The organism is Burkholderia sp. BCC1047 (assembly GCF_902833155.1).
In the GTDB taxonomy this organism is placed as follows: Bacteria; Pseudomonadota; Gammaproteobacteria; order Burkholderiales; family Burkholderiaceae; genus Burkholderia; species Burkholderia sola.
Window position 1 is genome coordinate 1 of sequence record NZ_CADFEH010000045.1, and the last position, 57,671, is coordinate 57,671.

At 67.2% G+C, this 57,671-nt stretch carries 46 protein-coding genes, 3 tRNA genes and 1 pseudogene (1 of these 50 running past the window's edge); 24 read left to right on the plus strand and 26 right to left on the minus strand.

The genetic code is table 11. From position 1 onward, the window contains the following. Positions 1-186: 186 nt before the first annotated feature. The 3 genes and pseudogenes from HWX55_RS31870 to HWX55_RS36225 all read right to left on the minus strand — a co-directional run. On the minus strand, positions 187-711 hold the full coding sequence (locus HWX55_RS31870) for a response regulator (protein ID WP_175978604.1): 525 nt from the start codon (positions 709-711) through the stop codon (positions 187-189). 614 nt (positions 712-1,325) lie between these two features. Beyond that, positions 1,326-2,804: a sensor domain-containing diguanylate cyclase gene (locus HWX55_RS31875; RefSeq protein WP_175978605.1), complete on the minus strand. Its 1,479-nt coding sequence runs from the start codon at positions 2,802-2,804 to the stop codon at positions 1,326-1,328. A gap of 196 nt (positions 2,805-3,000) precedes the next feature. Further along, positions 3,001-3,259 (minus strand): annotated as a pseudogene (locus tag HWX55_RS36225) (IS3 family transposase); the annotation flags it as partial. A gap of 607 nt (positions 3,260-3,866) precedes the next feature. Here HWX55_RS36225 and HWX55_RS31880 point away from each other — a divergent pair. Then, a complete protein-coding gene (locus HWX55_RS31880; protein WP_175978606.1) occupies positions 3,867-6,008 on the plus strand; it encodes a hypothetical protein in 2,142 nt (713 codons plus the stop codon). A 97-nt stretch (positions 6,009-6,105) separates the two neighbouring features. Here the strand turns inward: HWX55_RS31880 and HWX55_RS31885 are convergent, their stop codons facing one another. From HWX55_RS31885 to HWX55_RS31905, 5 genes are all read right to left on the minus strand, one after another. Then, positions 6,106-7,506, minus strand: coding sequence for a sensor domain-containing diguanylate cyclase (locus HWX55_RS31885; protein ID WP_175978607.1), 1,401 nt, complete (start codon positions 7,504-7,506; stop codon positions 6,106-6,108). Between the two features lie 262 nt (positions 7,507-7,768). Then, positions 7,769-8,947, minus strand: coding sequence for an acetyl-CoA C-acyltransferase (locus HWX55_RS31890; RefSeq protein ID WP_089467655.1), 1,179 nt, complete (start codon positions 8,945-8,947; stop codon positions 7,769-7,771). Positions 8,948-8,986: 39 nt separating this feature from the next. Then, positions 8,987-9,619, minus strand: a complete 633-nt coding sequence (gene pncA, locus HWX55_RS31895; RefSeq protein ID WP_175978608.1) for a bifunctional nicotinamidase/pyrazinamidase — start codon at positions 9,617-9,619, stop codon at positions 8,987-8,989. 44 nt (positions 9,620-9,663) lie between these two features. Further along, positions 9,664-11,748, minus strand: a complete 2,085-nt coding sequence (locus HWX55_RS31900) for a 3-hydroxyacyl-CoA dehydrogenase NAD-binding domain-containing protein (RefSeq protein WP_175978609.1) — start codon at positions 11,746-11,748, stop codon at positions 9,664-9,666. 201 nt (positions 11,749-11,949) lie between these two features. Beyond that, positions 11,950-13,593, minus strand: coding sequence for a 3-(methylthio)propionyl-CoA ligase (locus HWX55_RS31905; RefSeq protein ID WP_175978610.1), 1,644 nt, complete (start codon positions 13,591-13,593; stop codon positions 11,950-11,952). A gap of 177 nt (positions 13,594-13,770) precedes the next feature. Here HWX55_RS31905 and HWX55_RS31910 point away from each other — a divergent pair, with 177 nt between their 5' ends. From HWX55_RS31910 to HWX55_RS31930, 5 genes are all read left to right on the plus strand, one after another. Next, on the plus strand, positions 13,771-15,339 hold the full coding sequence (locus HWX55_RS31910; RefSeq protein WP_175978611.1) for a protein adenylyltransferase SelO: 1,569 nt from the start codon (positions 13,771-13,773) through the stop codon (positions 15,337-15,339). A gap of 44 nt (positions 15,340-15,383) precedes the next feature. After that, complete coding sequence (gene msrB, locus HWX55_RS31915) at positions 15,384-15,815, plus strand: peptide-methionine (R)-S-oxide reductase MsrB (protein ID WP_069232789.1); 432 nt, start codon at positions 15,384-15,386, stop codon at positions 15,813-15,815. Between the two features lie 129 nt (positions 15,816-15,944). Then, positions 15,945-16,475 (plus strand): septation protein A, encoded by a 531-nt coding sequence (locus tag HWX55_RS31920; RefSeq protein WP_050013272.1) that lies wholly within the window; start codon positions 15,945-15,947, stop codon positions 16,473-16,475. A gap of 1 nt (position 16,476) precedes the next feature. Then, entirely contained in the window at positions 16,477-16,785 is a 309-nt protein-coding gene (locus HWX55_RS31925; RefSeq protein ID WP_175978612.1) for a BolA family protein, read from the plus strand. A gap of 18 nt (positions 16,786-16,803) precedes the next feature. Then, positions 16,804-17,586, plus strand: a complete 783-nt coding sequence (locus tag HWX55_RS31930) for a peptidylprolyl isomerase (protein WP_050013274.1) — start codon at positions 16,804-16,806, stop codon at positions 17,584-17,586. Between the two features lie 170 nt (positions 17,587-17,756). Here the strand turns inward: HWX55_RS31930 and HWX55_RS31935 are convergent, their stop codons facing one another. Continuing rightward, a complete protein-coding gene (locus HWX55_RS31935) occupies positions 17,757-18,305 on the minus strand; it encodes an N-acetyltransferase (RefSeq protein WP_175978633.1) in 549 nt (182 codons plus the stop codon). Positions 18,306-18,310: 5 nt separating this feature from the next. Then, positions 18,311-22,375 carry a phosphoribosylformylglycinamidine synthase gene (gene purL, locus HWX55_RS31940; protein ID WP_175978613.1) on the minus strand — a complete coding sequence of 1,355 codons (4,065 nt, stop codon included), beginning with the start codon at positions 22,373-22,375 and terminating at the stop codon, positions 18,311-18,313. Between the two features lie 329 nt (positions 22,376-22,704). On the opposite strand from purL, the gene HWX55_RS31945 reads away from it, so the two are divergent. From HWX55_RS31945 to pgi, 3 genes are all read left to right on the plus strand, one after another. Continuing rightward, positions 22,705-24,006, plus strand: coding sequence for an FAD-dependent oxidoreductase (locus HWX55_RS31945; protein WP_175978614.1), 1,302 nt, complete (start codon positions 22,705-22,707; stop codon positions 24,004-24,006). A 52-nt stretch (positions 24,007-24,058) separates the two neighbouring features. Further along, positions 24,059-25,621, plus strand: coding sequence for an NAD(P)H-hydrate dehydratase (locus tag HWX55_RS31950; protein ID WP_175978615.1), 1,563 nt, complete (start codon positions 24,059-24,061; stop codon positions 25,619-25,621). Positions 25,622-25,732: 111 nt separating this feature from the next. Continuing rightward, complete coding sequence (gene pgi, locus HWX55_RS31955) at positions 25,733-27,355, plus strand: glucose-6-phosphate isomerase (RefSeq protein WP_175978616.1); 1,623 nt, start codon at positions 25,733-25,735, stop codon at positions 27,353-27,355. A gap of 71 nt (positions 27,356-27,426) precedes the next feature. Here the strand turns inward: pgi and HWX55_RS31960 are convergent, their stop codons facing one another. Continuing rightward, on the minus strand, positions 27,427-28,140 hold the full coding sequence (locus tag HWX55_RS31960) for an ABC transporter ATP-binding protein (protein ID WP_050013279.1): 714 nt from the start codon (positions 28,138-28,140) through the stop codon (positions 27,427-27,429). Between HWX55_RS31960 and HWX55_RS31965 the strand changes: the two genes are divergently transcribed. Then, complete coding sequence (locus HWX55_RS31965) at positions 28,139-28,807, plus strand: arylesterase (protein ID WP_175978617.1); 669 nt, start codon at positions 28,139-28,141, stop codon at positions 28,805-28,807. The genes HWX55_RS31960 and HWX55_RS31965 overlap by 2 nt on opposite strands. A gap of 72 nt (positions 28,808-28,879) precedes the next feature. Here the strand turns inward: HWX55_RS31965 and HWX55_RS31970 are convergent, their stop codons facing one another. From HWX55_RS31970 to tig, 7 genes are all read right to left on the minus strand, one after another. Beyond that, on the minus strand, positions 28,880-30,817 hold the full coding sequence (locus tag HWX55_RS31970; RefSeq protein WP_175978618.1) for a SurA N-terminal domain-containing protein: 1,938 nt from the start codon (positions 30,815-30,817) through the stop codon (positions 28,880-28,882). A gap of 124 nt (positions 30,818-30,941) precedes the next feature. Then, a tRNA-Asp gene (locus HWX55_RS31975) sits at positions 30,942-31,018 on the minus strand. Between the two features lie 23 nt (positions 31,019-31,041). After that, positions 31,042-31,117, minus strand: a tRNA-Val gene (locus HWX55_RS31980). Between the two features lie 207 nt (positions 31,118-31,324). Then, positions 31,325-33,748: an endopeptidase La gene (lon, locus tag HWX55_RS31985; RefSeq protein ID WP_050013282.1), complete on the minus strand. Its 2,424-nt coding sequence runs from the start codon at positions 33,746-33,748 to the stop codon at positions 31,325-31,327. Positions 33,749-33,945: 197 nt separating this feature from the next. Next, positions 33,946-35,217: an ATP-dependent Clp protease ATP-binding subunit ClpX gene (clpX, locus tag HWX55_RS31990; RefSeq protein ID WP_006489345.1), complete on the minus strand. Its 1,272-nt coding sequence runs from the start codon at positions 35,215-35,217 to the stop codon at positions 33,946-33,948. Positions 35,218-35,381: 164 nt separating this feature from the next. Continuing rightward, positions 35,382-36,035, minus strand: a complete 654-nt coding sequence (clpP, locus tag HWX55_RS31995) for an ATP-dependent Clp endopeptidase proteolytic subunit ClpP (protein ID WP_006496351.1) — start codon at positions 36,033-36,035, stop codon at positions 35,382-35,384. A 140-nt stretch (positions 36,036-36,175) separates the two neighbouring features. After that, positions 36,176-37,522: a trigger factor gene (tig, locus tag HWX55_RS32000; RefSeq protein ID WP_050013283.1), complete on the minus strand. Its 1,347-nt coding sequence runs from the start codon at positions 37,520-37,522 to the stop codon at positions 36,176-36,178. A gap of 392 nt (positions 37,523-37,914) precedes the next feature. Between tig and HWX55_RS32005 the strand changes: the two genes are divergently transcribed. Both HWX55_RS32005 and HWX55_RS32010 read left to right on the plus strand, forming a co-directional pair. After that, a complete protein-coding gene (locus HWX55_RS32005) occupies positions 37,915-39,060 on the plus strand; it encodes a glycerate kinase (RefSeq protein WP_175978619.1) in 1,146 nt (381 codons plus the stop codon). Positions 39,061-39,122: 62 nt separating this feature from the next. After that, positions 39,123-39,572 (plus strand): MarR family transcriptional regulator, encoded by a 450-nt coding sequence (locus HWX55_RS32010; protein ID WP_124554605.1) that lies wholly within the window; start codon positions 39,123-39,125, stop codon positions 39,570-39,572. A 198-nt stretch (positions 39,573-39,770) separates the two neighbouring features. On the opposite strand, the gene HWX55_RS32015 is transcribed toward HWX55_RS32010, so the two are convergent. Both HWX55_RS32015 and HWX55_RS32020 read right to left on the minus strand, forming a co-directional pair. Next, positions 39,771-40,769, minus strand: coding sequence for a 2-dehydropantoate 2-reductase (locus HWX55_RS32015; RefSeq protein WP_175978620.1), 999 nt, complete (start codon positions 40,767-40,769; stop codon positions 39,771-39,773). A gap of 104 nt (positions 40,770-40,873) precedes the next feature. Beyond that, entirely contained in the window at positions 40,874-42,025 is a 1,152-nt protein-coding gene (locus HWX55_RS32020; protein WP_175978621.1) for a helix-turn-helix transcriptional regulator, read from the minus strand. A 132-nt stretch (positions 42,026-42,157) separates the two neighbouring features. Between HWX55_RS32020 and HWX55_RS32025 the strand changes: the two genes are divergently transcribed. The 6 genes from HWX55_RS32025 (at position 42,158) to HWX55_RS32050 (ending at position 46,433) form a co-directional block, all read left to right on the plus strand. Continuing rightward, positions 42,158-42,331 (plus strand): hypothetical protein, encoded by a 174-nt coding sequence (locus HWX55_RS32025; protein ID WP_244140687.1) that lies wholly within the window; start codon positions 42,158-42,160, stop codon positions 42,329-42,331. After that, positions 42,328-43,374 (plus strand): porin, encoded by a 1,047-nt coding sequence (locus tag HWX55_RS32030; protein ID WP_175978623.1) that lies wholly within the window; start codon positions 42,328-42,330, stop codon positions 43,372-43,374. The genes HWX55_RS32025 and HWX55_RS32030 overlap by 4 nt, the downstream gene beginning before the upstream one ends. A 21-nt stretch (positions 43,375-43,395) precedes the next feature. Next, positions 43,396-44,598: an MFS transporter gene (locus tag HWX55_RS32035; RefSeq protein WP_175978624.1), complete on the plus strand. Its 1,203-nt coding sequence runs from the start codon at positions 43,396-43,398 to the stop codon at positions 44,596-44,598. 14 nt (positions 44,599-44,612) lie between these two features. Further along, positions 44,613-45,722: a class II histone deacetylase gene (locus HWX55_RS32040; RefSeq protein ID WP_175978625.1), complete on the plus strand. Its 1,110-nt coding sequence runs from the start codon at positions 44,613-44,615 to the stop codon at positions 45,720-45,722. A 110-nt stretch (positions 45,723-45,832) separates the two neighbouring features. Then, positions 45,833-46,063: a hypothetical protein gene (locus HWX55_RS32045; RefSeq protein WP_050013292.1), complete on the plus strand. Its 231-nt coding sequence runs from the start codon at positions 45,833-45,835 to the stop codon at positions 46,061-46,063. A 70-nt stretch (positions 46,064-46,133) separates the two neighbouring features. Then, on the plus strand, positions 46,134-46,433 hold the full coding sequence (locus HWX55_RS32050; RefSeq protein WP_175978626.1) for a hypothetical protein: 300 nt from the start codon (positions 46,134-46,136) through the stop codon (positions 46,431-46,433). A 148-nt stretch (positions 46,434-46,581) separates the two neighbouring features. On the opposite strand, the gene HWX55_RS32055 is transcribed toward HWX55_RS32050, so the two are convergent. After that, positions 46,582-46,668, minus strand: a tRNA-Leu gene (locus HWX55_RS32055). Positions 46,669-46,917: 249 nt separating this feature from the next. Between HWX55_RS32055 and hpnD the strand changes: the two genes are divergently transcribed. Beyond that, on the plus strand, positions 46,918-47,751 hold the full coding sequence (gene hpnD / locus HWX55_RS32060; protein ID WP_175978627.1) for a presqualene diphosphate synthase HpnD: 834 nt from the start codon (positions 46,918-46,920) through the stop codon (positions 47,749-47,751). Positions 47,752-47,761: 10 nt separating this feature from the next. On the opposite strand, the gene HWX55_RS32065 is transcribed toward hpnD, so the two are convergent. The 3 genes from HWX55_RS32065 to HWX55_RS32075 form a co-directional block, all read right to left on the minus strand. Then, positions 47,762-48,982, minus strand: a complete 1,221-nt coding sequence (locus HWX55_RS32065; RefSeq protein WP_175978628.1) for a DUF1501 domain-containing protein — start codon at positions 48,980-48,982, stop codon at positions 47,762-47,764. A gap of 67 nt (positions 48,983-49,049) precedes the next feature. After that, a complete protein-coding gene (locus HWX55_RS32070; protein WP_175978629.1) occupies positions 49,050-50,555 on the minus strand; it encodes a DUF1800 domain-containing protein in 1,506 nt (501 codons plus the stop codon). 134 nt (positions 50,556-50,689) lie between these two features. Then, positions 50,690-50,968 (minus strand): hypothetical protein, encoded by a 279-nt coding sequence (locus tag HWX55_RS32075; RefSeq protein ID WP_006478566.1) that lies wholly within the window; start codon positions 50,966-50,968, stop codon positions 50,690-50,692. A gap of 267 nt (positions 50,969-51,235) precedes the next feature. Here HWX55_RS32075 and ompR point away from each other — a divergent pair, with 267 nt between their 5' ends. The 4 genes from ompR to HWX55_RS32095 all read left to right on the plus strand — a co-directional run bounded on the left by ompR (position 51,236) and on the right by HWX55_RS32095 (position 54,706). After that, positions 51,236-51,961 (plus strand): two-component system response regulator OmpR, encoded by a 726-nt coding sequence (ompR, locus tag HWX55_RS32080; RefSeq protein WP_004199523.1) that lies wholly within the window; start codon positions 51,236-51,238, stop codon positions 51,959-51,961. A 41-nt stretch (positions 51,962-52,002) separates the two neighbouring features. After that, entirely contained in the window at positions 52,003-53,364 is a 1,362-nt protein-coding gene (locus HWX55_RS32085; protein WP_050013296.1) for an ATP-binding protein, read from the plus strand. A gap of 189 nt (positions 53,365-53,553) precedes the next feature. Continuing rightward, complete coding sequence (locus HWX55_RS32090; protein ID WP_006478563.1) at positions 53,554-54,102, plus strand: peroxiredoxin; 549 nt, start codon at positions 53,554-53,556, stop codon at positions 54,100-54,102. Positions 54,103-54,178: 76 nt separating this feature from the next. After that, positions 54,179-54,706 carry a carboxymuconolactone decarboxylase family protein gene (locus HWX55_RS32095; RefSeq protein WP_050013297.1) on the plus strand — a complete coding sequence of 176 codons (528 nt, stop codon included), beginning with the start codon at positions 54,179-54,181 and terminating at the stop codon, positions 54,704-54,706. Between the two features lie 124 nt (positions 54,707-54,830). On the opposite strand, the gene ispF is transcribed toward HWX55_RS32095, so the two are convergent. Continuing rightward, positions 54,831-55,316, minus strand: a complete 486-nt coding sequence (ispF, locus tag HWX55_RS32100) for a 2-C-methyl-D-erythritol 2,4-cyclodiphosphate synthase (protein WP_175978630.1) — start codon at positions 55,314-55,316, stop codon at positions 54,831-54,833. A 29-nt stretch (positions 55,317-55,345) separates the two neighbouring features. Then, positions 55,346-56,056: a 2-C-methyl-D-erythritol 4-phosphate cytidylyltransferase gene (gene ispD, locus HWX55_RS32105; RefSeq protein WP_050013299.1), complete on the minus strand. Its 711-nt coding sequence runs from the start codon at positions 56,054-56,056 to the stop codon at positions 55,346-55,348. 19 nt (positions 56,057-56,075) lie between these two features. Here ispD and mfd point away from each other — a divergent pair, with 19 nt between their 5' ends. After that, positions 56,076-57,671, plus strand: the 5' end (the start) of a protein-coding gene (gene mfd / locus HWX55_RS32110; protein WP_175978631.1) for a transcription-repair coupling factor. Its footprint extends 1,962 nt past the window's final position; only the first 1,596 of its 3,558 coding nucleotides appear in the window; the start codon lies at positions 56,076-56,078; its stop codon lies beyond the right edge, outside the window.

Genomic DNA, 57,671 nt, shown 5'->3' on the forward strand with positions numbered 1-57,671 from the left:
AGCTATCGTTTCAGAAACAGCACGACACAGCCAAAAAAGGAGAGAAAGAAGACCCAGATACCCACCGAATAACCCGCAAAGCTGGTCCAAGGGGTGGGTCAGAATTCAATGCAAATCGTGGGTCAGGATTCCATGCAAATCAACATCGAGGCTGACGAGCGCTGGCAGGCTCACCCGAGCGCGTGTTCATTGCGATTCACGGGTAGAAGCCCGCCTAAAAGGCGAATCTTGCGACTCCCTGTCGTCATTGGGATTCAGTTGTCGATCGCCCATGGCGACAAGCGGCATAGAATCAAAGTCACTTGTTGGCACGGCCGCATGCACCGGATCGCTACCACGAGTGATGTCGGCCGGAGTGCTTTGCCCCGCGACAAGCTCGCGCACCGTTTGCGCAACTGCTCGCCAAGAAACGGGCTTACGGAAGAATGCGTTCCATAACCCATCCTCAGCGGGAGCCTCCGCTGCGGACATCAATACGACGGGAACCGAGCAATGCATAGGATCAGCGCGTAGCGCCCGCGTGAGCGATACCCCGTCCATGAGTGGCATTGACATATCCGTCATTACTAGGTCCACCGCGGTTTCCGCTATCTTGGCAAGGGCTTCGACACCGTTTCGAGCGGAAGCAACTTGATAGCCCGCGACTTCAAGAAGCACGCGATACGTCTGCAGCATGAGTTCGTCGTCGTCGACAAGAAGGATCGTCGTCATTACAAGCACCCCAGATGCGGCCCCCAGTCCGCAGTGAGCTTCTAGTTTGCCTTTTGGAATGCTGTTGCACTAGTCCGATGATTAAGTGACCGAACATAGACGCAAACGCGCTGTTGCAGCAGCAGCGGCCGTACCCCTCAACGTCCATGGTCACGCTATAGCTTGAAGCTCAGCGCGCGAAAAAGGGGGTATCGAAGGGGGTATCAAGCGCATAATTTTCCGGCTCCAACCATACAAATCAATAACTTATTGTCATGCATGTCAATTCAACTTCCACATGACGATATGTCTGATCACTTCGGTTGCTCCTGTTCGTGTTGGTTCGGCGCTTGGCCGGGAACCCTTGCCAGCGGGGCACATTACGCCCGTTCGCCGGTCGCTTTCGTTCGCTCGGGATCTCGTCCGGTTGGAAAAAGCGGGCATCTTTGAAATCTTCACGGAAGATACCCACTTTCTCACCGTATCACTTACCGGCGTCAAGACGCCGACAAGCGAAGGCAGGCGACAAGCCTACCAAACTTACTGACGGCAATGGACTGTGTCTTGACGTGGGTCCGTCAGCTTCGGTCACCGCCGACATGAGTCTGACGAACGGCGCAATGCAACCATCCCCATCACTCCGCCGGCTGCAGCGCGGCAACCTTGTTCCGCCCGGTCGCCTTTGCGTAATACAGTGCCTCATCCGCCGCCTTGATCACGGCATCCGGCTGCCCTTCCTGATCCGGCATCCAGCACGCGAGGCCAATGCTCGCCGTCACACGTCCGTATTCGCTGCCCGCGTGCTCGAGGGCCAACGCATCGATTGCCGCGCGAATCCGCTCGGCGATCTGCGCCGCGCCGGTTTGTGGCGTGTCGGGAAGCAGCACGACGAACTCCTCCCCGCCATAACGCGCCGCCGTATCGGCCGGCCGGCGAATATTCTCGCCGATGCACCGCGCGACCGCCGCCAACGCATCGTCCCCGGCCTGGTGACCGTACGTGTCGTTGTAAGCCTTGAACCGGTCCACATCGACGAACAGCAGCGAGAAAACGGAATGCGCACGTCGTGCGCGACGCCACTCCTGGTCCAGCACCTCGCCAAAGCTGCGACGATTGCTCAGGCCGGTGAGACCGTCCGTCCGGGCGAGCAGCACGAGTTCCGATTCCGCCCGCATACGGCGCCGTAGCTGCGAACCGAGCAGAAAGGACAGCGCGATGAACGCCGCCCCGAACGTCGCGACCAGTCCACCGATCGTGATCGCACGTTGCCGCCATGCGGCGTAAATGTCCTGCTCGGCCTCTGCCACCATGATGATCAGCGGCAGTTTCGGCAAATGCTTGAAGTAGTACAGGCGGCGCACGCCGTCGATCGATGACGTTTCGGAGAAGGCGCCCTCTCGCGCGGTCTGGAACCGCCGGAACGTCGCGGCTTTGCTGATGTCGCGGCCGATGGTATGCACATCGTACGGCTGACGCATCACTATCTTGCCGTCTTCGCCGATCAGCGAAATCGAGCCATGCTTGCCAAGCGAAAGCCCGGCGAAGAGCTGATGGAAATAATCAAGATTGACCGCGATAACGGCAATGCCGCCAAACGATCCATCGGGGTTCGAAATCCGCCGCGTGAGCGCGATACTGAGCTTTCCTCCACGCAAACGGGAGACGAACGGGTCACTGATATAGAGTCCGACGTTCGGATTGTCGCGGTGGACCGTGAAGTATCGGCGATCGGCGAAATTGCCCTTGCGCGGTTCGTCGTAGCCGGAATCCAGAACGATATTGCCGCCTGCATCCATCACGAGCATCGAACCGAGAAATTCCGCGGTCATCGCGTGATCGAACAGCACCGACCGGCGCAGGCTCGGCGAAGCGTCCATCACATCGTGGCGCTGCAACCCATGGATGACCGCCTGCAAAGACAGGTCGTACAACTCGATATTGCGTTCGATGTCGCGTTCGGCGATAAGTCCGAGGTTGCGGGACGTTTCCCTTGCCCGCTCCATCGCGTCGTCGCGGCTCTGCAAGAGTTGCAGCACGCATAGCGCCATGAGCGCGCATGCGATCACGGAAGCAATCGCCACGATGAGGTAAGGGGCAGTCCTACGGGGATGCATGAGTCTCCTCGCTGCGAATGAGCGCCCCTTCCGTCGAGCGCAGATTGCTCATACTAAATCAGTTGGGCCGATATTCGCGCCCAGCGCGAACGGAAAGGCTCAGCCGCGGGCGATTATAAATATCCAGCGCGAAAAATTGTCCGCGCGTAGCGGGTTTCTGCCTCCCGATACACACGTTCGGCGCGCCTCTCCAGCGTGCGCTTCGGTCCCGGGCGACCGACTCGTGACGGTAGAGCGTGCGGGGCCACTGCAACGACGCGCAGGTCTGCCCTGGCTTGTGCCGAAACGCCGCTTCGAGTCCGTGACGTGTTCACGACGCCGGGAAGGCCTCAGCGCTTTTTGAAAGCACGTCGTGCAACGTGGCCTTGTCTGGCGACGAATCGGCCACGAACGAGCCGCTCGAGCGTCGCGCCGTCTTCGTCGAGCTGCTTCAGCCGGCAAAGCGCCGAAGGCGACGATGCGCGGTCGTGCGGGCATGCGCGGGAACGTGGATTGCTGACCGGCCTTCGCGCGCGTTTGCGACGCACGTCGGCCTGTCACGACGCCGACCGACACAATCCGGCGATTCGTTTCCTGTCCGGCATCGATCGCCGGCGCGATAGCGTATTGCCGACCGGTTTTCAACCGATATCTGGAATGCATTAATTCGATCCCATTGAATCGCACATTTTACCGGCGCGACGAGTAATAATTGCGACCGGCTTTCAATTTAATATTGGAAAACAAAAACATTATTGACGTCGACTTTCCCGCAAATTTAGAATCGCCTACGACGGCTTACGTATCGTTTTCCTCGCCGCTCCGGATTCGCCACTCACCTGCGCGAAGGCCCTTCGCGTTGACCTTCCGGCCGGGCATCGACGTGCGCCCCTGTCGTTTTCAGCCTTCGGCATTTATCGGCACTCGGCTACTTGCCAACTCGTTTCCTTTCGAAGAAACGCAATACCCCCATTCACTCCAGTCATTCGCCAAGAATGAATGCAAAGCAGCACCAAACGGACCCAAGATCCGCCAATTAGATATCCAGATAAAAAATCGCCAGTCATCAGGAGGGACATCAACATGCATCGCCTTGCGAAGTCGCTGTGTCTCGGGCTCGTCTGCGCCGGCCTGCTGTCGGCCTGCAACGACGACGACGTCCAGTCGACCACCCCGCCGTCGAACACCGCCGCGTTGTCGTTCCGCATGGATACCGGCGGCCAGATCAACGCGTTCTACCGACAGGACAAGGTCGCCGCGCACCTGCTGGTGCGCTCGTCGACGAAGCCGCGCCTGCTCGTGGTCTTCCCCGCCGGCAACAGCGGCACCGGGCTGTGGTTCGACGACACCGCGCAGCCGGTGAACTGGACCCTCGACACGCCGCCGTCCGCGCTGTCGGCCCCGGACGCACGCGGCCGCCCGCTGTACGGCATCGGCGCCGACGTGTCGGTCGACACCGCCACGCTGACGATCCGCCAGGGCGTGCTCAGCAACGTGCGCTTCCTGCGCGACTTCAACGGTGGCGCGACGATTCCGCAGCAGATCCTCACCGCGCCGACGGTCCAGGGCGGCACCGCGCAATGGCAACGCGACCGGCTCGACGGCGCGCCCGGCTATGCGCTGCGCATCACGCTGCGCGACGGCGGCAGCATCGCGCCGGCAGCGGGCGGCAAGCTCGTGCTGAACGCGCCGGCGGGCTCGCACACGCTGAAGCTGCACATCGATGCGCTGTCGGGCGAGACTCCGCTGTCGCCGATCACGCACGCGGACCTGTTCGCCCCGTCCGTGAATCCCGACCCGGTCAGCCAGAACGTGCTCGAATTCCTGAGCTTCAACGACAAGCTGCTGGCGGGCTCGTGGCAGTACGACACGTACTTCGGCCGCGACACGCTGATCTCGGTCCGCATGCTGATGCCCGTGCTCGAACCCGCGGCGATCGAAGCCGGGCTGTCGTCGGTGCTGAGCCGCCTGTCGGCCGACGGCAAGGTCGCGCACGAGGAAGGCATCGGCGAATTCGCGCTGGTCGACAACCAGAAGAACGGGCGGCCGAACGATCCGACACCGACCTACGACTACAAGATGATCGACAGCGACTACCTGCTCGCACCGATCGCGGCCGCGTGGCTGATCGACGATACGCGCGGCCAGGCGCGTGCGGCCGCGTATCTGGCGCAGCGCGGCAGCGACGGGCAGACCAACGGCAGCCGCCTCGTCGTCAATCTGCTGCACGTCGCGACGACCGCGCAGCCGTTCGCGCAGCAGCCGTCGGTCGCGAACCTGATTCACCTGCGGCCCGGCGAAATCGTCGGCAACTGGCGCGACAGTACCGACGGCCTCGGCGGCGGCGTGTACCCGTACGACGTGAACGCGGTGCTCGTGCCGGCCGCGCTGCGCGCGGCGAACGCGTTCCTCGCCCGCGGCCTGCTCGATCCGTATCTCGATGCCGGGCAGCGCGCGACGCTCGCCAACACGGCGAACGAAGCGGCCACGTGGGAAACGCAGGCGCCGCCGCTGTTCCAGGTCAGCGTGCCGGCCGCGCAGGCGGCCACCGACGTGTCGGCCTATGCGCCGTCCGCCGGCGTGCCGGCCGGCGCCGCGCCCAACGCGCCGCTGGCCTTCTATGCGCTCTCGCTCGACCAGCAGGGCAACCCGATCCCGGTGATGAATTCGGACGGCAGCTTCGCGCTGCTGTTCGGCACGCCGCCGGACGATCAGCTCCAGCGGATCGTCGCCGACGTCACGCGGCCGTTCCCGACCGGCCTCGTGACCGATGTCGGCATGCTGATCGCGAACCCCGCGTACGCGAACCCGTCGCTGTGGCCGAAATTCACGAGCTCCGCGTATCACGGCACGGTGATCTGGTCGTGGCAGCAGGCGATGTGGGTGGCCGGGCTCGATCGCCAGCTGGCGCGCCAGGACCTGTCGGCCACGACACGCACGCTGCTCACGCAGGCGCGGCAGACGATCTGGCAGGTGATCTCGAACGGACGCGACATGCGTACGTCGGAAATGTGGACGTGGTCCTACGTGAACGGCAAGTACCAGACCGACGCATTCGGCACGCGCAGCGCCGATGCGACCGAAGCCAACGCGGCGCAGCTCTGGAGTACGACGTATCTCGCGATCCGCGATCCGCAGCAGCGCGCGGGCAAGTACTGGTGGCAGGCGTCACAGCCGAAGCAGGACGGGCAGCCGAAGCAGGCGACGGCGGTGGCGACGCGCTAGCGCGTCGCCGCACGCGTGCCGACCGGCGCCGGCACCGGCACCGGTCGGCAAAAGCCCCGGGGGCGCCCCCGCCGCCGGCGCGGCGGTGACATGCGGATCATCGCGACACCACGCGGTTGCGCCCTTCGCGCTTCGCCTGGTACAGCCGCTCGTCGACTGCCCGCAGCAGCGCATCGACCGTGCCGCCGTCGACGCCGTATTGCGCGACGCCGACGCTGACCGTCACCTGCACGCGCTTGAAGTCCAGCCCGAACGGCGCACTCGCGATCGACGAACGCACGCGCTCGGCCGTCATCCGCGCGCCTTCGAGCGGCATCTCCGGCAGCAGCGCCATGAATTCCTCGCCGCCGACCCGCGCGAGCGCGCCCGCCGGCCGGATCGCCTCGAGGCACTGGCGCACGACGCCGCGCAGCACCTCGTCGCCGATCTGGTGCCCGTAGGCATCGTTGATGTTCTTGAAATTGTCGAGATCGAGCGCGAGCAGGCAGAACGGCGTGCCGTCGCGCTCGGCCCGCACGATTTCGCGCTCGACCTGCGCGATGAACTGCCGGCGGTTCGACGCGCCCGTCATCGGGTCGGTCGCGGCCATGTACTCGAGCTTCTGGTTCGTGCGCCGCAGCTCCTGCAGCGCGCTTTCGGTACGCGCCATCGATTCCGACAGCCGGCTCATCAGGTCTTCCTGGCTGTAGATCGCCGAGAACGAGCGCGTCGTCTGCAGCGCCTGCACGACGCCGTAACTCAGCAGGAAGAACCCGCCCGCGAAGATCGCATGCGCGAGCCACCACATGTGATTCCACGGCTTGCCGAGGATGAACGCGAGCGACGACAGCGCGAACGCCATGATCGACACGCCGTAGATCACCATCAGCGGCGAGCGGATCCGCCGTGCGAGCAGCAGGCACACGTTCAGCAGCGAGAACACCAGCGCGCCGCCTTCCATCGACAGCCGCGTGCCGAGCGCACCCGCGACCGGCGAATACGCGACGTACGCGACGGCCACGTTGACGATCAGGAAGAACACGATCCACGGCAGCCACGTCCGCACGCTCGTGCGCTTGTCGAGCCGGTCGGGCGGCCGCGAATACGACAGCAGCCCCGTGAGCAGCAACGCCGACATCACGAACCGCGACGCGGGCCCGTACAGCAGGAACAGCCAGATATTGTGGTGCGCCATCCCGGTGAACGCGCCGTGCAGCGCGTAGATCATCGCGAAGCCGAGAAAACCGAGCGTCAGCCAGCGCAGCAGCGGCTCGCCGGACGACCGGTAACACACCCACGTCACGTAGGTGACGAACGCACCTTCGAGCGTCGCCGCCGCGATCGCGATTTCATGGAAGGCGTGGTTCTCGAACACGACGCTCCGGTCGCTGAAGAACCACAGATAGGCAATCAGATAGGCTGGCAGCAACGCGAATCCGACCAGCAGGCATTTCGCGTAGAGCCTGGCGGCCGCGCTGACGACGCGCGGCGGTTCCCCGGCTGCATAGGTCGTACTCATTCGGTCCCCGGTCGGTCTGCTGCGTTGGTTCGAATCTTCGCGGCACGGCTGGCGCGACGCATGATCTGCCCCATCGTGCCGAAAGGCAAATGTCAGAGCAAGTATAGGAGGGGGAATTCGTTTGACAAGTCAGGGGAAACGGCATTGCCGGCCGCATGCCTTTTGCTTCCCGATCGTTGCGAATGGCGCATCGGTCGCGCCGATTGGCGGCGGCGGTGTGCGGTGACGCCGGAGCGCGACCGCGGCCGCCGCCGGTCAAAGATCAGAGGATTTCGAACAAGCCGGCCGCGCCCTGCCCGCCGCCGATACACATCGTGACGACCACGTACTTCACGCCGCGCCGCTTGCCCTCGATCAACGCATGGCCGGTCAGGCGCGCGCCCGACACGCCGTACGGATGGCCGACCGCGATCGCGCCGCCGTTCACGTTCAGGCGATCCTCGGGAATCCCGAGCGTGTCGCGGCAGTACAGCACCTGCACCGCGAACGCCTCGTTCAGTTCCCACAGGCCGATGTCGTCGACTGTCAGCCCGGCCTGCTTCAGCAGTTTGGGCACCGCGAACACCGGGCCGATGCCCATTTCATCCGGCTCGCAGCCGGCCACCGCGAAGCCGCGGAACGCGCCCAGCGGCTGCAGCCCTTCGCGCTGCGCAGCCTCGGCGCTCATCACGACGCATGCCGACGCACCGTCCGAGAACTGGCTCGCATTGCCCGCGGTGATCACGCCGCCCGGCACGGCCGAACGGATCTTCGACACGCCTTCGAGCGTCGTGTCGGGGCGGATGCCTTCGTCGGCCGAGACCGTCACTTCCTGCGTGAACAGGCGGCCCGTCGCCTTGTCGGCGATGCCCGCGAGCACGGTGATCGGCACGATCTCGTCGCGGAAACGCCCGGCTTCCTGCGCGGCCGCGGCCCGCAGTTGCGACTGCACGCCGTACGCGTCCTGGCGCTCCTTCGAGATCCCGTAGCGCTTCGCGACGTTCTCGGCGGTCTGCAGCATGTTCCAGTAGATCTCGGGCTTGTGCTGGACGAGCCAGCCTTCCTGCACCATGTGCCGGTTCATCTCGTTCTGCACGCACGAGATCGACTCGACGCCGCCGGCCACGTAAATCTCGCCTTCGCCCGCGATGATCCGCTGCGCGGCCAGCGCGATGGTCTGCAGCCCCGACGAACAGAAACGGTTCACCGTCATCCCCGGCACGCTCACCGGCAACCCGGCGCGCAGCGCGATCTGCCGCGCGATGTTCGCGCCGGTCGCGCCTTCGGGGTTTGCGCAGCCCATGATCACGTCCTCGACGCGCGCCGGGTCGAGCTTCGCGCGCTCGAGCGCAGCCGCGACCACGTGGCCGCCGAGCGTCGCGCCGTGCGTCATGTTGAAGGCGCCGCGCCAGGATTTCGCGAGCGGCGTGCGGGCGGTCGATACGATTACGGCTTCGGTCATGCGAGTCTCCTTCGGTCCTGCTTCATGTTGGGGTCTGCGCTACGCCGCCGGGCGCGCGCTGGCGGACGTCGCATGCACGACGCCCGCTGCCTGCATCTGCTGCCATGCGTGCGCGAGCGACCCGTTCAGGTCGATCGCGCGGCACGCATCGTTGATCACCGCGGCTTCGAAACCGGCCGCGCGCGCATCGAGCGCCGACCACGCGACGCAATAGTCGGTCGCGAGCCCGCAGCACCACACGCGCTTCGCGCCGAGTTCGCGCAGATAGCCCGCGAGCCCCGTGCGCGTCGTGCGGTCGGCTTCGACGAACGCGGAATAGCTGTCGACTTGCGCGTCGCCCCCCTTGCGGATCACGAGCCGCGCATGCGGGATGTCGAGGTCGCGATGCAGCGCCGCGCCGTCGGTGTCCTGCACGCAGTGCACGGGCCACAGCACCTGCTCGCCGTACGGCAGCGCGAGCGTCGAGAACGGCTCGCGGCCCGGATGGTTTGCCGCGAACGACACGTGCTCGCGCGGGTGCCAGTCCTGCGTGAGCACGATCTGGTCGAAGCGTTGCGCGAGCGCGTTGATCACGGGCACGACCGCATCGCCGTCGGGCACCGCGAGCGCGCCGCCCGGCATGAAGTCGTATTGCACGTCGATCACGAGCAGGACGTCGTCGGTGCGTTTCATTTCAATTCTCCTGGGTGAATCGGGCGCGCCGTCGTGCGATATCGTCAGCCGTTGAACCCGCGGCCGGCCTTCGCCCGTTCCGCGATCGACGGCGCGAGCTGCCATGCGTCGCCGTTCGGCGCGGCCGCATAGCGGCGAATCGCGCGCTCGACGTTGTAGAGGCCGACCATGTCCGCGTACAGCATCGGGCCGCCGCGCCACAGCGGGAAGCCATACCCGGTCAGGTAGACCATGTCGATATCGGACGCCTTCGACGCGATCTTCTCTTCGAGGATCTTCGCGCCTTCGTTGACGAGCGCGAACACCAGCCGCTCGACGATCTCGTCGTCGCCGATCTTGCGCCGCTCGACGCCGCGCTCCTTCGAGTACGCGACGACCATCTCGTCGACGAGCGACGACGGCTTCGCCTTGCGGTCGCCCGGCACGTAGTCGTACCAGCCGGCGCCCGTCTTCTGGCCGAAGCGGCCCTGTTCGCACAGGCGGTCGGCGATCTTCGAATAGTGCAGATTGGGCTGCTCGACGTAACGGCGCTTGCGGATCGCCCAGCCGATGTCGTTGCCGGCGAGGTCGCTCATCCGGAACGGCCCCATCGCGAAGCCGAACTTCTCGATCGCGCGATCGACCTGCGCGGGCAGCGCGCCTTCCTCGAGCATGAACAGCGCCTGGCGGATGTACTGCTCGATCATCCGGTTGCCGATGAAGCCGTCGCACACGCCCGACACGACCGCCGTCTTGCGGATCTTCTTCGCGACCGCCATCACGGTCGCGAGCACATCCTTCGCGGTCTGCGCGCCGCGCACGACCTCGAGCAGCTTCATCACGTTCGCCGGGCTGAAGAAGTGCATGCCGACGACGTCCTGCGGACGCTTCGTGAACGCCGCGATCTTGTCGACGTCGAGCGTCGACGTGTTCGACGCGAGGATCGCGCCCGGCTTCGCGACTTCGTCGAGCTTCTTGAACACCTGCTCCTTCACGCCGAGTTCCTCGAACACCGCTTCGACGATCAGGTCGGCGTCCTTCAGGTCGTCGTAGGACAGCGTCGGCGTGATCAGCGCGATGCGTGCGTCGAGCTTCTCCTGCGTGAGCTTGCCCTTCTTCACCTGCGCGTCGTAGTTCTTGCGGATCGTCGCGAGGCCGCGCTCGAGCGCATCCTGCTTCGTCTCGAGCAGCGTGACCGGCAGCCCCGCGTTGATGAAGTTCATCGCGATCCCGCCGCCCATCGTACCCGCGCCGATCACGCCGACCCGGCGGATCTCGCGCAGCGGCGTATCGGCCGGCACGTCGGGAATCTTGCTCGCCGCCCGCTCGCCGAAGAACGCATGGCGCAGCGCGCGGCTTTCCGGCGTCATCATCAGCGCGACGAAACCGTCGCGTTCCGCGACGCTGCCCTTGTCGAAGCCGTTCAGCACGCCGGCCTCGATCGCGTCGATACACTTGTGCGGCGCGGGGAAATTCGGCGCGGCGGCCCGCGCGGAGTTGCGCGCGAACTGGATGAAGCCCGCCGCGTTCTCGTGGACGATCTTGCGATCGCGCACGCGCGGATGCGGGCCGTTCTGCGCGCCGACCTTGCGCGCGAACGCGACGGCGGCGTCGAGCAGGTCGCCGTCGGCCATTTCGTCGAACAGCCCGCTCTTCGCGAGCTGCTCCGACGGCACCGGCGCGCCCGACACGATCATGTTCAGCGCGGTTTCGAGGCCGACCGCGCGCGGCAGGCGTTGTGTGCCGCCCGCGCCCGGCAGCAGCCCGAGCTTCACTTCGGGCAGCGCGACCTGCGCGCCGGGCGCGGCGATGCGGTAGTGCGCGCCGAGCGCAAGCTCCAGCCCGCCGCCCATCACGACGCTGTGCAGCGCCGCGACGACCGGCTTCGCGCTTGCCTCCACCGCGCGGATCACGGTGTGCAGCGTCGGCTCCTGCAGCGCCTTCGGCGTATTGAATTCGGTGATGTCGGCGCCACCCGAGAACGCGCGACCCGCGCCGGTCAGCACGATGGCCGTGACCGACGGATCCTGCGCGGCGCGATCGAGCGCGTCCATGACGCCCTGGCGGGTCGACAGGCCGAGCCCGTTGACGGGCGGATTGTTGAGCGTGATGACGGCCACGCCGTCGCGAGTCGAGTAATCCACTGCCATCTGCCTGCCTCCATGCATCGCGCGCCGGATTGGCTGCGCTTCATTGTGCGCGGTCGAACGGCCGCATGTCCGAATGAACGCAGGCAGCATACAACGAAAAAGCACGGTCGTTCAATTTGAATTTCGCTCCCGATCCGGGGACGGATCGGGGGATCGCATCGGGACCGAATCGCGGGCCGGCGGCGGCCCGGACGCGAAGGCTTACGGCGCGCACACCGCCGTCGGCAACACGTAATCGCGGAACGTTTCGCGCAGCTTCAGCTTCTGCAGCTTGCCGGTCGCGGTGTGCGGCAGCGATTCGACGAACACGACGTCGTCGGGAATCCACCATTTCGCGACCTTGCCCTCGTAGAACGCGAGCAGCGCGTCGCGGCTCAGGTTCGCGCCTTCGCGCGGCACCACGACGAGCAGCGGCCGCTCGGTCCATTTCGGGTGCGCGCACGCGATGCACGCGGCTTCGGCCACCCCGGGATGCGCGATCGCGACGTTCTCGATGTCGATCGAGCTGATCCACTCGCCGCCCGACTTGATCACGTCCTTGCTGCGGTCGGTAATCTGCAGGAAGCCGTCGGGGTCGATCGTCGCGACGTCGCCGGTCGGGAACCAGCCGTCCGCCAGCGGCGACGCATCGCCGCGAAAGTAGTGGTCGATCACCCACGGCCCGCGCACCTGCAGTTCGCCGAACGCGACACCGTCCCACGGCAACTCGCGGCCGTCGTCGCCGACGATCCGCATGTCGACGCCGCAGATCACGCGCCCCTGCTTCTCGAGCAGCCGGCGCTGCGCGTCGAGCGGCCGCTGCGACTGCGCCCAGTTGAGCTTCGCGAGCGTGCCGAGCGGCGACAGTTCGGTCATTCCCCACGCATGGATCACACGCACGCCGTATTCGTCCTCGAACGTGCGCAGCATCGCGGGCGGGCATGCGGAGCCGCCGATCACCGTGCGGTTCAGCGTCGAGAAACGCACGCCGGCCTCGCGCATGTAGTTCAGCAGGCCGAGCCACACGGTCGGCACGCCCGCGGAAAACGTCACGCGCTCGGCCTCCATCAGCTCGTACAGCGATTTCCCGTCGAGATCCTTGCCGGGCAGCACCAGCTTGCCGCCGGTGAGCGGCACCGCGTACGGCAGCCCCCATGCGTTGACGTGAAACATCGGCACGACGGGCAGCACGGCGTCCATCGCGGACAGGTTCATCGCGTCGGGCAGCGCGGCGCCGTATGCATGCAGCACGGTCGAGCGATGCGAATACAGCACGCCCTTCGGGTTTCCGGTCGTGCCCGACGTGTAGCAGAGCCCCGATGCCTGCTGCTCGTCGAGGCGCGGCCAGTCGTAGCGGCCGTCCTCGGCTTCGACGAGCGTTTCGTAGCAGAGGAACGGCGTCGCGCCGGACGGCAGGTGCGCGGCGTCCGTCATCGCGATCCAGCCCTTCACGTGCGGGCATTGCGGCGCGATCGCATCGACGAGCGGCGCGAAATTGATGTCGAAGAAGACGTAGCGGTCTTCCGCGTGATTGACGATGTACGCGATCTGTTCGGGGAACAGGCGCGGGTTGATCGTGTGGCACACGGCGCCCATCCCGCCGATCCCGTAATACGCTTCCAGATGCCGGTAGCCGTTCCACGCGAGCGTGCCGACGCGGTCGCCGGTTTCGACGCCGAGCCGCGCGAGCGCCTGCGCCAGTTGCTTCGCGCGGCGTTCGCAATCGCGATACGTGTAGCGATGCAGGTCGCCTTCGACGCGCTTCGACACGATTTCCGTGTCGCCCGCATGCCGCGCGGCATGCGCGATCAGCGACGACACCAGCAGCGGCACATCCATCATCTGGCCCAGCAACGGCTTACCCATCGTCTTGTTCTCCGTGAGGATGCGAATCGGTGACCCGCCTGGCGGCCGTTTCCATCCGGAAGCAGCCCGCATGCGCGCCCGTCGGCGGCCCGGACGGGCGTGGCGCACGATGCGCGGGCCGCCATGCGGGCGGCGCGACGCCGCCTTACAATATCGGCTTACCCAGAGGCGCTCAACATGTCGTTTTCCCGAAGCGCAGCCGATGCGGCTGACACCCTGCCCGACCTCGCCGCGACGCTCGGCGCGCCCGCCGAACGCGCGTTCGTCACGCTCGGCGACGCGTTTCATACGCGGCTGCCGGCCGCGCCGCTGGCCGCACCGTACGTCGTCGGCTTTTCCGACGAAGTCGCGCAACTGCTCGATCTGCCGTCCACGCTCGCCGCGCAGCCCGGCTTCGCCGAGCTGTTCGCCGGCAACCCGACGCGCGACTGGCCCGTGCATGCGATGCCGTACGCGTCGGTCTATTCCGGCCATCAGTTCGGCGTGTGGGCCGGCCAGCTCGGCGACGGCCGCGCGCTGACGATCGGCGAGTTGCCCGGCGCCGACGGCCGGCGCTACGAACTGCAGCTCAAGGGCGGCGGCCGCACGCCGTATTCGCGGATGGGCGACGGCCGTGCGGTGCTGCGCTCGTCGATCCGCGAATTCCTGTGCTCGGAAGCGATGCATCACCTCGGCATCCCGACCACGCGCGCGCTGACGGTGATCGGCTCCGACCAGCCGGTGGTGCGCGAGGAGATCGAGACGGCGGCCGTCGTCACGCGCGTGTCGGAAAGCTTCGTGCGCTTCGGCCACTTCGAGCACTTCTTCTCGAACGATCGCCCCGACCTGCTGCGCCAGCTGGCCGATCACGTGATCGACCGCTTCTATCCGGCCTGCCGCGACGCGGACGATCCGTACCTCGCGCTGCTCGAGGCCGCGACGCTGCGCACGGCCGACCTCGTCGCGCAATGGCAGGCGGTCGGCTTCTGCCACGGCGTGATGAACACCGACAACATGTCGATCCTCGGCGTGACGATCGACTACGGTCCGTTCGGCTTCGTCGATGCATTCGACGCGAACTACATCTGCAACCACTCGGACACCAACGGCCGCTATGCGTACCGGATGCAGCCGCGCATCGCGCACTGGAACTGCTATTGCCTCGCGCAGGCGCTGCTGCCGCTGATCGGGCTGCAGCACGGCATCGCCGACGACGACGCGCGCGCCGAGCGCGCGGTGGACGACGCCCAGGCCGTGCTCGCGAAGTTTCCGGAGCGCTTCGGTCCCGCGCTCGAACGCGCGATGCGCGCGAAGCTCGGCCTCGCGCTCGAACGCGACGGCGACGCCGAGCTCGCGAACAAGCTGCTCGAGACGATGCATGCGAGCCATGCGGATTTCACGCTGACGTTCCGCCGGCTCGCGCAGATCTCGAAGCACGACGCGAGCCGCGACGCGCCGGTGCGCGACCTGTTCATCGACCGCGAAGCGTTCGACGCATGGGCGAACCTCTACCGCGCGCGGCTGTCCGAGGAAACGCGCGACGACGCGGCCCGTTCGGTTGCAATGAACCGCGCGAACCCCAAATACGTGCTTCGCAACCATCTGGCCGAAGTTGCGATCCGGCGCGCGAAGGAAAAGGATTTTTCGGAAGTCGAGCGGCTCGCGCAGGTCCTGCGTCGCCCGTTCGACGAACAACCGGAGCATGAAGCGTACGCGGCGTTGCCGCCCGACTGGGCCGGCACGCTCGAAGTGAGCTGCTCGTCCTGAGCCCGCAACCCGCGCATCTCGACCGACCGATCAGGAGAACCCCGATGTCCCACGATTCCGACGACAAGACTTTCCCGTACCAGAAGGACGACGCCGAGCTGCGCCGCCGGCTCACGCCGATGCAGTACGAGGTCACGCAACACGCGGCGACCGAGCGCGCGTTCACCGGCGAATACACCGACACCGAGGATGCCGGCATCTACAAGTGCGTCGTCTGCAGCACGCCGCTGTTCGAATCCGGCGCCAAGTTCCATTCGGGCTGCGGCTGGCCCAGCTACTTCAAGCCGCTCAACGGCGAGGTGATCGACGAGAAGGTCGACTACTCGCACGGGATGGTGCGCGTCGAGGTGCGCTGCAACAATTGCGGCGCGCATCTGGGCCACGTGTTCGAGGACGGCCCGCGCGACCAGACCGGTTTGCGGTACTGCATCAATTCGGCTGCGTTAAACTTCGAGTCCCGACCCGAAAACGAATGAGCGGCGCCGGGCGGATCTGCCGGGCGGCCAGCCGCGGGCCGGCCGCCCCGATCCGCGACGGCGATGCCTGGCGGGTCCCTACAACGGTGACAGGCCGCGCCAGCGGCCCGTCACGCAGCTGCGAGCGCCATGAAATTCCTGTTCGATCTGTTTCCGATCATCCTGTTTTTTGTCGCCTTCAAGGTCTGGGGCATCTTCACCGCCACCGCCGTCGCGATCGTCGCGACGCTGGCCCAGGTCGCCTGGGTCGCCTTCCGGCACCGGAAGGTCGACACGATGCTGTGGGTCAGCCTCGGCGTGATCGTCGTGTTCGGCGGCGCCACCCTCGTCCTGCATGACGAGAAATTCATTCAATGGAAACCGACTGTGCTGTACTGGCTGTTTGCGATCGGGTTGCTCGCCGCGCGTTATGCGTTCAGCAAGAACCTGATCGAGAAGATGATGGGCAAGCAGCTCACGCTGCCGCACCCCGTGTGGGACAAGCTGAACGCCGCCTGGGCGCTGTTCTTCGCGGTGCTCGGCGTCGCGAACCTGTACGTGGTGCACAACTTCACCGAATCGCAATGGGTGAACTTCAAGCTGTTCGGTACGACGGGCGCGATGGTCGTGTTCATCATCCTGCAGAGCCTGTGGCTCACGAAATACCTGAAGGACGAGTGACATGAGCGACGCCTTTCTCCACGCCTCCGCCGACGAACGCATCGCGCTGATCGAAGCGCGCCTCACCGCGTCGCTCACGCCGCTGTCGCTCACCGTGCGCGACGACAGCGCGCAGCACGCGGGCCATGCGGGCGCGGCCGCCGGCGGCCATTTCACGGTCACGATCGTGTCGTCCGCGTTCGCGGGCAAGCCGCGCGTCGCGCGGCACCGGCTGGTGTATGATGCGCTCGCTGATGCGATGCAGCGCGGCATTCACGCGCTCGCGATCGTGGCTTACACGCCCGAAGAATTCAACGAATCTTCAATCTAGTCTCATTAGGAATTCCCGATGATCCTGAAATCCCCCCGCCTGTGGGTCGCGGCGGCTGCATTTGCAGCGGCACCGGCATTTGCCCAGAACATCGCCGTCGTCAACGGCACGCCGATTCCGAAGTCGCGCGCCGACGCAATGGTCGCGCAGCTCGTCCAGCAAGGCCAGACCGACGGTCCGCAATTGCAGCAGGCCGTGCGCCAGGAACTCGTGAACCGCGAAATCCTGATGCAGGAAGCGATCCGCGAAGGCATCCCGAACCGTCCGGACGTGAAGGCGCAAGTCGCCGTCGCGCAGCAGACCGTCGTGCTGCGCTCGATGATCGAGAGCTTCCTGAAGAAGAACCAGCCGACCGACGCCGAAGTGAAGGCGCGCTACGACGAACTCGTCAAGGGCGTGGGCGGCAACCGCGAGTACCACCTGCACCACATCCTCGTCGAGAGCGAGCAGCAGGCGAAGGACCTGATCGCGAAGATCAAGGGCGGCGCGAAGTTCGAGGATCTCGCGAAGCAATACTCGAAGGATCCGGGGTCGGGCAAGAACGGCGGCGATCTCGACTGGTCGGACCCGAAGGCGTACGTGCCGGAATTCGCGGCGGCCGCGCAGAAGCTGCAGAAAGGCCAGATGACCGACGCGCCGGTGAAGACGCAGTTCGGCTGGCACATCATCCGCGTCGACGACATCCGCGACATCGCGCCGCCGCCGTTCGACCAGGTGAAGGCGCAGATCGCGCAGCAGCTGGTGCAGCAGAAGCTGCAGGCGTTCGAGGAAGGTCTGCGCCAGCAGGCGAAGATCCAGTAACGCCGGCGCGCGTCATACGTGCATCGACAAGCCGCTCTTCGGAGCGGCTTTTTCTTTTGGCGCGCACGAACACGTATGTCGCGATGCGGCGGTGCGCGGCGGACGTGCAATAAAAAACCGCTCCGTAGAGCGGCTTTTCCACGCCAGGTGTCGCCCGCCCGCGGCGTTCGCTACGCGGCAGGATAGAACACGTCGTGATACCGCACGTCGCCTGACGGCAGCGGCTTGGATTCGTCGAACGACAGCGCAAGAAAATACTCGGCCGGCACGCCCGGAAACACGATGTCGCCGTGCGGTTCGAACCCGAAACGCGCGTAATACGCGGGCTCGCCGAGCACCACGCAGCCGCGCGCACCGAGCCGACGCAACGCGTCGAGCCCCGTGCGCACGAGCCCGGCGCCGATGCTTTGCCGCTGGCAATCGGGCCGCACCGCGAGCGGCGCGAGCCCGTACCACTGCTGGCTGCCGATCGGCTCGCCGCCGATCGCGACTGGCGAGAACGCGACGTGCCCGACGATACGTCCGTCGCGCTCCGCGACGAGCGATACGCTCAGCGCACCGTGCGCACGCAGCGTGTCGACGATGCGCTGTTCGAACGCGCCGCCCTGCGGCTCGCCCGCGAACGCCGCGCGGATCACGCGGCCGATCGCGTCGGCCTCGCTCGCACGCGCGTCACGCAGCGTGACGACCTCGACCGGCGCGTTCGGGTCGAACATCATCCCGATCAGCCGATCCAGCGACGCGCGTTGCGGAATACGCGCAGCCACGGACTCGCTTCACCCCAGCCTTCCGGGTGCCAGCTCATCGTGACCGTGCGATGCACGCGCTCCATGTGGGGCATCAGCACCGAGAAGCGACCGTCGGCCGTCGTCACCGACGTGATGCCGGCCGGCGAGCCGTTCGGGTTGAACGGATAGCGTTCGGTCGCTTCGCCGCGGTGGTCGACGTAACGCATCGCGACCGCGACGCGATCGATGTCGCCCTGCTGCGAGAAGTCCGCATAGCCTTCGCCGTGCGCGACCGCGACCGGAATCCGCGAGCCTTCCATCCCCGCGAAGAAGATCGACGGCGACTTCTCCACTTCGACGAACGAGAAGCGCGCCTCGAACTGCTCGGACTTGTTGCGCGTGAACTTCGGCCACGCTTCCGCCCCGGGGATCATCGACGCGATGCTCGACAGCATCTGGCAGCCGTTGCAGATACCGAGTGCGAACGTATCGGGACGCGCGAAGAAGGCCGAGAACATGTCGGCAAGGTTCGCGTTGAAGCGAATCGTCTTCGCCCAGCCTTCGCCCGCACCCAGCACGTCGCCGTACGAGAAACCGCCGCATGCCACCGCACCCGCGAAATCGGCCAGCGACGCGCGGCCCGCGAGCAGGTCGCTCATGTGCACGTCGTGCGCATCGAAGCCGGCGCGGTCGAACGCGTAAGCCGTTTCCAGGTGCGAATTCACGCCCTGCTCGCGCAGGATCGCGACGCGCGGCCGGGCGCCCGGCGCGATGAACGGCGCGGCGATGTCGTCGGCCGGATCGAACGTCAGCACCGGCGAGATGCCCGGATCGGCCGCGTCGAGCAGCGCGTCGTATTCGGCATCCGCGCAGGCCGGGTTGTCGCGCAGGCGCGCGATGCGCCAGCTCACTTCGCTCCATGCGCGATGAAGTTCGGTGCGCGGCGCGTCGAAGATCTTCTTCGCGTCGCGGTACACCTCGATCACGTCGCGATCGTTGACCGAGCCGATCACGTGCGAGCACGTCGACAGGCCGAACTCGCGCAGCGCGCCGAGCACCGCGTCGCGGTCGGACGCGCGCACCTGCACGACGGCGCCGAGCTCTTCGGAGAACAGCGCGCGCAGCGTGCGGTCGTCGCGCAGGCCGCTCGTCTGCTTCGCCCAGTCCTTCGCGTCGCCGTAGTCGGATTCGTGGTTCGGGTCGAGCGTCAGCATGTCGACGTTCAGCGACACGCCCGCATGGCCCGCGAACGCCATTTCGCATACCGTCGCCCACAGGCCGCCGTCCGAGCGGTCGTGGTACGCGAGCAGCTTGTCTTGCGCATTGAGCGACTGGATCGCGTTGAAGAAGCGCTTCAGGTCTTCCGCGTCGTCGACGTCCGGCGTCGTGTCGCCGACCTGCTGCGTGACCTGCGCGAAGATGCTGCCGCCCATGCGGTTCTTGCCGCGGCCCAGATCGATCGCGATCAGCACGGTGTCGCCCGCGTCGGCCACGCGGCGCAGTTGCGGCGTGAGATGACGGCGCACGTCCTCGACCGGCGCGAACGCCGAGATGATCAGCGACACCGGCGACACGACTTCCTTCGCGACGCCCTGCTCGTCCCACTTCGTCTTCATCGACAGCGAGTCCTTGCCGACCGGGATGCCGATCCCGAGCGCCGGGCACAGCTCCATGCCGATCGCCTTGACCGTGTCGAACAGCGCGGCGTCCTCGCCGGCCGTGCCGCACGCGGCCATCCAGTTCGCCGACAGCTTCAGCTTGTCGAGCGACGCGATCGGCGCGCTCGCGATGTTCGTGATCGCTTCGCCGACGGCCATGCGGCCCGACGCCGGCGCGTCGATCACCGCGAGCGGCGTGCGCTCGGCCATCGTCATCGCCTCGCCCTTGAAGCCCGCGTAGTCGAGCGCGGTGATCGCGCAGTCGGCCACCGGCACCTGCCACGGGCCGACCATCTGGTCGCGCACCGACGTGCCGCCGACCGAACGGTCGCCGATCGTGATCAGGAACGACTTGCTGCCGACCGTCGGGTGCTTCAGCACGTCGAGCGCGACGGCCGACAGCGCGATGCCCGTCACGTCGACCGGCGCGCGCTCGGTCGTCACACGCGCGACGTCGCGGTGCATGCGCGGCGGCTTGCCGAGCAGCACTTCCATCGGCATGTCGACCGGGTATTCGTCCGCGCCCGTCGCTTCGTCGTCGACGAGCTTCAGCTCGCGTTCGTCGGTCGCGACCCCGACTACCGCGAACGGGCAGCGCTCGCGCGCACAAATCGCCTCGAAGCGCGGCAGGTCGGCCTGCGCGATCGCCAGCACGTAGCGCTCCTGCGCTTCGTTCGACCAGATTTCGCGCGGCGACAGGCCCGATTCCTCGAGCGCGACCTTGCGCAGTTCGAAGCGCGCGCCCTTGCCCGCGCCGTCGACGATTTCGGGGAACGCGTTCGACAGGCCGCCCGCGCCGACGTCGTGGATGCTCAGGATCGGGTTTTCCGCGCCGAGCTGCCAGCAGCCGTTGATCACTTCCTGCGCGCGACGCTCGATTTCCGGGTTGCCGCGCTGCACCGAGTCGAAGTCGAGTTCGGCGGTGTTCGCACCGGTCGCCATCGAGCTCGCGGCGCCGCCGCCCATGCCGATCCGCATGCCGGGGCCGCCGATCTGGATCAGCAGCGAACCGGCCGGCACGTCGTGCTTGTGCGTGTGCTGATCCGCGATGTTGCCGAGGCCGCCCGCGATCATGATCGGCTTGTGATAGCCGTGCACCGTGCCGCCGACGTTCTGCTCGTACACGCGGAAGTAGCCGCCGAGGTTCGGGCGGCCGAATTCGTTGTTGAACGCGGCGCCGCCGAGCGGGCCGTCGATCATGATCTGCAGCGGCGACGCGATGCGGTCCGGACGGCCGTACGGGCCGTGCACTTCGTTCGGGTTGCGCTCGGCCACCGGCTGCGCGGCGTCGCGCGCGTTTTCCCACGGCTGGCGCGCATCGGGCAGGTCGAGGTTCGACACGGTGAAGCCCGTGAGGCCGGCCTTCGGACGCGCGCCGCGGCCCGTCGCGCCTTCGTCGCGGATCTCGCCGCCCGCGCCGGTCGCCGCCCCCGGGAACGGCGAGATCGCCGTCGGGTGGTTGTGCGTCTCGACCTTCATCAGCGTGTGCGTGAGTTCGGTATGGCGGCCGTAGCGCTCGCCCGGCTCGCCGGCCGCGCCGGCCTTGCGCGGGAACCAGCGCTCGGCTTCGGCGCCGACCATGATCGACGAGTTGTCCGAATACGCAACGATCGTGCCCTGCGGGCTCAGCTTCTCGGTATTGCGGATCATCGCGAACAGCGACATGTCCTGCGCTTCGCCGTCGATCGTCCACTGCGCGTTGAAGATCTTGTGGCGGCAGTGTTCGCTGTTCGCCTGCGCGAACATCATCAGTTCGACGTCGGTCGGGTTGCGCTCGAGCTTGCGGAACGCGTCGACCAGGTAGTCGATCTCGTCGTCGGCGAGCGCGAGGCCCAGCTCGACGTTCGCGCGCTCCAGCGCGCCGCGACCGACGCCCAATACGTCGACGGTCGACAGCGGCTTGGCCGGCAGTTCGTCGAACAGGTGTTTCGCATCGTCGCGCGCCGCGACCACGCTTTCGGTCATCCGGTCATGCAGCGCGGCCGCGACGGCCGCGCGCGCGTCGTCCGACAGTGCCTTCTTGCCGCCGAGCAGGCCCGATTTCAGCGTGACCGTGAATTCGACGCCGCGCTCGATGCGGCGCACCTGCGTGAGGCCGCAGTGCTGCGCGATGTCGGTCGCCTTGCTCGCCCACGGCGAAACCGTGCCGAAGCGCGGCAGCACGACGAAGGTCTCGGTCGCGCCCTTCTCGCCCGCCGGCTGGAACGGCGCGCCGTAGTGCATCAGCGCATCGATGCGCGCGCTGTCGTCGGCCGACAGCGGCTCGGCCGCATTGACGAAGTGCAGGAACTGGCCGCGCACCGCGACGATGTTGGCGTCGATTTGCCTGAGCGTGTCGAGCAGACGGGTTTGACGGAAATCGGAGAGGGCCGAAGCGCCGGGAAAACACGAGAAGTGAGCCATGGGCTGGACTGACGTCGATGAGTCGCGCGAGGTGGCGACGTGGGGCGAAAGGAAGGCCGTAATTATACCCGGAAGTCGGCCGCCCAAGACCGGCCGATCGGTAGTCCGGCTGCACCGCCACGGTGCTGGTGCGGGCGGCACGCGCGGCTGTCCGCCGGATCGGCCTCTATCGGCCCGGGCGCCGGCCGCCGCCGCATGGCCGCACGGCCATGCTCGCCCGCCGCCGGCTCGCGCACTTTTGGCGCTATCATTCCGGGTTCACCGGGCCCGGGCCCTCAGCGAATTCTCACCGGGCGGCGTGCGCGCCGCCCGTCATCGAAGCAATCTCAATGGATGTCATCGTCATCGGCGGCGGAATCAGCGGCGTCGCCACCGCCTACCAGCTGCGCGCGGCCGGCCATCGCGTGTGCGTGGTCGAACGCCACGCGACCGTCGCGCAAGGCGCGACCTACGGCGACGGCGGCGCGCTGCTGCCGAGCCCGCTCGACGTCTGGTTCGGCCCGACTTTCATGCACCAGCGCCAGCCGCGCGACAGCGGCATCGTCTACAAGCCGGGCTTCAACGGCGGCGTGCGCCGCTTCGTCAAGCAGCTCGGCACGCTGCGCGAGCCCGATGCATTCGCCGCGCAGTACGCGCGGCTGCGCCCGCTGATCGACGTGTCGCGCGACACGCTCGCCGATATCGAGGCGCGCCTCGAGCTCGAATTCGAGCAGAAGCCCGGCATCCTGCACGTCGTGCGCGATCCGCGCGACTGGGACGCGCTGCAGCCCGCGCTCGACCTGCTGCGCATACTCGACCAGCCGTACCGCACGCTCACCGCCGACGAATGCGTGGCGCTCGAACCGTCGGTACCGGCCGAGCCCGGCTTTGCCGGCGGCGTGCTGCTCGAAACCGAGCGCACCGGCAACTGCCCGCTGTTCGCGAAACTGGTCAAGCAGACGCTCGACGAGCATGGCGTGCAGTTCCGCTTCGGTGCGGACGTCGCCGCGATCCGCGTCGACAACGGCCGCGTCGCGGTCGAGCTCGCCCCGTCGGGCAACCGGGGCGCGGCGCACGCGCGCGAGGTCGACGTGATGTCGGCCGACGCGATCGTGGTCGCCGCCGGCGCCGGCAGCCTTGCGCTGCTCGAACGGCTCGGCTGGCGCCTGCCGCTGCACCCGGTGCGCGTCCATACGCTCACCGCGCCGGTCGCGTACGAAGAACATGCCCCTCACCTGAGCGTCGTCGATTCGATCAAGCGGATCTCGATCACGCGCACCCACCAGCGGCTGCGCATCGGCGGGGCCGCCGTGCTGCAGAGCCTGGCGGATACCGCGAAGCCGCTCGCCGAGCCGCTGTCCGAGGCCGCGCTCGCGCTGCTCGGCCAGGCCGTCCACGACTGGGTACCCGGCGCCGCGAAGATCTCGGCCGCGCTGTCGTGGCAAGGCATGCAACTGCTGTCGCCGGACGGCCTGCCCGTCGTGGGTCCGACCCCGCATCCGCGCGTGTTCGTCAATTTCGGCCATGGCCCGGCCGGCTGGGGCCTCGCGTGCGGGTCTGCTAAAGTGGTGACCGACTATCTGGGCGGCAACGTCCAGCACTGGCCCGCCGACACGCTCGCCGCGCTGAACGCCGGCCGCTTCACGACCTGACCGCCGCGGGCCGGCCCGTGGCGGCACCCTTGCCAGCCGCCACGATCCCGCGATGACCGTTACCCCCGCCACCCCCGTTCGCCGCCCGTTCCCCGATTCCGATCCGATCGCGCTGCTGCGCGTCGCCGACCTGCGCGCGGCCGAAGCCGACGCCGCCGCCGCGCTGCCGCCGCACACGCTGATGGGGCGCGCCGGCGCGGCCGCCGCGCGCTGGCTGTCCGAGCGCGTCGCCGGCGACGATCGCCCCGTCTGGTTCGCGGTCGGCCCCGGCAACAACGGCGGCGACGCGCTGGTGGCCGCCGCGCAACTCCAGCAGCTCGGCGTCGCGACGCATGCGTGGATGCCGGTGCCGGTCAAGCCGGACGACGCGCAATGGGCGCTCGGTCTCGCACGCTCGGCCGGCGTGCCGCTGTCGGCCACCCCGCCCGCATCGCTGGACGGCTATGCGTGGGTCGTCGACGGACTGTTCGGCATCGGTCTCGGCCGCGCGCTCGACGGCGCGTTCGCCGAGCAGGCCGCACGCATCGCCACCCATGCGCGCGGCGGCGGTCGCGTGCTCGCGCTCGACGTGCCAAGCGGGCTCGACAGCGACACGGGCCGCATCGTCGGCGCGGGCGTCGCCGTGGCGGCCACGCACACGCTCACCTTCATCGGCGCGAAGCCCGGCCTCTACACGGGCGACGGCCGCGATCTCGCCGGCGAAATCCACGTCGCGTCGCTCGACGTCGCGCCGCCCGCCGCGCCGGCCATCGTGCTGAACGCGCCCGCGCGGTTCGCCGCGGCGCTGCCCGCGCGCGCGTTCGCGTCCCACAAGGGCACGTACGGCAGCCTCGCGGTGCTCGGCGGCGACACCGGCATGTGCGGCGCGCCGATCCTCGCCGCCCGCGCCGCGCTGTTCGCCGGCGCCGGCAAGGTGCACGTCGGCTTCCTTGGCGCGGGCGCGCCGCCGTACGACCCGCCGTTCCCTGAACTGATGCTGCATCCGGCCGACACGCTCGACCTCGGCGCGATGACCGCGATCGCGGCCGGTTGCGGGCTCGGCACGCGCGAGGCCGCGGCGACGCTCGTGCGCGACGTGCTCGCGCACGACACGGCGACGCTGCTCGATGCCGACGCGCTGAACCTCGTCGCGACGCACGCGGACCTCGCGACCGCCGTCGCCACACGCGGCGCCCGCGGCAATCCGTGCGTGCTGACGCCGCATCCGCTCGAAGCCGCGCGCCTGCTCGGCGGCGACACGGCAGCCGTACAGCGCGATCGCGTCGCCGCGGCGCAGGCACTCGCCGCCCATTACGCGGTCATCGTCGTGCTGAAAGGCTCGGGTACGGTGATTGCCGCGCCCGACGGCCGCGTGACGATCAACCCGACCGGCAACGCGGCACTCGCCACCGGCGGCACCGGCGACGTGCTCGGCGGCCTGATCGGCGCGCTGCTCGCGCAGCGGGTCGCGCCGTACGAAGCCGCGCTGGCCGGCGTCTACCTGCACGGCCTCGCGGCCGACACGCTGACCGCGAACGGCACCGGCCCGGCCGGCCTCACCGCGGGCGAGCTCGCGCCGATGGTGCGCACGCTGATCAATCGCCTTTTTTATCCGTCGCCGCGCGCCGACACGTAACGCCGCTATACTGACTGCCCCGCCGCACGGCGGGCCTTCTCGTCCGCCGGCTTTCCGATCACGATGAGCCGGCGCGGCATTCCTCCCGATTCACGCTTCACTCGAACCGCCATGACGCTGAAATCGCTCCCCGCCTGGACTGCCCTTCAATCCCACTTCGAACAGATCCGCCACGCGCGGCTGCGCGACTGGTTCGCGCCGGAAAACGATCGCGCGCCGACCCGCGCCGAACGCTTCACGATTCCGGGCGGCGGTCTCGCGGCCGATTTCTCGAAGAACCGCATCGACGACGAAACGCTGCGCCTGCTCGTGCAGCTCGCGCGCGACGCCGGCGTCGAAGCGCGCCGCGACGCGATGTTCGCGGGCGAGGTCGTCAACCCGACCGAAGGCCGCGCGGCGCTGCACACCGCGCTGCGCGCGACCGATCCGCAGGCGCCGTTCCACGCGCAGGTGAGCGCCGAGCGCGCGAAGATGGCGACGTTCGCGCGCGCCGTGCGCAGCGGTACGTGGACGGGTTATACGGGCAAGCGCATCCGCCACGTGATCAACATCGGCATCGGCGGCTCGGATCTCGGCCCGAAGATGGTCGTGCATGCGCTGCACCACGTCGCGACGCCCGAGATCTCGACCCACTTCGTGTCGAACGTCGACGGCGCCGATCTCGCGCGCGTGCTCGAACAGGTCGATCCCGAGGAAACGCTCGCGATCATCGTGTCGAAGACGTTCACGACGCTCGAGACGATGACGAACGCGCGCTCGCTGCGCGACTGGTTCGTCGCGCGCGGCTGCCCCGAGGACGCGCTCGCGAAGCACTTCGTCGGCGTGTCGGCGAACCCGGCCGAAGTCGTGAAGTTCGGCATCGCCGCGGACAACGTGTTCGAAATGTGGGACTGGGTCGGCGGCCGCTATTCGCTGTGGTCGGCGGTCGGCCTGTCGATCATGATCGCGGTCGGCCCCGAACAGTTCGACGAACTGCTGGCCGGCGCGAACGACATGGACCGTCACTTCCGTGAAGCGCCGCTCGAGCGCAACCTGCCGGTGCTGCTCGGCCTGATCGGCATCTGGTACCGGAACTTCTTCGGCTCGCAGAGCTATCTCGTCGCGCCGTATTCGGAAGCGCTGCACTACCTGCCGTCGTACCTGCAGCAGCTCGAAATGGAGAGCAACGGCAAATCCGCGCGCCTGGACGGCACCTTCGTCGACTACCCGACGTCGGCCGTCACCTGGGGCGAACCGGGCACCAACGGCCAGCACGCGTTCTTCCAGATGCTGCACCAGGGGCCGACGATCGTGCCGATCGACTTCATCGCGGTGCTGACGCCCGAGCATCCGCTTGCGAGCCATCATCCGAAGCTGCTCGCGAACTGCTTCGCGCAGAGCGAGGCGCTGATGCTCGGCCGCACGCTCGAGGAAGCGCGCAAGGTCGCCGGGCCGGGCAAGGAAGCGCTCGCGCCGCACCTGACGTTCCCCGGCAACCGCCCGACCACGACGCTGCTCGTCGATGCGCTGACGCCGCGCACGCTCGGCGCGCTGATCGCGCTTTACGAGCACAAGGTGCTCGTGCAGGCGACGGTGTGGGACATCAATCCGTTCGACCAGTGGGGCGTCGAGCTCGGCAAGATTCTGGGCAAGGTCGTCGAGGCCGACCTGTCGGCCGACTCGGTCGATCCGGCGAAGCACGACTCGTCGACCACCGCACTGATCGAGCGCGCCCGCGCGGCGCTCAAGCGTTGAAGAAGCACTGACGCGACGGCGTCATGCCCGTGCCGGTCGCGCGCTCCACGCTGCGCGGCCGGCACGAACATTCACGCGTTGCGCGATGCCGCGTGCGGTGCGACGATGCGGCCGGCGTCGATGGTGACCGTCGTCGCACAGCGGCGCGCGAGTTCGGCATCGTGCGTGACGAGCACGAGCGTCGCGCCGTGCATGCGGTTCAGTTCGAACATCAGGTCGATGACCGCGTGGCCAGTGGCCGCGTCGAGGCTGCCGGTCGGCTCGTCGGCGAACAGGATCGCCGGCCGCGTGACGAACGCGCGTGCGAGTGCGACGCGCTGCTGTTCGCCGCCCGACAGCAGCTTCGGATAATGCGCGGTGCGTTCGCCGAGACCGACCTGCACGAGCAGCGCCCGCGCGCGGTCGGCCGCGTCGCGCGCGCTGATGCCGCCCTGCAGTTCGAGCGGCAGCATCACGTTCTCGAGCGCCGTCAGGTGCGGCATCAGCTGGAACGACTGGAACACGAAACCGACCGCGCCGTTGCGCAATGCCGCGCGCTCGTCCTCGTCGAGCTGATCGAGCACGCGGCCGAGCAGGCGAACCGTGCCGCTCGTCGCGCTGTCCAACCCTGCGAGCAAGCCGAGCAGCGTCGATTTGCCCGACCCCGACGCGCCGACGATCGCGAGGCTGCTGCCCGGCTGCACGGCGAGCGTGATGCCGTCGAGGATCGTCAGCTCGCCCGTTGCATCGGCAACCCGCTTGCACACGTCATGGACTTCGATGATCGGATCGGTAATCTTGAACATGGACACGACATTTCGCTGGAAAAGACGCGCGGCGGCCGCCGCGTTGCTGGGCACCCTGCTGGCCGTCACCGTGCCCGTACGCGCCGCGACGGCGCCGGCATCGAGCCCGCCCGTGATCGTCGTGCTCGGCGACAGCCTGTCGGCCGAATACGGATTGCCGCGCGACACCGGCTGGGTGGCGTTGCTGCGGCAACGGCTCGCGACCGAGCGAATCGATTATAGCGTCGCGAACGCCAGCGTCAGCGGCGACACCACGAGCGGCGGCCGTGCGCGGCTGCCCGCGGTGCTGCAGCGGCTCAAGCCGTCGATCGTCGTCATCGAACTCGGTTCGAACGATGCGCTGCGCGGCGTGCCGCTCGCGACGACCGAGCAGAACCTGCGCGACATCATCGCGGGCGCGCGACGTGCGCAGGCGAAAGTCGTGCTGGTCGGCATGTACGTGCCGCCCAATTACGGCCCCGACTACACGCAGAAGTTCCATGCACTCTATACGCGGCTGTCGAAGGATCTCGGCGTGCCGCTCGTGCCGTTCCTGCTGGCCGGCATCGAGAACAAGCCCGAGATGTTCCAGGCCGACCAGATGCACCCGGCACGGCAGGCCCAGGGCATCCTGCTCGACAACGTATGGCCGGCGCTGAAGCCGCTGCTCGGCAAGCCGCACGGCTGAGCGCGGCTGCACCGGAAAACAAAAAGCCCCGCTTCGAGCGGGGCTTTTCGATGGTTGCGGGCGAAACGATGCTCAGTTGTCGCCGTCCTGCTGCTGGCTGGCCGTCGTGCTGCCGTACAGCTTCACCTTCGAGCGATCGCGCAGTGCGGCAAGGTACGCTTCGCCTTCGCTTTGCGCGTCGACCTGCGCCATCTGCTGCTGCGCGGCCGCCAGTTGCTGCGGATCGACCGCCGAACCCGGGATCACCGCGTTCACGCGGTAGATCGCATAGCCATCCGCGCCGAGGTCGACACCGACGTAAGCCGGCAGCGTCTTCGCATCGACCTTGTAGACGGCGCTCAGCGCAGCCGGCGTCAGGCCCTGCGACTGCGTGCGCGACACCTTCTGCGCGGCCGTAAAGCCGTCGGCCGACTTCGACTTCTGCAATTCGGCCAGCTTCGCCGCGCCGTCCTTCTTCGCGAGTTCCGCGGCCTGCTCGGCGATGACCTTCTGGCGCACGACGTCCTTGATCGCGTCGAGCGCGGGCACCGCAGCCGGCTTGTGCTCGGTCACGCGCGCCGAGATCAGCGTGTTGTTGCCGACGTCGATCGCCTGCGTGTTGTTCTGGTTCTTCACCGCGTCGTTCGCGAACACGGCGGCCAGGAACTTCGGATTGTTCAACGGGCTCGTCGGCGGCAACTGCGGATTCGGCGTCGGCGTGACGGTGGCCGTCTGGATCGTCAGCTTGTACTTGTCCGCGGCCGGCTGCAGCGTCTTCGCCTTTTCGTAGACGGTCGACGTGAAACCTTCCGCATTGTCCGAGAACGCCTTCGCTGCGTACTGCTGCTTCAGGTCGATCGCGATCTGGTCCTTCACTTCCGCGAACGGCTTGACGACGGCCGGCTTCACTTCGGTCGCCTTCAGGATGTGGAAACCGAGATCCGACTGCACGAGACCGCTCACGTCGCCCTGCTTGAGCGAGAACGCGGCATCGTCGAACGCCTTGCCGCCCGCGGTCGAACCGCGCGTGATGAAGCCGAGGTCGCCGCCCTTCGCCGCCGACGGCGCGTCCTGCGAGCTCTTCTGCGCGATCTGCGCAAATTGATCGGGATGCGCTTTCACGTCGGCGAGCAGTTGCTCGGCCTTCGCTTTCGCGGCCGCCTTGTCGGCCGCGCTGGCGCTGCCCAGCGCGGCGATGAAGATGTGGCTCACGCGCACCTGCGCTTCGGTACGGAAGTGCGTCGGGTTGTCGTCGTAGAACTTCTTGATGTCCGCTTCGGTCGGCTGCGCGCTCGCGGCCGCCGCGGCCGGCGAATAGACGAGGTACTGGATCGTCGCGGTCTCCGGCGTCGCGAAGCTCTGCTTGTGCGCGTCGTAGTACGCGGTGAGCTGCGCGTCGGTCGGCTGGACCTTCGCTGCGAAGTCGCTCGTCTTCAGCACGAGCGCCTGCACTTCACGCTGCTGCGCGGCGAGTTCGGACAGGCGTTGCGCGAGGCTCTTCGGCGTGAACGCGCTCGACACGATGCTCGCAGGAATCTGCTGCAGCGACAGGCTGTAACGCACGCGCTCCTGGTACTGCTCGGGCGTCATCCCCTGGAACGACAGCAGTTGCGCATAGCGTTCGACGTCGATCGTGCCGTCGGGCTTCTTCAGCGACGCGATCATCGGGTCGCTCATCAGCGCGTCGCGCACTGCGTTGTCGGACGCGGTCAGGTGCAGACGCTGCGTTTCGTCGGCCAGCACGCGTTGCTGGATCAGGCCGTCGAGCACCTGCTTGCGATGCTCGGGCGTGTCGAACATCTTGATGTCGAACTGCCCACCGAGCGCCTGGCGCGCCTGGTCGATCTGCTGGCGGAACGCGCCGTCGAATTCGACCCGCGTGATCTTGTGCCCGTTGACCGCCGCGACGTTCGCACTATCGTCGAAGAAGCCGCGGAAGCCTTGGATCCCGACGAAACCCAGCCCCGGCAACACGATCAGGAGCAGGAGCGCCATCATCAGGCGCTGGTGATTACGGAAGAAATCGAGCATGCGTGACGGGAAAATTGGACAAAACGACCGATATTACAACATACGGGGTGGGACGGGAAAAAACGCAGCGCACAACCGACGATACAAATGAAAAAGCCCGCACGCGGCGGGCTTTTTCATTTTCTGGCGGAGCGGACGGGACTCGAACCCGCGACCCCCGGCGTGACAGGCCGGTATTCTAACCGACTGAACTACCGCTCCTTGGTCTGGCTGAATCGGGAAACTGGTGGGTGCTGAGGGGTTCGAACCCCCGACCTACGCCTTGTAAGGGCGCCGCTCTACCAGCTGAGCTAAGCACCCGTTTCCGATTCGTTCTGACTGCGATCTGCGTTTGCGCATCAACAATCAGCGAGCCCGCAAGTTTAATTCATCGCCGATCATTTTGCCAAGCCTGCGTGCGATTTTTTTTAACGCACGCACTCGCACGATTCCGATGCGCATAAAAAACCCGCGGACTGTGCCGCGGGTTTTCGTGAACAACCGTCAGCAACGACGGTGTTCAGCGCCTCAGTGCTTGACGACTTCCGTCGAGCCGGCGTCCTTCGCCGCCTCGCCAACCGGCGCCGCAGCCTTCGCCTCTTCTTCCGGCGGCAGTGGCGTCGGCGAACGCTCGAGCGCGAGCTCCAGCACCTTGTCGATCCAGCGGACCGGCACGATCTCGATCGCGTTCTTCACGTTGTCCGGAATGTCCGCGAGATCCTTCACGTTCTCTTCCGGGATCAGCACGAGCTTGATGCCGCCGCGATGCGCCGCGAGCAACTTTTCCTTCAGCCCGCCGATCGGCAGCACTTCGCCACGCAACGTGATTTCGCCCGTCATCGCGACGTCGGCCCGCACGGGAATACCCGTCAGCACCGACACCAGCGCGGTCGTCATCGCACCGCCGGCGGACGGACCGTCCTTCGGCGTCGCGCCTTCCGGCACGTGGATGTGGATGTCCTGCTTCTCGAACGCTTCGTCCTTGATACCGAGACGACGCGAACGCGAGCGCACGACCGAACGCGCAGCCTCGACCGACTCCTTCATCACGTCGCCGAGCGAGCCCGTACGAATCACGTTGCCCTTGCCCGGCATCACCGCGGCTTCGATCGTCAGCAGATCGCCGCCGACTTCCGTCCACGCGAGGCCCGTCACCTGACCGACCTGGTTTTCCTTCGCCGCGAGGCCGAAGTCGTACTTGCGCACGCCGAGGAACGTATCGAGATTCTCGCCATCGACCTTGATCGCGCCCGACGCCTTCTTCAGCAGCAGCATCTTCACGACCTTGCGGCAGATCTTCGACACTTCGCGCTCGAGCGAACGCACACCGGCTTCGCGCGTGTAATAGCGGATGATGTCGCGGATCGCCTGCTCGGTGACCTCGATCTCGCCTTCCTTCAGCCCGTTGTTCTTCTTCTGCTTCGGCAGCAGATAACGCTGGGCGATGCTGACCTTCTCGTCTTCCGTGTAGCCCGACAGACGGATCACTTCCATCCGGTCGAGCAGCGGCGGCGGGATGTTCAGCGAGTTCGACGTCGCGACGAACATCACGTCCGACAGATCGAAGTCGACTTCGATGTAGTGGTCGGCGAACGTGTGGTTCTGTTCCGGATCGAGCACTTCGAGCAGCGCCGACGACGGATCGCCGCGGAAATCCATGCCCATCTTGTCGACTTCGTCGAGCAGGAAGAGCGGATTGCGCACGCCGACCTTCGCGAGGCTTTGCAGGATCTTGCCCGGCATCGAACCGATGTACGTACGGCGGTGGCCGCGGATCTCGGCTTCGTCACGCACGCCGCCGAGCGCCATCCGAACGAACTTGCGGTTCGTCGCACGGGCGATCGACTGGCCGAGCGAGGTCTTGCCGACGCCCGGGGGCCCGACGAGGCACAGGATCGGCGCCTTGACCTTGTCCACGCGCTGTTGCACCGCGAGATACTCGAGGATCCGTTCCTTGACCTTCTCGAGGCCGAAGTGATCCTCGTCGAGCACCTGCTCGGCGTTCGACAGGTCGTTGTTGACCTTGCTCTTCTTGCGCCACGGCAGGCCGATCAGCGTGTCGATGTAGTTGCGCACGACGGTGGCTTCCGCCGACATCGGCGACATCAGCTTCAGCTTCTTCAGCTCGGCGTCGGCCTTCTTCTTGGCTTCCTTCGGCATGCGCGCGGCGTTGATGCGCTTCTCGAGTTCCTCGAGATCCGCACCTTCCTCGCCCTCGCCCAGTTCCTTCTGGATCGCCTTGACCTGTTCGTTCAGGTAGTACTCGCGCTGGCTCTTTTCCATCTGGCGCTTCACGCGCCCGCGGATGCGCTTTTCGACCTGCAGGATGTCGATCTCGGCTTCGAGCTGCGCGAGCAGGTGCTCGAGGCGCTCGATGACCGGGAACATCTCGAGGATGTGCTGCTTCTGGTCGAGCTTGAGCGGCAGGCGCTCGGCGATCATGTCGGCGAGGCGGCCCGCTTCGTCGATGCCCGACAGCGACGTGAGAATCTCCGGCGGGATCTTCTTGTTCAGCTTCACGTACTGATCGAACTGCGACACGATCGCGCGACGCAGCGCTTCCGTCTCGGCGCTGTCCGCGTGATCGGGCTCGAGCGGCATCACTTCGCAGGAGAACTGCGTCTCCTGTTCTTCGATGGACAACGCCTTCGCGCGCTGCAGGCCCTCGACGAGCACCTTCACGGTGCCGTCCGGCAGCTTCAGCATCTGCAGAATGTTGGCGATACAACCGACCTCGTACATGTCCTTTTCGGTCGGTTCGTCCTTGGCCGCGGTTTTCTGGGCGACGAGCATGATGTGCTTGCCGCCTTCCATCGCTGCTTCGAGGGCCTTGATCGATTTCGGCCGGCCCACGAAGAGCGGAATGACCATGTGCGGGAAAACGACGACGTCCCGCAGCGGCAGCAGCGGGAGCGTGATGCGTTCCGGCGGGAGAAGTTGGGTGCCTGACATTTCATTTCCCCATGAGTGGAATCAATTGTTCGGTAATTGAGGCCGCCACAACGAATTGCAAGCCTTCAAGTGCGGGAAATATTCGGTAAGAAAGTAACCACCGCGTGTCGAGTCAGAGTTACCCACAAGATAAACGAAAAAAAGCCGCCCACGGACTCATGAACGGCCTTTTTCGCTGAACATCGTCGGCAAGCCGGTCAGTTCGAACCCGCCACCTTCGGCGTGTCCTCGTAGATCAGCAAGGGCTTGCCGTCCCCATCGATGACATTCTCGTCGATGATGACCTTGCTGACCCCTTTCATCGTCGGCAGCTCGTACATCACGTCGAGCAATGCCTGTTCGATGATCGAACGCAAACCGCGCGCGCCGGTCTTGCGGCGGATCGCCTTGCGAGCGACTGCCTGCAACGCGCCCGGCCGGATTTCCAGCTCGACGCGCTCCATTGCGAACAGCTTGTGATACTGCTTGACGAGCGCATTCTTCGGCTCGACCAGGATCTTCATCAGCGCGGCTTCGTCGAGCTTGCCGAGCGTCGCGACCACCGGCAGGCGGCCGATCAATTCGGGGATCAGACCGAATTTGATCAGGTCTTCCGGTTCCGTTTCGCGCAGCACCTCGCCCGCGTCGCGCTCCTGCTTGCTCTTGACCGTCGCGCCGAAGCCGATACCGGTTTTCTCGGTACGATCGGTGATCACCTTTTCGAGACCGTCGAACGCGCCGCCGCAGATGAACAGGATGTTGGTCGTGTCGACCTGGATGAAATCCTGGTTCGGGTGCTTGCGGCCGCCCTGCGGCGGCACCGACGCCATCGTGCCCTCGACGAGCTTCAGCAGCGCCTGCTGGACGCCCTCGCCCGACACGTCGCGCGTGATCGACGGGTTGTCCGATTTGCGGCTGATCTTGTCGATTTCGTCGATGTAGACGATCCCGCGCTGGGCCTTGTCGACCTCGTAGTTGCAGTTCTGCAACAGCTTCTGGATGATGTTCTCGACGTCCTCGCCGACGTAGCCGGCTTCGGTCAGCGTCGTCGCGTCGGCGATCACGAACGGCACGTTGAGCAACCGCGCGAGCGTCTGCGCGAGCAGCGTCTTGCCGGAGCCCGTCGGGCCGATCAGCAGGATGTTGCTCTTCGACAGCTCGACGTCGTCCTTCTTGTCGAGATGCTTGAGGCGCTTGTAGTGGTTGTACACGGCCACCGCGAGGATTTTCTTCGCGCGCTCCTGGCCGATCACGTACTGATCGAGGATGTCGCGAATTTCCTGCGGGCTCGGCAGATCCGACCGGGACAGGCTGGCCTCGACGCCGGCGGCAGCCGCCTCGTCGCGAATGATTTCGTTGCAGAGGTCGATACATTCATCGCAGATGAACACCGACGGGCCCGCGATGAGTTTTTTCACCTCATGCTGGCTTTTCCCGCAAAACGAGCAATACAACAGCTTCTCGCTGTTCGAACCTTTTTTGTCCGCCATGAATGTAGAGCCTCCGGACAGGTAAATGACATGATACGCCGATTGCTCCGGACGCCGCGCCTAGGGCGCGACCGGAGCCGGCTGGATGCGCTTGCCGCAGATGCTCAGGGCACTCGGGACGTTTGAGGGCGCCGGCCCGAATCGGGGCGGCACCCCGTTTAAGCTCACGGGCGCTTCAGCAGCACCTGATCGATCAGTCCGTACGCCTTCGCGTCCTCGCTCGACATGAAGTTATCACGGTCGGTGTCGCGCGCGATGCGCTCGACGTCCTGGCCCGTGTGCTGCGCGAGCAGGTTGTTCAACCGTTCCTTCAGGTACAGGATCTCGCGTGCCTGGATCTCGATGTCGGATGCCTGGCCGCGCGCGCCGCCGAGCGGCTGGTGAATCATCACGCGCGAGTTCGGCAGAGCAAAACGCTTGCCCTTCGCGCCCGACGCGAGCAGGAACGCACCCATGCTGGCCGCGAGGCCCATGCACAGCGTCGACACGTCCGGCTTGATGAACTGCATCGTGTCGTAGATCGCCATCCCGGCCGACACCGAGCCGCCCGGGCTGTTGATGTAGAGGCTGATGTCCTTGTCGGGATTCTCGCTCTCGAGGAACAGCAATTGCGCGACCACGAGGTTGGCGGTCTGGTCGTTCACTTCGCCGACCATGAACACCAGGCGCTCCTTCAGGAGACGCGAATAGATATCGTACGAACGCTCGCCGCGGCCGCTCGTTTCGACGACGATCGGCACCAGCCCCAGCGCTTGCGCCTCGAAACCCTGCGGCGCGTTCGAAGCAAGCATGTCCAGCAATTCAGCGCGAGTGATCATTCAATGAACCTTGTTCGAATGGAAAATTGAACGGAAGGAAGCCGCCCGCCCAATCGCCATATTAATGGCAACCGTGCGCTTGACGTAAAAACGGCGTGCGGGCCGTCGCTCCGACAGCCGGCACGCCGCTAGAGCAACACTTACGCTTGCGCCGATGCGCTCGCGAGTGCCTCGAAGCTCACTTCCTTGTCCGTCACCTTTGCCTTGCCCAGCACGAAATCGACGACGTTGCTTTCAACGACGAACGCTTCCATCTCGGCGAGGCGCTGCTGGTTGGAATAATACCAGCGGACCACTTCCTTCGGGTCTTCGTAGCTCTTCGCGAACTCGTCGACTTCCGCGCGGATCTGTTCCGGCTTCGCTTCGAGGCCGTTCGCCTTCACCAGTTCAGCCAGCACGAGGCCCAGCTTCACGCGGCGCTCGGCCTGCTCGACGAACATTTCGGCCGGGATCGGCGCGTCCTTCGCGTTCGGCACGCCGCGCTGCGCCAAATCCTGGCGAGCCATTTCGACGAGACGTTGCTGGTCCTGCTCGATCAGCGCCTTCGGCACGTCGAGTTCGGAAATCTTCAGCAGCGCGTCCATCACCTGGTTCTTGACGATCGACTGCGTGCGACGCTTCGCTTCGCGCTCGAGGTTTTCCTTGATCTCGGCGCGCATCTTCGTGAGGTCGCCGTCTTCGATACCGAGCGACTTCGCGAATTCCGCGTCGATTTCCGGCAGGTGCGGCCATTCGATCTTCTTCATCGTGACCGTGAACTGCGCCGTTTTGCCGGCGACGTCCTTGCCGTGGTAGTCGTCCGGGAACTTGAGGTCGAACGTACGCTGTTCGCCGACCTTCAGGCCGAGCGCCGCCGTTTCGAATTCCGGCAGCATGCGGCCTTCGCCGAGCACGAACGGGAAATCTTCGGCCGTGCCGCCCGGGAACGCGACGTCGTCGATCTTGCCGACGAAGTCGACCGTCACGCGGTCGCCGTTCTTCGCTGCGGTGTCGTCGCCGCCGTCGCCGTGCTCGCCGGCTTCGCCGCGTGCGTGGTAGTGCACGCGCTGCTTGCGCAGGATGTCCAGCGTGCGGTCGATTTCGGCGTCGCCGATCGACGTGGTCGAGCGCTCGACTTCAGCCGTCGCCAGATCGCCGATCTTCACTTCCGGGTAGACCTCGAACGTCGCGTCGAACGCGTAGGCATTCTCAGCCTGCTCCTGCTTCGGCTCGAAGCTCGGCTGGCCGGCGACGCGCAGGTTTTCCGCGCGGCTGATCGTGAAGAATTCCTGGCCGATCTTGTCGCTCAGCACTTCGGCTTCGACCTGACCCGCGTATTGCTGGGCGACCATCTTCACCGGCACCTTGCCCGGGCGGAAACCCGGCATGCGCACGGTCTTCGCGAGTTTCTGGATGCGGGCGTCGATTTCCTTCTGCACGGTGTCTTTCGGCAAAGAAATCGTCACACGGCGTTCAAGCTTGCCGAGGTTCTCAACAACGTTAGCCATGGCTTCAATCGTCCTAAAATTATTCGAGCGAATCGGGTTTTCCTTGCCGTGCCTGCCTGCAGCATGCGGTGCGTCGCACTCGCACGCCGCGCCGGAGCGCCACGCCATCCCTGCACGCGCCGGATGGCTAGCGCAAGCGGCTCGGAGCACGGCTTTGGCCGGAAGAATCGACTATTCTAGCAAACAATTTTCCTCGTACCGCCAGATCGGCGCGACACGCGTGCGTCCCGCGCCGTCGACGGCCCGTTACACGGCCCATGCACACGGATCGCGGCTATGCCGAACGGCGTATCCACTGCGCGCGCGCCATCCTGTAAGCTCCGATAGCGTGTGAGCCACGCTCGTGGCCCGACCGCTCATTCTTCACACCAATCACGCCTTCCGGAGACACCATGCCGCACCACCCGTCCGCGCCTGTCGTCGTCATCGCGCCCGATTCGTTCAAAGGCTCGCTTTCCGCCGAGCAGGTCGCGGACGCGATCGCCACCGGCATCCGCCGCGCGCGGCCCGACGCGGTCGCGCGCTGCTGCCCGATGGCCGATGGCGGCGAAGGCACGCTCGACGCGATGCTGGCAGGCGGCGGCACGCGGCGCACGCTGCGGGTGGCCGGTGCGTCGCTGGCGGCGCGCGATGCGGCGGTCGGCGTGATCGATGCGCGCACCGCGATCGTCGAGACGGCCGAGATCGTCGGGATCACCGACCCGGTCGGCATGAGCGTGCCGGTCGACGCGCGCAGCACGCGCGGGATGGGCGACGCAATCCGCACGCTGCTCGACGACGGCGTGCGCCGCTTCTTCGTCGCGCTCGGCGGCAGCAGCACCAACGACGCGGGCGCCGGGTTGCTCGCGGGCCTCGGCCTGCAATGCTTCGACGCCGGCGGCCAGCCGGTCGAGCCGGTGCCGTCGCGGCTCGCCGACATCGCGCGCATCGACGCGTCGGGGCTCGATCCGCGCCTGAAGGAAACGGAATTCGTCGGCATGTCCGACGTCGACAACCCGCTGACGGGCGCGCATGGCGCGACCGCCGTGTTCGGTCCGCAAAAGGGCGTGACGGCCGCCCAGGTCGCGACCCTCGATGCGGCCCTCGCCCGCTTCGCCGACCTGCTCGAAGCCGCGCTCGACCGCCGCGGCCGCGATCTGCCGGGTGCGGGCGCCGCGGGCGGCCTCGGTTTCGCGCTGCACATGCTCGGCGCACGCTTCGAGCCCGGCGCCGAAGTGGTCGCGCGCCAGGTCGGGCTCGACGCCGCACTGGCCGGCGCCGACTGGCTGATCACCGGCGAAGGCCGCTCCGACGTGCAGACACTGCACGGCAAGGCGCCGTTCATCGCGTGCCGGCACGCGCGGGCTGCCGGCGTAAGCGCGTCGCTGCTGTCGGGCGCGGTCGACCCGGCCGCGCTGCCGCGCCTGTCCGAGCATTTCTCCGGCTGCTTTTCGCCGGCGCCCGGGCCGATCACGCTCGACGTCGCGATCCGCGACGCGGCCAATCTGCTCGCGAACGAAGCGGAACAGTTGACACGCCTGAAGTACGGTGCACACTGACCGTTGACCCGAGCGCGCGATACAGGAACAATCGGGCCCGCCCTTTTTCTTCAGGATTCGACATGAAAGGCCGTCAAGCCGGGCTCGATCAGTTTCTGACCTATCGCCTCCATGCGCTCACGAAGCGCTCCGACCGCGGGATCGGCGAGGTGTACCGGCACAAGCTCGACATCTCGCTGCCCGAGGCGCGCGTGATCGCCGCCGTCGGCGCATTCGGCCCGTTCTCGATCATGGATCTCGCGCGCCACACCAATCTCGACAAGAGCCAGGCGAGCCGCGCGGCGGAAGCGCTGCTGCGCCAGGGGCTGCTCGAGCGCAGCGCGAGCGACGAAGACGGCCGGATCGTGCTGATCGCGCTGACCACCGACGGTCGCGCGCTGCATCGCAAGATCATGCCGATCGTGCGCAAATGGAACGACGGCTTGCTCGCATGCCTGTCCGACAGCGAACGTCAGACGTTCGAGCGGCTGCTCGACAAGGTCGTCACGCACGCGACCGAACGCGACGACTGAGTCGCGTGGCGGGCCAGCCGCGCCGGATCGGCGAGCGCTGTCGGCAGGTTTGATCCGACGAATCAGACAGGCCGCCCGGGTCGCGTCACGCGCGATCCGGGCGGCCCGTTTTGCATCAGGCGGCCGGCATCGCACGAAGCGCGCGTGGTCGCGTTGACGGCGTTGGCGGCAGCCGCGAATTCAGCCACCCCGTGCGCACTACAACCCGCTGTTCGTCGCGCGCTGGCGCAACAACCCGAGCACCGCGTCGCAGTACGGGGTCGGCACGCCAAGCTTGCGGCCGAGCTCCGGAAACACGCCGAGGATCGGCCCGATCTCCAGCGAGCGCCCCGCCTCGAAATCCTGCAGCATCGATGTCTTGAATGCGCCGAGCTTGCGCGTGACCGCGATCCGCTCGGGGCCGCTCATCCCGGTGGACAGGCCGAGCCTCGCGCCGATCGCGGCCGCCTCCTCCATCATCCGCAGCGCGAGATCCTGCGTGAACGGATCGTCGAGCAACTGCTCGGCCGTCGACCCGGTCAGCGCGCTCAGCGGATTCATGTTCATGTTGCCCCACAGCTTCGTCCAGATCTCGGTCCGGATCGCGCGCGTCGATTCGACGTCGAAACCGCCAGCCGAGAGCGCGTCGGCGAACCGCGCGGTGGGCATGTCGAGCCGCGGATCGGGCGTGCCGACGATCAGCCGGTTGCCGCGCCCACGACGCACGACACCCGGCGCATCGGTACTCGACGACAGGTGCACGACGCAGCCGATCGCCTGGGCAGGCGGCAACGCGGCCGACACCGCGCCGGCGGGGTCGACCGCATCGAGCGGCACGCCGTCGATCGCCCCTTCGAGCCCGTGCGTGAACCACCACGGCAGCCCGTTCATCGCCGCGACGATCACGGTGTCCGGCCCGACCAGCGGCGCGATGCGCGCGGCCAGCGCCGGCAGCGCCTGTGCCTTCAGCGCGATCACCACGTAGTCCTGCACGCCGAGCGCGGCCGCATCGTCGCTGGCGCGCACCGGCACCGACGAGATTGCGCCCGCCTCGTCGATCACGCGCACGCCGTGCGTATTCAGTGCATCGAGCGTCGCGCCGCGTGCGTACGCGCTCACGGTCATGCCGGCTCTCGACAACGCGGCCGCGAGCAATCCGCCGATCGCGCCGACGCCGACCACCGCCGCGCGCACCGCCCCCAAATTCGGGTCGTTCATGATGGCATTCCGTCTCCTGGGAGCTACGAGCATAACGCTCAATGGTTGCGGGCACAACCATTTAGGCAACGCAGTGCGCGCCGCCAGGCACACGTTCGTGCGCTTCAGCGCGGCACGCCGCCGGCTTCCACCGCTTCGTCGTCGGTCGCGCCGCCGGTCGCGCCGAGCATGCCGGCGATCTGACTCTTGTCGTGCATGCCGAGCTTGCGGTATGCGCAGCGCAGGTAGTGACGCACGGTCGTCGGCGAGATCGCCATCTGCTGCGCGACTTCCTTGTGCGAACGCCCGGCGCCGTAGTAGCGGATCGCCGCGAGTTCGCGCGGGCTCAGCCGGTCGAGCAGCGAGCGCGGCCGCGCGTCGATCTGGAACAGCCCCGCGACGGGCACGCACTGGATGCGCAGCGCGTCGCCGACGAACGGCCGGCCCGACTGGCGCCGCAGGTGCGCGACGAGCGGCTCCGGCACGCGCGCGCCGGCCCAGTCCGGCCATTCCGTGCGCAGCACGTCGTCGAAACCGTGATCGGCGTGGTGCAGCACCCCGAAGTTGTCGCACAGCGCACGCGCGGCCGGCGCGACCGTGTCGGCGCGCTCGCGTTCGCGCGTGAGCTGCGCGGCGCGATTGATCGTCAATGCGGCCGCGAGATGCGGAATGACCTCCTCGAAACGACGCGCGTCGTCGTCGCCGAACGGCCGGTTCAGGCCCTGACGGTAGATCGACACGAACGTCGTCAGGCCGAAGCGGCGATCGAGCGTACACACGAACATCAGTTGCGCGAGCCCGTATTTCACGCACCAGTCGCGAAACCGCGCATCGAGCCCCGGCTCGACGACCGACAGCCGCACCGCGCGGCCGTGCGCGCCGTGCAACGTGCGGTGGGCGAGCGGATCGCAATCGCGCACGCGCTTCCAGTCGCTGAAGAACGCGTGCGGCAACCGATACAAAAAGCTGTTGTGCATTACCGGGCCGGTCGGCAGATGGGTCGCGACGCCCGTCCACGCGGCATCGAACGGCATGAGCGCCTGCAGCAGCGAAAAGAACCGGTACTCGAACTCGCCGATGGCGGACTGCGCGGCCACCGCGTACAGGTCGAGCAGCATCAGCCCGAGTGCGCGCTGCGCTGCGTCGCCACGCGTGACGCCGTCGAAATCGGCGCGACGGGACGGCCGCGGCGGCCACGCGAATTCGTCGAGCACGATGGCGGCCGGCACGTCGCGCAGCGCGTCGAGATCCTGCCCGATATCCGTCGTGATCCTCACCTTTCGCTCCCCTGCCCGGTCGGGCTGCTGATGTGCGCAACGACACCGGCCGATTATAGCGAGCGGCTTTTTTGGCGGGCCGGGGCGCCGGAACGCTCGCCAGCCCCATCCATTTGAACGGTGCGCCGCCGGTTGCTGCTGCGCAGCAAGGCGCGCGGCGGCATCGCTGGACCTTTGCGCCGTGCGTCGCGGGTTTTCCGCACCGTTCATCTGGACGACTGTTCGGCCGTTTTCCCGCTGCGGACACTGCGTCGCGACAACACCAACGACAAGCCGATGCAGGACGGTATGGAGAACTCGACGTGACGACACCCCGCTTCATCCGCACGGCCGCGGCCGCCGCGGCGCTTGCCGCATGCGGCGCCGCCGCGCAGGCGCAGTCCGCCCTCACGCTGTACGGCGCGCTCGACGCCGGCGTGCAATATCTGACGCACGCCGACGGACATCGTTCGGCCGTGCGGTTGCAGAACTACGGCATCCTGCCTTCGCAGTTCGGGATCAAGGGCCACGAGGATCTCGGCGGCGGCTGGCGGGCGCTGTTCAAGCTCGAACAGGGCCTCAACCTCAATGACGGCACCGCGACCGTGCCCGGCTACGCGTTCTTCCGCGGCGCATACGTGGGGATCGCGGGGCCGGTCGGCACCGTCACGCTCGGCCGCCAGTTCAGCGTGCTGTTCGACAAGACGCTGTTCTACGACCCGCTCTGTTATGCGTCGTACAGCGGTCAGGGCGTGCTCGTGCCGATGAGCGCGAACTTCATCGATCACTCGGTCAAATACCAGTCGCCGACCTTCGCCGGCTTCGACGTCGAGGCGCTCGTCGCGACCTCGGGCGTCGCCGGCAATACGCGCGCCGGACGCGTGCTCGAGCTCGGCGGCCAGTACACGAGCAACGGCCTGTCGGTCAGCGCGGTGCTGCATCAGGCGCACGGCGACGTATCGGCGGCGGCCGACGCGTCCGCGCGGCGTCGCGAACTCGGCACGCTCGCCGCGCGTTATGTATTCGCGACGCTGCCGCTCACCGTGTATGCGGGCGTCGAGCGCCTGACGGGCGACCTCGACGCGGCCCGCACGATCGTCTGGAGTGGCGCGCGCTACCTGACCTCGAACGGAATCGGCCTGAACGCGGGCGTCTACCACACCGATTCGCGCACGCCGGCGATCGGCCATCCGACGCTGTTTATCGCGAGCACCACGTACGCGCTGTCCAAACGTACCGTCGCGTACGTGAACCTCGGCTATGCGCGCAACAGCGGCCAGAGTTCGCAGACCGTCTACGAATACGACCCGACGCCGCTCGCCGGCGCGTCGCAGTTCGGCGCGATGGTCGGCATGTACCACCTGTTCTGATTCCGTCAACGAGATCCCGCCATGAAAACCCTGTCCTCCGATGCCGCCCTCTCGCCCGACGGCCGCGCATCGACATTCGCGCGCGCGACGCTCGTCGCGCTCGTCGTGTTCGCGGCCATCACGCCAGTGCTGCTGCTCGTGGCGCCCGCCGTCGCCGGTCGGCTCGCGACGCAGCTCGGCTTGTCCGCGTCGCAGATCGGCATCTACTTCTTCGTCGAACTCGGCGCGTTCAGCGTCGCGACCGTGCCGTCGTACCTGTGGCTCGGTCGCATCGATGCGCGCCGCGTCGCCGCGTTCGCCATCGCGCTGTTCGGCGCGGGCAACCTGCTGACCGCGCTATGGATGCCGGGCTTTGCCGCGCTGCTCGCGCTGCGCGCCGTCACCGCGCTCGGCGGCGGCTCGCTGATGGTGCTCTGCATGACGAGCGCGGCGACGAGCAAAAACAGCGACCGCGTGTACGGCCTGTGGGTCGTCGGCCAGCTGATCGCGGGCGCGATCGGCCTGTTCGTGCTGCCGCACGTGTTCGCCGCGTTCGGGCTGCGCGCGCTGTACGTCGGGCTCGCCGCGCTCGCGCTGCTCGCGGCGCCGCTGTCGCGCGGCTTTCCGTCGTCGCTCGGCATGCGGACGGCATCCGCGCACAGCGCGCGCGGCGACGCACCGCGAACGCCGCGACGCTTCGTCGTACTCGCCATCGCCGCGGTGCTGACGTTCTATCTCGCGATCGGCAGCGTGTGGACGTTCGCGAGCCGCGCGGCGGCCGAGGCCGGGCTCGATCCGCAGTCGACCGGCAACGTGCTCGCGATCGCAAGCGTGATGGGGATCGCCGGCGCGGCGCTCTCGTCGTGCGCGGGCGGCCGGCTCGCGCGGCGCGCGATGCTGGCGGCCGGCTACGCGCTGCTCGCGGCGTCGCTCGTCGCGCTCGCCGCGCTGCGTGACACCAGCGGCTACTGCGCGGCGATCTTCGTGTTCAAGTTCGCGTGGACCTTCGTACTGCCGTTCATCCTCGCGACGGTCGCGCAGATCGACACGTCGGGCCGCCTCGTCGCGACGCTCAATTTCGTGATCGGCGCGGGTCTCGCCGCCGGCCCGCTGCTGGCCGGCCTGATGCTCGACGCCGGCGGCACGATGCGCGCGCTGTTCGCGGCCGCGACGGCCGTCGCGATCGTGTCGTTCGCCGCGCTGCGCCACATCGATCGCCGTTCTTCCGTTTCCTCCCAACCGTGACAGGTCACGCATCCATGAATCGCACTGCCTTCTTCACCGACGAACGCACTTTCTGGCATACCGGCGGCACGCACGCGCTGTTCTTTCCGGTCGGCGGCTGGGTCCAGCCGCCGTCGAGCGCGGGCTACGCGGAATCGCCCGATTCGAAGCGCCGCTTCCTGTCGCTCGTGCAAGCATCGGGCCTCGCCGCGCAGTTGGACCTGCGCGGCGCCGAGCCCGCGACGACCGCCGACCTGCTGCGCATTCATCCGGCCCACTATCTCGACGCGTTCCGCGCGCTGAGCGACGCGAACGGCGGCGACCTCGGCGATCTCGCGCCGTTTGGCAAGGGCAGCTACGAGATCGCCGCGCTGTCGGCCGGCCTCGCGATCGCGGCGGTCGACGCGGTCGTCGGCGAGCGCGCGGCGAACGCGTTCTCGCTGTCGCGGCCGCCCGGCCATCACTGCCTGCGCGACCGCCCGATGGGTTTCTGCCTGCTCGCGAACATCCCGATCGCGATCGAGGCCGCGCGCGCGAAGCACGGCATCGAGCGCGTCGCGGTGATCGACTGGGACGTGCATCACGGCAACGGCACGCAGTCGATCTACTACGACGATCCCGATACGCTGACGATCTCGCTGCACCAGGACCGCTGCTTCCCGCCCGGCTACAGCGGCGCGGACGATCGCGGCGAAGGCGCGGGCGTCGGCGCGAACCTGAACGTGCCGCTGCTCGCGGGCAGCGGCGACGATGCGTATCGCCATGCGTTCGAGCGGATCGTGCTGCCGGCGCTCGCGCGCTTCCGCCCCGAGCTGATCGTCGTCGCGAGCGGCCTCGATGCGAGCGCGGTCGACCCGCTCGCGCGCATGCAGTTGCATACCGACAGCTACCGGTTCATGACCCGCGCGGTGAAGGAAGCCGCGCAGCGCCATTGCGGCGGGCGACTGGTGATCGTTCACGAAGGCGGCTATTCGGAGGCGTACGTGCCGTTCTGCGGGCTCGCGATCGTCGAGGAACTGGCCGGCATTCGCACCGAGGTCGCCGATCCGATGCTCGACCTCGCGATCGCGCAGCAGCCGGACGAGCGGTTCGTCGCGTTCCAGCGCGCGCTGCTCGACGAACTGGCCGCGTCGTTCGGGTTGTAACGCGCGGGAACGAACGTGACGGGGCCGGCCGTGCCGGCCCTTGCGCGATCGGTGCGGATGGGGTTTCCTGTGTCTTTACCCCTGTTCCGGCACGAGGCCGCACTCTTCCGATGAAATCGTCCCCGCGCGACAACAACGACAACGCCAAAACGCGCCGCCAGCCGTCGAAGCTGGCCCTGAACATCGCCGCCGTGACGGTCGGCCTCATCACGTTCGCGATCGGTGCGGCGTGGGTGATCTATAGCTGGATCGTCGATCGCGAAGCGCAGTATTTCGCGATTCCGCTGGTGTTCTCGGTGCCGGTGATCGTGGCCGTCGCGATCCGCAGCTTTTGGGAATAAGTGCGGCGGAAACGGCGAAGCGCTCATCTACGAACCATTTGCAGGCCGGCATGCGTTCCCGGACTGTTGCATGCTGCCCTTCGATACAACACTGAGTGCGGACACAGCCAGCACCGTACCAACCGATTTCAGCACGGATTCCGCGGAAGGAGGCGCACCGCCCGCAATCCGCCACCCCGCGGAAGTCGACGTGGAAGCGGAGCAGTCCAGCGGCTTCCTGACGGTCGCGTCGGGTCTGGCGCTCCACGCCACGTTGTCGGCAGGCGTGGCCGCGACAGCCGGCATGGCCAGCATCAGCGCCAGAACGCCGATCGACGTGCGTATGGTGTGGGTCATCGACGGTCCCCGGTTGAACAGCCCGCGTGTATGAAAGGCTTTGCCATGTTACAGGCCGCCGATTTAACGTGCCTGCGCAAACGGCATCCTCCCGGCTGACGGCCGTCAACAAAAAAGCGCTGCGGTCAGCCGACCGGCAGCGCTTTGTCGCGAACGTCCCCTGACGGGGCACGTTCGACTTCTGGTGCGTGAGGCCGGACTCGAACCGGCACACCCTTGCGGGCGTCAGGACCTAAACCTGGTGCGTCTACCAATTTCGCCACTCACGCGAATTTCCGTCGCTTGATCGCGCGGGACGCAAGATGCGTGCTCCACGCGCCCGGGGCTTGCCCGGGACTTCTCGCGCCGGCCCGAAAACCGGCACGCCCGATCAGGCGAGCGCGAGATTCTACCCGATCCGTTCGGCGTTGTCTCGCCCCGTCGGCGCCCGTCGTGCCGCGGTGCTAGAATGCCGCGCTCGACGTTTCGGCAGCGCGCCGCCGCGCGTCCCCCGAACCCGCCCCCACCCGATTTCGCCCGTGAACTTCGACGACTACTGTCAGCAAAAGGCCGCCCCCGCCGGCTCCAGCGTCTACTACGCGCTGCGCCAGGCGCCGCTCGCCACGCAGCCGCGCCTGACCGCGCTGTTCGCGCTGCGCCGCGAACTCGAGGAAACCGTCAAGGAAACCAGCGATCCGACCGTCGGACACACGAAGCTCGCGTGGTGGCACAAGGAACTCGCGACACTCGCCGACGGGCAGCCGTCGCACCCGGTCACGAAGGCGCTCGCGCAGCATCACCCGGCGATCGCCGCGGAAGCCGATGCATTGCGCACGCTCGTCAACGGTTACGGGATGGACCTCGAACAGGCGCGCTACCTCGATTTCGCGAACCTGCAGCGCTATATCGCGCAAGTCGGCGGCACGTTCGCGTCGCTGGTTGCGCGCGCCAGTTCGCCGAACCCGGCCGATCCGCAGCCGTGGGCCGCGGACGTCGGCCGCGCGCTGATGCTCGCGCAATTCGTGCAGGAGCTCGGCAACGACGCGCGCCACGGCCGCATCTATTTGCCGATCGACGAACTCCAGCGCTACAACGTGACCGCGGCCGATCTGCTGAATCGCCGCTACAGCCCGGCCTTCACCGAATTGCTGCAATTCCAGACGACCCGCGCGCGCGACGCGCTCGCAGCCGCCGATGCGGCGATTCCCGCCGCCGAACGCCGCGCGCAGCGCACGCTGCGCGCGCAGCTCGCGCTGGCCGGTGCGCTGCTCGACGAAATCGCGCGCGACGGCTACCAGGTGCTGCACCAGCGCATCGCGCTGACGCCGATCCGCAAGCTGTGGATCGCGTGGCGCGCCGCGCGCCGTCGCTAATCCGCCCGCATCAAGCCTTCAGCAGCGGCAGCGTGTCGAAACGCTGCTGCAGCACGCGCGTCGCATCGAGCCCCCACCACGGCCCGAGCACGGTCGCGTAAAGCTGGCGGAAATCGACCGCGACCGGCAGGTTGCCGTTGCCATCGAGCCGCCCGAGCGCCGGCGGCGCACCGTACAACCCGCCCGCCACGCGGCCGCCCATCACGAAATGCGGCGCGGCCGTGCCGTGATCGGTGCCGTTGCTCTGGTTCTCGCGCACGCGCCGCCCGAATTCCGCATACGTCATCACGAGCGTCTCGTTCCAGCGCCCGAGTTCGATCAACGCCGCGCGCATCGCGCTCATCCCGTCCGCGAATTGCTTGAGCAGCGCGGCGTGCTGCCCCGGCTGGTTCTGGTGCGTGTCGAAGCCGTTGAGCGTCAGGCGCAGCACCGCGACACCGTCCTGCGCGCCGGGGCCGGACGCTTCGCATGCGGCCAGCACCTGCATCGCGGTCTTGACCGACGTGCCGAACGCGCCGGCCGGAAAGGCCGTCCTGAATTCGCGCATCCCGCCGCGCGGGCGCAGCCGGTCGGCCGCCTTCACGATGTCGTTCTCGACGTCGATGATGTGCGCGAGCGCCGGGTTCTGCTCGCGCAGCGACGACGGTTCGGCGAGCCGGGCCGCACGGATGAACTGCGCGGGATTGACGAGCGCGATCGCGCGCGCGCCGTTCGACAGCGGCCCCATCTCAGCGCTGCCGAGCACGACGCCGTCCGCCGCGAAACCGGGCGGCACGGGCGCCTGCGCGAACGTGCGCGTGAGCCAGCCTTCGTGCAGGTACTGATCCGAGCGCGACGCGGTGTCCCAGATCTCGATCGAACGGAAATGCGACAGGTTCGGCTGCGGGTAGCCGACCCCCTGCACGACCGCGACCTGCCCGTCGCGCCACAGCGGCATCAGCGGCGCGAGCGACGGGTGCAGCCCCGTCTGCGCGTCGAGCTGCAGCACCTGGTCGCGCTTGATGCCGATGCTGCGCCGGAGCGGGTAATACAACGGATCGGCATACGGCACGACCGTGTTGAGGCCGTCGTTGCCGCCCTTCAGCTCGACGAGGATCAGCACGTTCGCATACCCGGTCGCGGACTTGCGCCCGGCCGGCGTCGCGGCAGCCGCCATCGCGGGTGCCTGCCACATCGATACGCCAGCGGCGGCCGCGGCGCCCGTGAGCGTCAGAAAATCACGTCGGTTCATCGCACATCCTTTGGTTCGCCGCCCGGCGCCTGCGCCGCGGCGGCTGCCCGCTTCGTCGTCGTTTGCATCATTTCAGTTGATAGGCCGGATCCATCAGCAGCGCCTCGAGATATGCGCTGCCGGTCGAATCCGTGTCGATCGCCGCGACCGGCGAAAGCTGCAACACCGCGTGCTGCAACTGCAGTTCGGTCGACAATCCCGCGACCGCCTGCGGCCGCGCGCGATATTGGGCGAGCCAGCGTTCGAGGTCGAAACGCAGGCCGCCGCGCGCCGGCTTCGCCGGCAGGCCGCGCGGGCCGACGGCGGACGCCGTGTCGATCACCGGCATCGCGTGCGCACGCGCGTTCGGCGGCGGCGCCATCGCGCCGCGGGCCGGCGGCCGCATGCCGGCCGTCTCGGTCGCGCGGAACAGCTGCTCGACGAACTGCTTGCGCGACAGCAGCGTGGTGCTGTTGATCCACAGCGCGCCGCCCGGCCAGCCCTTCACGTTCGGCGGATAGAACAGGTTCTGCCCGAGCGTGCGCACGGTGTTCGCAAGCATCTGCGGATCGCCGTACGCCACATCGAACAGCCGCACCGAGCCGACCACGAACTCCGCCGGCGACTTGACGAGCACGCCGCGGTTGCGCGGATCCCAGAACGCGTCGGTCGACCACAGCGCGGCGAGCGCCGCGCGAATGTCGTAGCCGCTCGCGCGAAACCGTTCGGCGACCGCATCGAGCGCGTCCGGCTCCGGCGTATCGGACACGAACTCGCGCCACAGCTTGCCGGCGATGAAGCGCGCGGTGCCCGACCGCTTCAGCAGGATGTCGAGAAAACCGTCGCCGTCGAACGGCCCGGTTTCGCCGAGGATCGTCTTGTCGCCGGCATCGTGCCAGTCGGGCTGCACCGCGAAGCGCAGCGTATCGGGATCGACCGTCCAGCCCGTCATCGCGCGCGCGGCTTCGGTCACGTCGTATTGCGTGTAATGCCCTTCGCCGAGCGTGAACAGCTCCATCACCTCGCGCGCGAAATTCTCGTTCGGCCGCCCCTTGCGATTGCTCGCGCCGTCGAGATACTGCAGCATCGCCGGATCCTTCGCGACCGCGTGCAGCAGCGTGCCGAAGTTGCCGAGCGCCTCGCGGCGAAACAGCGCGTTCTGCGCGGCCATCGTCTGCGGGTAAGGCACCTTGTCCTGTCCGGACGTGAAATGCCCATGCCAGAACAGCGTCATGCGCTCGGTGAGCGGCGACGGCGTCGCGACCATCTCGTTGACCCAGGCCGCGCGCAACGCGTCGTAGCGGCGATTGCGCTCGCGTTGCTCGTCGCGCCGCATGTCGGGCGTCAGCGCCTGACGCTGCGCGCGCGTCGGCGGCGGCTCGGCGAGCCAGTCGGGCCACGTCGTGACGGGTTCGCGTCGCGCACTGCCGAGCGTGTCGGCGACGACCTGCGCGCGCGTCATGCCGACGATGCGCGCGACCTCGGCGGGCGCAGGAGAGAAACCGGTGCGGCTGAGGAAAAACAGCGCGTCGTCGGCATCGAGCGGCGACTGCATGGCAGGCGACGGCGCCGGTGCGGCAGCGTTCGCTTTCATCGTCATGGACTCCGGGAACGCACCGGCGGTGCGGATGCCCGTACAACGGCATTCGGCAGCAGAAAGTTGACGGAAAAAGTGCTACGAATTCTTTCCGCGCGGACCTTTCCGCGCAAGAAGAACGACGGCACGCATCAGCGCTTGTACAGCTCGCGAACGGCGTCTTCGATGTGCTGGCGCAACAGGTGTCGCTCTTCGGGCGTCATGTGCCCGTCGCGGCGGCGCTGTTCGAGATCGGGAGGCACGGCGGAACGGACCGTCATATCGGCGGCGCGATCGGGTTGCGGCGCTTTGCCGCGCGGCAGCTTGCGCGACGATGCGCCCTGCTCGGGGCGCTGCGCATACGCGAAGTTCGACGCATACGGACCGGCAAGCGCGATCGTCAGCATCAGTGCAATCCGGGCAGATCGCATGACCGTCCTCGCTTCTTTGGTCGATTTGTTCCCTTCGTCACGCGGCAACCGGCTACCTCTGGTACTTGAAAAACCCTGCGGAATTCGGGTGTGCAAAGATGAAAGATGGAGTGCAGGGGAGTATCTACCGAATTTCGGCTTCGAGTAAAGGAATCTCTATAGCCTGCCTTTACTCGGCGCGACACTACGGGTAAATTTTGTAACCGACTGTAACGCACGAAAATCCCCGGCCGTGCGTCAATTCCCATTCGCGATAAGATGCCGATCATGGAAACGAAAAACCCCTCCAAGATTCTCGTCGTCGACGACGACCCTCGCCTGCGCGATCTGCTGCGCCGCTATCTCGGCGAACAGGGTTTCAACGTCTACGTCGCGGAAAACGCGACCGCGATGAACAAGCTCTGGGTACGCGAGCGCTTCGACCTACTCGTGCTCGACCTGATGCTGCCGGGCGAAGACGGCCTGTCGATCTGCCGCCGGCTGCGCGGCAGCAACGACCGCACGCCGATCATCATGCTCACCGCGAAGGGCGAAGACGTCGATCGCATCGTCGGCCTCGAGATGGGCGCCGACGATTACCTGCCGAAGCCGTTCAACCCGCGCGAACTGGTCGCGCGCATTCACGCGGTGCTGCGCCGCCAGGCGCCGGCCGAACTGCCGGGCGCGCCGTCGGAAACCACCGAGGTGTTCGAGTTCGGCGAATTCTCGCTGAACCTCGCCACGCGCACGCTGACGAAGTCCGGCCAGGAAATTCCGCTGACCACCGGCGAATTCTCCGTGCTGAAGGTGTTCGCGCGCCATCCGCGCCAGCCGCTGTCGCGTGAAAAGCTGATGGAACTCGCGCGCGGCCGCGAATACGAAGTGTTCGACCGCAGCCTCGACGTGCAAATCTCGCGCCTGCGCAAGCTGATCGAGCCGGATCCGGGCAGCCCGCGCTTCATCCAGACCGTCTGGGGCCTCGGCTACGTGTTCATCCCGGACGGCGCCGCCTGAGCTTCTTCCTTCCCGGTTTCGCCCCGCCCACGGCCCGTCCCATGCGTATCGACCGGCGCCTTTTGCAGCTCGCGTTCGGCGGGCTGTTCTGGCGCACCTTCCTGCTGATCGCGCTGCTGATCTCGGTCAGTCTCGCCGCGTGGTTCCAGAGCTTTCGCGTGATCGAGCGGGAGCCGCGTGCGCAGCGCGTCGCGCTACAGCTCGTCGCGGTCGTGAAGCTCACGCGCACCGCCCTGCTCTATTCCGATCCCGACTTGCGGCGCGCGCTGCTGCAGGATCTCGAGAGCAACGAGGGCGTGCGCGTGTACCCGCGCGAGAAAACCGACAAGTTCAAGCTGCAGCCCGACGAATCGCTGAACCGCCTGATCGAACACGACATCCGCAGCCGCCTCGGCGACGATACCGTGATCGCGCAGTCGGTCAACGACATTCCCGGCGTCTGGATCAGCTTCAAGATCGACGACGACGATTACTGGGTCGCGCTCGACCGCGACCAGCTCGACAACGTCACGGGCCTGCAGTGGGCCGGCTGGGGGCTGTTCGCGCTCGCGCTGTCGCTGTTCGGCTCCGCATTCATCACGAGCCTCGTGAACCGGCCGTTCTCTCGGCTCGCGCTCGCCGCGCGCCAGGTCGGTTCGGGCCAGGCGCCCGAGCCGCTGCCCGAGCGCGGGATGGGCGTCGCGGCCGACACCAACCGCAGCTTCAACCAGATGGTGCGCGACCTCGAACAGCTCGAGGCCGATCGCGCGCTGATGCTCGCGGGCATCTCGCACGACCTGCGCACGCCGCTCGCGCGGCTGCGGCTCGAAACCGAGATGAGCCCGTCCGACCAGGCGACCAAGGACGCGATGGTCGACGACATCGAACAGATGGACCGCATCATCGCGGCCTTCATCGACTACGCGCGCCCGTCGCAGCGCAAGCCCGAGCCCGTCGACCTGTCGTCGGTCGCGCACGAAGTCGCCGCGCGCGTGTCGGGCGAGGACGGCGTCGAGATCCGCACGCGGCTCGCGCCGAGCGCGATCATCGAAGCCGATGAGACCGACATGCGGCGCGTGATCGGCAACCTCGTCGAGAACGCGCGCAAGTACGGCCAGAGCAAGCAGGACGGCATTTCGCGCATCACGCTCGAGACGCGCGTGTCGCATGCGCGCGTCGAGCTGTCGGTGAGCGACGAAGGCCCCGGCATTCCCGAGGATCAACTGCCGCTCGTGATGCGGCCGTTCTACCGCGTCGACACCGCACGCACCAAGGCGGACGGCACGGGCCTCGGGATGGCGATCGTGCTGCGGCTCGTCGGCCGCTATCGCGGCGCGCTGCGCCTGCGCAACCGCCACCCGGAAGCCGGCCTCGAAGTCACGTTGGAATTCCCCGGCGCCGGCAAGGCGCGTGCGACCGCGTGACACGCTCGCGCACGCATCTTGCGCGTCACACTATCGATCCAGTTGACAAAAGCTATGAGGGTCGTTAGTCAAAATCTATTGAAGCGACTTACTAATAGTGTTATAGTTTTCCCCATGCTGTCACATCATCGTTGCAGCACCGAGGTAGCTTGACTCAGTCTTCTTCCCAACTCACACAGGAGTATCCGCATGAAAACCGTGGGCGATAAACTCGAAGCTTTCACCGTCGTAGCCGCGAAGCCGGGCTTCAATAATCACGAGGAAAACGGCCAGTCGGCGTTCGAGACCGTCACCGAAGCGTCGTTCCCGGGCAAGTGGAAGATCATCTACTTCTATCCGAAGGATTTCACGTTCGTGTGCCCGACGGAAATCGTCGAATTCGCGAAGCTCACGAAGCAGTTCGAAGAGCGCGACGCCGTCCTGCTCGGCGGCAGCTCGGACAACGAATTCGTCAAGCTCGCATGGCGCCGTGAGCACAAGGACCTCGACAAGCTGAACCACTACTCGTTCGGCGACGTCAAGGGCGAACTGATCGACCAGCTCGGCGTGCGCGACAAGGAAGCCGGCGTGGCCCTGCGTGCAACGTTCATCGTCGATCCGGACAACACGATCCAGCACGTGTCGGTGAACAACCTGAACGTCGGCCGCAGCCCGGAAGAAGTCCTGCGCATTCTGGACGGCCTGCAAACGGACGAACTCTGCCCGTGCAACCGCGCAGTCGGCGGCGCAACGCTGTAAGCGTAGCAATGCACGAAGCCCGCGGCGCACGTCCTGCCTGCGGGCTTTTTTAACGGCCAACCCATAGGAGATATCAATGGAATTCATCGACTCGATTAAGGCGCGTATCCCCGACTACGCGAAGGACATTCGCCTGAACCTGGACGGCACGATCTCGCGTTCGTCGCTCGAAGGCACCGACGCGGTCGGCGTGGCGCTGGCGGCGGCCATCGCGGCGAAGAGCACGGTGCTCGTGAAGACGATCCGCGAAGCCGGCGTGCTGTCGCCCGAAGAGACCAACGCCGTGCTGACGGCGGCCGCGCTGATGGGGATGAACAACACCTGGTATCCGTATGTCGAGATGGCCGACGACGCCGACCTGAAGACGCAGCGCGCCGAATTGCGGATGGGTGCGTACGCGACGCACGGCGGCGTCGACAAGCGCAAATTCGAGATGTACGCGCTCGCCGCGTCGATCGTCGGCAAGTGCCACTTCTGCGTGAAGTCGCACTATGCGCTGCTGAAGAACGAGCAAGGAATGACGACGACGCAACTGCGCGACGTCGGCCGCATCGCGTCGGTGATCAACGCCGCCGCGCAGGTGATCGCCGCCGAAGGCGAATAAACGGTTCACGGCACGCGGCCGTGAGCCGCGCCTGCTGCAAACGAAAATGCCACGCACTCGCGTGGCATTTTTCATTTCGGCGGCGCGGCGTGGGGCGCGAACCGCACGCCGCTCGGGCCGGACGTCAGCCGCCCTGCTTCACCAGCAGCGCGGCCGCCTGCGCTTCGATCCCCTCGCCGCGGCCGAGATAACCGAGCTTCTCGTTGGTTTTCGCCTTCACGTTCACGCGATCGAGCGGCAGCCCGAGATCGGCGGCGATGTTCGCGCGCATCCCGTCGATATGCGGCGCGAGCTTCGGCGCCTGCGCGATCACGGTGCTGTCGACGTTCTGGATCGTGAAGCCGGCCGCCTTCACGCGCTCGGCGCACGCGCGCAGCAGCACGCGGCTGTCCGCGCCCTTGAACGCGGCGTCCGTGTCGGAGAAATGGCGGCCGATGTCGCCGAGCGCCGCCGCGCCGAACAGCGCGTCGGTAATCGCGTGCAGCAGCACGTCCGCGTCCGAGTGGCCGAGCAGGCCGCGCGCGTACGGAATCGTCACGCCGCCGATGATGAGGGGGCGCCCTTCGACGAGCTGGTGCACGTCGTAGCCTTGTCCGATTCTGAAATCCATGCGTAATCCGGTTTGAGATGAGGTGAAAGTCAGGAAGCGTTCGCGGGGCGCGCGAGGATCGCCTCCGCGAGCGCGAAATCTTCCGGGTACGTGACCTTGAAGTTGCGCAGGCTGCCCTGCACGACGCGCGGCGTGTGGCCGGCCCATTCGATCGCGCTAGCCTCGTCGGTCAGGTCGTGCCCTTCGCGCTGCGCCTGCAGGATCGCGTCGCGCAGCATGCCGATGCGGAACATCTGCGGCGTCTGCGCCTGCCACAGCGCGTCGCGCGACTCGGTGCGCGCGATCGCGTCGCCGCCGGCCGGCACGCGCTTGAGCGTATCGGCCACCGGCAGCGCGACGATCCCGCCGACCGGGTCGTCCTTCAGCGTCGCGACCAGCGTGCGGATCAGCGCCGGCGTGATGCCCGGGCGCGCGGCGTCGTGCACGAGCACCCAGTCGTGGTCGGTCGCGCCGAATTCGGCCAGCTCCAGCAGCCCGTTCAGCACCGACGCCTGCCGCGAGCCGCCGCCGCAGCGGCGCACCGCGAAGCGCAGGCCCGCGAAGCGGCGCGCGTCGAAATGGGAATCGTCGGGCGCGAGCACGACGAGCGTCTGCGCGAACTCGCTGCATGCGTCGAACGCGGCGAGCGTGTAGTGCAGCAGCGCGCGGCCGGCCAGCGTGCGGTATTGCTTCGGCACGGCCGAACCGGAACGGCTGCCCGTGCCGGCGCAAGGAATCAGGGCGAAAAGTCGGGGAGTCACGAAGGGAAACGCCGGAAAGGTGAAATCGAGAAGCGGATTTTATAATAGGTCTTTCGTCTCGACCGGCGCACGCGATGCGCCCGTGCACGCCACCCCTGTCGTCCCTATGCCAGATAACGCTTCCACCCCGTCCGCTTCACCCGTTGCCCGCGTCAAGCCCGGCCAGCGTTTTGCCTTCGACGGCGCGCACGGCTCCGCCGACGCGCTCGCCATCGCCCGTTATCTCGCCGACAACCGCCAGGACGTGCCGCTCCTCGCGGTGATCTGCGCGAACGCGGTCGACGCGCAGCGGCTATCGCAGGAAATCCGCTACTTCTCGCCCGATGCGCGCGTGCGCCTGTTGCCCGACTGGGAAACGCTGCCGTACGACACCTTCTCGCCGCACCAGGACCTCGTGTCCGAGCGCCTGGCCACGCTGCACGACCTCGGCGAGGGCCGCTGCGACATCCTGCTCGTGCCCGCGACCACCGCGCTGTACCGGATGCCGCCCGCCTCGTTCATGGCCGCGTACACGTTCGCGTTCGCGCAGGGCGAGCGGCTCGACGAGGCGAAGCTGAAGGCGCAGCTCACGCTGGCCGGCTACGAGCACGTGAGCCAGGTCGTGCGGCCCGGCGAATACTGCGTGCGCGGCTCGCTGATCGACCTGTACCCGATGGGCTCGCCGCTGCCGTACCGGATCGACCTGTTCGACGATCAGGTCGATTCGATTCGCGCGTTCGACCCCGACACGCAGCGCAGCCTCTACCCGGTGCGCGACGTGCGCCTGCTGCCCGGCCGCGAGTTCCCGTTCGACGAAGCGGCGCGCACGGCCTTCCGCAGCCGCTGGCGCGAAACCTTCGAAGGCGACCCGAGCCGCGCGCCGATCTACAAGGACATCGGCAACGGCGTGCCGTCGGCCGGCATCGAGTACTACCTGCCGCTGTTCTTCCACGAGACGGCCACGCTGTTCCACTACCTGCCGCAGGACGCGCACCTCGTGTTCACCGGCGATCTCGACGCGTCGATCCGCCGCTTCACGGCCGATACGAAGCAGCGCCACGCGTTCCTCGCGCACGATCGCGAGCGGCCGATCCTCGAGCCGCAGCGGCTGTTCCTGTCCGACGAGGATTTCTTCGCGTTCGCGAAGCCGTTCGCGCGCGTCGTGCTGCCCGCGCAGCCGGCCGGCGGCTGGGCGACCGGCCTGCCCGAACTCACCGTCGACCGCCATGCGGACGATCCGCTCGCGTCGCTGCGCACGTTCGTCGAATCGTCGGGCAAGCGCGTGCTGCTGACGGTCGAATCGGCCGGCCGCCGCGAGACGATCCTGCAACTGCTGGCCGAACACCACCTGCGCCCCGCGTCGAACGACGACTTCGCGGGCTGGCTCGCGAGCGACGAACGCTTCGCGCTCGGCGTCGCGCCGCTCGCGAACGGCTTCGCGGTGCCGGGCGAAGGCTATGCGATCGTCACCGAAACCGAGCTGTACGGCGCGCTCGGCCGCCGCGCGGGCCGCCGCCGGCAGGAACAGGCGAGCAACGTCGACGCGATGGTGCGCGACCTGTCGGAGCTGAAGGTCGGCGATCCGGTCGTCCACGCGCAGCACGGCATCGGCCGCTACATGGGCCTCGTGTCGATG

What these genes read in the sequence shown, in the direction of transcription:
- clpX (WP_006489345.1), bottom strand. Translation starts at nt 35,217, where the DNA reads ATGGCGGACAAAAAAGGTTCGAACAGCGAGAAGCTGTTGTATTGCTCG.
- HWX55_RS32070 (WP_175978629.1), bottom strand. Translation starts at nt 50,555, where the DNA reads ATGAAAGCGAACGCTGCCGCACCGGCGCCGTCGCCTGCCATGCAGTCG.
- HWX55_RS31960 (WP_050013279.1), bottom strand. Translation starts at nt 28,140, where the DNA reads ATGTTCAAGATTACCGATCCGATCATCGAAGTCCATGACGTGTGCAAG.
- HWX55_RS31935 (WP_175978633.1), bottom strand. Translation starts at nt 18,305, where the DNA reads ATGATGTTCGACCCGAACGCGCCGGTCGAGGTCGTCACGCTGCGTGAC.
- tig (WP_050013283.1), bottom strand. Translation starts at nt 37,522, where the DNA reads ATGGCTAACGTTGTTGAGAACCTCGGCAAGCTTGAACGCCGTGTGACG.
- HWX55_RS31930 (WP_050013274.1), top strand. Translation starts at nt 16,804, where the DNA reads ATGATCCTGAAATCCCCCCGCCTGTGGGTCGCGGCGGCTGCATTTGCA.
- HWX55_RS32045 (WP_050013292.1), top strand. Translation starts at nt 45,833, where the DNA reads ATGAAATCGTCCCCGCGCGACAACAACGACAACGCCAAAACGCGCCGC.
- HWX55_RS31880 (WP_175978606.1), top strand. Translation starts at nt 3,867, where the DNA reads ATGCATCGCCTTGCGAAGTCGCTGTGTCTCGGGCTCGTCTGCGCCGGC.
- HWX55_RS31875 (WP_175978605.1), bottom strand. Translation starts at nt 2,804, where the DNA reads ATGCATCCCCGTAGGACTGCCCCTTACCTCATCGTGGCGATTGCTTCC.
- purL (WP_175978613.1), bottom strand. Translation starts at nt 22,375, where the DNA reads ATGGCTCACTTCTCGTGTTTTCCCGGCGCTTCGGCCCTCTCCGATTTC.
- HWX55_RS32015 (WP_175978620.1), bottom strand. Translation starts at nt 40,769, where the DNA reads ATGAACGACCCGAATTTGGGGGCGGTGCGCGCGGCGGTGGTCGGCGTC.
- HWX55_RS31905 (WP_175978610.1), bottom strand. Translation starts at nt 13,593, where the DNA reads ATGGGTAAGCCGTTGCTGGGCCAGATGATGGATGTGCCGCTGCTGGTG.
- lon (WP_050013282.1), bottom strand. Translation starts at nt 33,748, where the DNA reads ATGTCAGGCACCCAACTTCTCCCGCCGGAACGCATCACGCTCCCGCTG.
- HWX55_RS31885 (WP_175978607.1), bottom strand. Translation starts at nt 7,506, where the DNA reads ATGAGTACGACCTATGCAGCCGGGGAACCGCCGCGCGTCGTCAGCGCG.
- HWX55_RS31925 (WP_175978612.1), top strand. Translation starts at nt 16,477, where the DNA reads ATGAGCGACGCCTTTCTCCACGCCTCCGCCGACGAACGCATCGCGCTG.
- HWX55_RS32085 (WP_050013296.1), top strand. Translation starts at nt 52,003, where the DNA reads ATGCGTATCGACCGGCGCCTTTTGCAGCTCGCGTTCGGCGGGCTGTTC.
- HWX55_RS32075 (WP_006478566.1), bottom strand. Translation starts at nt 50,968, where the DNA reads ATGCGATCTGCCCGGATTGCACTGATGCTGACGATCGCGCTTGCCGGT.
- pgi (WP_175978616.1), top strand. Translation starts at nt 25,733, where the DNA reads ATGACGCTGAAATCGCTCCCCGCCTGGACTGCCCTTCAATCCCACTTC.
- pncA (WP_175978608.1), bottom strand. Translation starts at nt 9,619, where the DNA reads ATGAAACGCACCGACGACGTCCTGCTCGTGATCGACGTGCAATACGAC.
- HWX55_RS31945 (WP_175978614.1), top strand. Translation starts at nt 22,705, where the DNA reads ATGGATGTCATCGTCATCGGCGGCGGAATCAGCGGCGTCGCCACCGCC.
- HWX55_RS32090 (WP_006478563.1), top strand. Translation starts at nt 53,554, where the DNA reads ATGAAAACCGTGGGCGATAAACTCGAAGCTTTCACCGTCGTAGCCGCG.
- HWX55_RS32005 (WP_175978619.1), top strand. Translation starts at nt 37,915, where the DNA reads ATGCCGCACCACCCGTCCGCGCCTGTCGTCGTCATCGCGCCCGATTCG.
- HWX55_RS31920 (WP_050013272.1), top strand. Translation starts at nt 15,945, where the DNA reads ATGAAATTCCTGTTCGATCTGTTTCCGATCATCCTGTTTTTTGTCGCC.
- HWX55_RS31910 (WP_175978611.1), top strand. Translation starts at nt 13,771, where the DNA reads ATGTCGTTTTCCCGAAGCGCAGCCGATGCGGCTGACACCCTGCCCGAC.
- clpP (WP_006496351.1), bottom strand. Translation starts at nt 36,035, where the DNA reads ATGATCACTCGCGCTGAATTGCTGGACATGCTTGCTTCGAACGCGCCG.
- HWX55_RS31950 (WP_175978615.1), top strand. Translation starts at nt 24,059, where the DNA reads ATGACCGTTACCCCCGCCACCCCCGTTCGCCGCCCGTTCCCCGATTCC.
- HWX55_RS32010 (WP_124554605.1), top strand. Translation starts at nt 39,123, where the DNA reads ATGAAAGGCCGTCAAGCCGGGCTCGATCAGTTTCTGACCTATCGCCTC.
- HWX55_RS32040 (WP_175978625.1), top strand. Translation starts at nt 44,613, where the DNA reads ATGAATCGCACTGCCTTCTTCACCGACGAACGCACTTTCTGGCATACC.
- HWX55_RS32035 (WP_175978624.1), top strand. Translation starts at nt 43,396, where the DNA reads ATGAAAACCCTGTCCTCCGATGCCGCCCTCTCGCCCGACGGCCGCGCA.
- HWX55_RS31890 (WP_089467655.1), bottom strand. Translation starts at nt 8,947, where the DNA reads ATGACCGAAGCCGTAATCGTATCGACCGCCCGCACGCCGCTCGCGAAA.
- ispF (WP_175978630.1), bottom strand. Translation starts at nt 55,316, where the DNA reads ATGGATTTCAGAATCGGACAAGGCTACGACGTGCACCAGCTCGTCGAA.
- HWX55_RS31900 (WP_175978609.1), bottom strand. Translation starts at nt 11,748, where the DNA reads ATGGCAGTGGATTACTCGACTCGCGACGGCGTGGCCGTCATCACGCTC.
- HWX55_RS32065 (WP_175978628.1), bottom strand. Translation starts at nt 48,982, where the DNA reads ATGAACCGACGTGATTTTCTGACGCTCACGGGCGCCGCGGCCGCCGCT.
- ompR (WP_004199523.1), top strand. Translation starts at nt 51,236, where the DNA reads ATGGAAACGAAAAACCCCTCCAAGATTCTCGTCGTCGACGACGACCCT.
- msrB (WP_069232789.1), top strand. Translation starts at nt 15,384, where the DNA reads ATGTCCCACGATTCCGACGACAAGACTTTCCCGTACCAGAAGGACGAC.
- HWX55_RS31970 (WP_175978618.1), bottom strand. Translation starts at nt 30,817, where the DNA reads ATGCTCGATTTCTTCCGTAATCACCAGCGCCTGATGATGGCGCTCCTG.
- HWX55_RS31965 (WP_175978617.1), top strand. Translation starts at nt 28,139, where the DNA reads ATGGACACGACATTTCGCTGGAAAAGACGCGCGGCGGCCGCCGCGTTG.
- HWX55_RS32050 (WP_175978626.1), top strand. Translation starts at nt 46,134, where the DNA reads ATGCTGCCCTTCGATACAACACTGAGTGCGGACACAGCCAGCACCGTA.
- HWX55_RS31870 (WP_175978604.1), bottom strand. Translation starts at nt 711, where the DNA reads ATGACGACGATCCTTCTTGTCGACGACGACGAACTCATGCTGCAGACG.
- HWX55_RS32095 (WP_050013297.1), top strand. Translation starts at nt 54,179, where the DNA reads ATGGAATTCATCGACTCGATTAAGGCGCGTATCCCCGACTACGCGAAG.